Origin of the sequence: Ralstonia flaminis, assembly GCF_958415495.1 — a bacterium.
In the GTDB taxonomy this organism is placed as follows: domain Bacteria; phylum Pseudomonadota; class Gammaproteobacteria; order Burkholderiales; family Burkholderiaceae; genus Ralstonia; species Ralstonia flaminis.
Window position 1 is genome coordinate 57,470 of record NZ_CATZLL010000019.1, and the last position, 57,671, is coordinate 115,140.

46 protein-coding genes, 1 tRNA gene and 1 pseudogene (2 of these 48 running past the window's edge) are annotated in these 57,671 nt (G+C 62.8%); 33 read left to right on the top strand and 15 right to left on the bottom strand.

The window, feature by feature from the left end:
- Positions 1–546, bottom strand: the 5' portion of a protein-coding gene (locus R2N11_RS23645; RefSeq protein WP_316682598.1) for a response regulator transcription factor. It extends 114 nt beyond the left edge of the window; 546 of the gene's 660 nt are visible here — the first part of the coding sequence; its start codon is at positions 544–546; the stop codon falls past the left edge of the window.
- A gap of 249 nt (positions 547–795) precedes the next feature.
- On the opposite strand from R2N11_RS23645, the gene R2N11_RS23650 reads away from it, so the two are divergent.
- From R2N11_RS23650 to R2N11_RS23665, 4 genes are all read left to right on the top strand, one after another.
- Positions 796–1,464: a DUF2589 domain-containing protein gene (locus tag R2N11_RS23650; protein ID WP_199027417.1), complete on the top strand. Its 669-nt coding sequence runs from the start codon at positions 796–798 to the stop codon at positions 1,462–1,464.
- 113 nt (positions 1,465–1,577) lie between these two features.
- Positions 1,578–2,342: a DUF2589 domain-containing protein gene (locus R2N11_RS23655; RefSeq protein ID WP_316682599.1), complete on the top strand. Its 765-nt coding sequence runs from the start codon at positions 1,578–1,580 to the stop codon at positions 2,340–2,342.
- A complete protein-coding gene (locus tag R2N11_RS23660; protein WP_199027412.1) occupies positions 2,332–2,784 on the top strand; it encodes a lysozyme in 453 nt (150 codons plus the stop codon). The genes R2N11_RS23655 and R2N11_RS23660 overlap by 11 nt, the downstream gene beginning before the upstream one ends.
- 38 nt (positions 2,785–2,822) lie before the next feature.
- Positions 2,823–3,332, top strand: a complete 510-nt coding sequence (locus tag R2N11_RS23665) for a hypothetical protein (RefSeq protein WP_316682600.1) — start codon at positions 2,823–2,825, stop codon at positions 3,330–3,332.
- A gap of 14 nt (positions 3,333–3,346) precedes the next feature.
- On the opposite strand, the gene rnhA is transcribed toward R2N11_RS23665, so the two are convergent.
- Complete coding sequence (gene rnhA, locus R2N11_RS23670) at positions 3,347–3,802, bottom strand: ribonuclease HI (protein WP_199027409.1); 456 nt, start codon at positions 3,800–3,802, stop codon at positions 3,347–3,349.
- A 54-nt stretch (positions 3,803–3,856) separates the two neighbouring features.
- Entirely contained in the window at positions 3,857–4,765 is a 909-nt protein-coding gene (locus R2N11_RS23675) for a class I SAM-dependent methyltransferase (RefSeq protein WP_316682601.1), read from the bottom strand.
- Here R2N11_RS23675 and gloB point away from each other — a divergent pair.
- The 8 genes from gloB (at position 4,764) to R2N11_RS23715 (ending at position 15,938) form a co-directional block, all read left to right on the top strand.
- Positions 4,764–5,603: a hydroxyacylglutathione hydrolase gene (gloB, locus tag R2N11_RS23680; RefSeq protein ID WP_316682602.1), complete on the top strand. Its 840-nt coding sequence runs from the start codon at positions 4,764–4,766 to the stop codon at positions 5,601–5,603. The genes R2N11_RS23675 and gloB overlap by 2 nt on opposite strands.
- A gap of 138 nt (positions 5,604–5,741) precedes the next feature.
- Positions 5,742–7,271: a transglycosylase SLT domain-containing protein gene (locus R2N11_RS23685; RefSeq protein WP_199027403.1), complete on the top strand. Its 1,530-nt coding sequence runs from the start codon at positions 5,742–5,744 to the stop codon at positions 7,269–7,271.
- Positions 7,272–7,424: 153 nt separating this feature from the next.
- Positions 7,425–9,326, top strand: coding sequence for a propionate--CoA ligase (prpE, locus tag R2N11_RS23690; protein WP_316682603.1), 1,902 nt, complete (start codon positions 7,425–7,427; stop codon positions 9,324–9,326).
- A gap of 328 nt (positions 9,327–9,654) precedes the next feature.
- Positions 9,655–10,791 carry a glutamine-hydrolyzing carbamoyl-phosphate synthase small subunit gene (carA, locus tag R2N11_RS23695; protein WP_199027393.1) on the top strand — a complete coding sequence of 379 codons (1,137 nt, stop codon included), beginning with the start codon at positions 9,655–9,657 and terminating at the stop codon, positions 10,789–10,791.
- Positions 10,792–10,825: 34 nt separating this feature from the next.
- Positions 10,826–11,500 (top strand): leucine efflux protein LeuE, encoded by a 675-nt coding sequence (gene leuE / locus R2N11_RS23700; RefSeq protein ID WP_316682604.1) that lies wholly within the window; start codon positions 10,826–10,828, stop codon positions 11,498–11,500.
- Between the two features lie 16 nt (positions 11,501–11,516).
- The gene (gene carB / locus R2N11_RS23705; RefSeq protein WP_199027382.1) at positions 11,517–14,762 is read left to right on the top strand and encodes a carbamoyl-phosphate synthase large subunit; all 3,246 of its coding nucleotides are present in this window, start codon (positions 11,517–11,519) and stop codon (positions 14,760–14,762) included.
- A gap of 206 nt (positions 14,763–14,968) precedes the next feature.
- Positions 14,969–15,445 (top strand): transcription elongation factor GreA, encoded by a 477-nt coding sequence (gene greA, locus R2N11_RS23710; protein WP_199033323.1) that lies wholly within the window; start codon positions 14,969–14,971, stop codon positions 15,443–15,445.
- 25 nt (positions 15,446–15,470) lie between these two features.
- Positions 15,471–15,938, top strand: coding sequence for a DUF4149 domain-containing protein (locus tag R2N11_RS23715; protein WP_199033322.1), 468 nt, complete (start codon positions 15,471–15,473; stop codon positions 15,936–15,938).
- Positions 15,939–15,994: 56 nt separating this feature from the next.
- Here R2N11_RS23715 and R2N11_RS23720 read toward each other — a convergent pair whose 3' ends face one another.
- Positions 15,995–16,495, bottom strand: coding sequence for a YhbY family RNA-binding protein (locus R2N11_RS23720; protein ID WP_316682605.1), 501 nt, complete (start codon positions 16,493–16,495; stop codon positions 15,995–15,997).
- A 96-nt stretch (positions 16,496–16,591) separates the two neighbouring features.
- Between R2N11_RS23720 and R2N11_RS23725 the strand changes: the two genes are divergently transcribed.
- The 11 genes from R2N11_RS23725 to phoR all read left to right on the top strand — a co-directional run bounded on the left by R2N11_RS23725 (position 16,592) and on the right by phoR (position 28,673).
- The gene (locus R2N11_RS23725) at positions 16,592–17,257 is read left to right on the top strand and encodes an RlmE family RNA methyltransferase (protein ID WP_316682606.1); all 666 of its coding nucleotides are present in this window, start codon (positions 16,592–16,594) and stop codon (positions 17,255–17,257) included.
- Positions 17,258–17,385: 128 nt separating this feature from the next.
- The gene (ftsH, locus tag R2N11_RS23730) at positions 17,386–19,272 is read left to right on the top strand and encodes an ATP-dependent zinc metalloprotease FtsH (RefSeq protein ID WP_199032753.1); all 1,887 of its coding nucleotides are present in this window, start codon (positions 17,386–17,388) and stop codon (positions 19,270–19,272) included.
- 148 nt (positions 19,273–19,420) lie between these two features.
- Positions 19,421–20,284 (top strand): dihydropteroate synthase, encoded by an 864-nt coding sequence (folP, locus tag R2N11_RS23735; RefSeq protein WP_316682626.1) that lies wholly within the window; start codon positions 19,421–19,423, stop codon positions 20,282–20,284.
- Positions 20,285–20,378: 94 nt separating this feature from the next.
- Positions 20,379–21,722, top strand: a complete 1,344-nt coding sequence (gene glmM / locus R2N11_RS23740; protein WP_316682607.1) for a phosphoglucosamine mutase — start codon at positions 20,379–20,381, stop codon at positions 21,720–21,722.
- Between the two features lie 193 nt (positions 21,723–21,915).
- The gene (gene pstS / locus R2N11_RS23745) at positions 21,916–22,956 is read left to right on the top strand and encodes a phosphate ABC transporter substrate-binding protein PstS (protein ID WP_316682608.1); all 1,041 of its coding nucleotides are present in this window, start codon (positions 21,916–21,918) and stop codon (positions 22,954–22,956) included.
- 116 nt (positions 22,957–23,072) lie between these two features.
- Entirely contained in the window at positions 23,073–24,047 is a 975-nt protein-coding gene (gene pstC / locus R2N11_RS23750; protein ID WP_199032750.1) for a phosphate ABC transporter permease PstC, read from the top strand.
- Between the two features lie 38 nt (positions 24,048–24,085).
- Positions 24,086–24,970 carry a phosphate ABC transporter permease PstA gene (pstA, locus tag R2N11_RS23755; RefSeq protein ID WP_199032749.1) on the top strand — a complete coding sequence of 295 codons (885 nt, stop codon included), beginning with the start codon at positions 24,086–24,088 and terminating at the stop codon, positions 24,968–24,970.
- Positions 24,967–25,758, top strand: a complete 792-nt coding sequence (gene pstB / locus R2N11_RS23760; RefSeq protein ID WP_430715471.1) for a phosphate ABC transporter ATP-binding protein PstB — start codon at positions 24,967–24,969, stop codon at positions 25,756–25,758. Before pstA ends, pstB begins: the two co-directional genes overlap by 4 nt.
- 35 nt (positions 25,759–25,793) lie before the next feature.
- Positions 25,794–26,507 carry a phosphate signaling complex protein PhoU gene (gene phoU / locus R2N11_RS23765; RefSeq protein ID WP_316682610.1) on the top strand — a complete coding sequence of 238 codons (714 nt, stop codon included), beginning with the start codon at positions 25,794–25,796 and terminating at the stop codon, positions 26,505–26,507.
- Between the two features lie 24 nt (positions 26,508–26,531).
- Positions 26,532–27,245, top strand: coding sequence for a phosphate regulon transcriptional regulator PhoB (gene phoB, locus R2N11_RS23770; protein ID WP_024975443.1), 714 nt, complete (start codon positions 26,532–26,534; stop codon positions 27,243–27,245).
- Positions 27,246–27,344: 99 nt separating this feature from the next.
- Entirely contained in the window at positions 27,345–28,673 is a 1,329-nt protein-coding gene (gene phoR, locus R2N11_RS23775; RefSeq protein WP_199032850.1) for a phosphate regulon sensor histidine kinase PhoR, read from the top strand.
- Between the two features lie 83 nt (positions 28,674–28,756).
- Here the strand turns inward: phoR and ppk1 are convergent, their stop codons facing one another.
- Positions 28,757–30,928, bottom strand: a complete 2,172-nt coding sequence (gene ppk1 / locus R2N11_RS23780) for a polyphosphate kinase 1 (RefSeq protein WP_199032849.1) — start codon at positions 30,926–30,928, stop codon at positions 28,757–28,759.
- Positions 30,929–31,097: 169 nt separating this feature from the next.
- Here ppk1 and ppx point away from each other — a divergent pair, with 169 nt between their 5' ends.
- A complete protein-coding gene (ppx, locus tag R2N11_RS23785) occupies positions 31,098–32,645 on the top strand; it encodes an exopolyphosphatase (protein WP_316682611.1) in 1,548 nt (515 codons plus the stop codon).
- Between the two features lie 91 nt (positions 32,646–32,736).
- On the opposite strand, the gene R2N11_RS23790 is transcribed toward ppx, so the two are convergent.
- The 6 genes and pseudogenes from R2N11_RS23790 to R2N11_RS23815 all read right to left on the bottom strand — a co-directional run bounded on the left by R2N11_RS23790 (position 32,737) and on the right by R2N11_RS23815 (position 36,977).
- Complete coding sequence (locus tag R2N11_RS23790) at positions 32,737–33,576, bottom strand: GNAT family N-acetyltransferase (protein WP_199032847.1); 840 nt, start codon at positions 33,574–33,576, stop codon at positions 32,737–32,739.
- 137 nt (positions 33,577–33,713) lie between these two features.
- Positions 33,714–34,187: a phosphohistidine phosphatase SixA gene (gene sixA / locus R2N11_RS23795; RefSeq protein ID WP_316682612.1), complete on the bottom strand. Its 474-nt coding sequence runs from the start codon at positions 34,185–34,187 to the stop codon at positions 33,714–33,716.
- 132 nt (positions 34,188–34,319) lie between these two features.
- Positions 34,320–34,396 (bottom strand) — tRNA-Pro (locus R2N11_RS23800).
- Between the two features lie 35 nt (positions 34,397–34,431).
- Positions 34,432–35,253, bottom strand: coding sequence for a sulfite exporter TauE/SafE family protein (locus R2N11_RS23805; protein WP_199033244.1), 822 nt, complete (start codon positions 35,251–35,253; stop codon positions 34,432–34,434).
- A gap of 2 nt (positions 35,254–35,255) precedes the next feature.
- A pseudogene (locus tag R2N11_RS23810) lies at positions 35,256–36,604 on the bottom strand (NAD(P)/FAD-dependent oxidoreductase).
- A 10-nt stretch (positions 36,605–36,614) separates the two neighbouring features.
- Positions 36,615–36,977, bottom strand: a complete 363-nt coding sequence (locus tag R2N11_RS23815) for an ArsR/SmtB family transcription factor (protein WP_199033242.1) — start codon at positions 36,975–36,977, stop codon at positions 36,615–36,617.
- Between the two features lie 106 nt (positions 36,978–37,083).
- Here R2N11_RS23815 and R2N11_RS23820 point away from each other — a divergent pair, with 106 nt between their 5' ends.
- Together R2N11_RS23820 and R2N11_RS23825 are read left to right on the top strand one after the other, a co-directional pair.
- Positions 37,084–37,944 (top strand): MBL fold metallo-hydrolase, encoded by an 861-nt coding sequence (locus tag R2N11_RS23820; RefSeq protein ID WP_316682614.1) that lies wholly within the window; start codon positions 37,084–37,086, stop codon positions 37,942–37,944.
- A gap of 127 nt (positions 37,945–38,071) precedes the next feature.
- Positions 38,072–38,650, top strand: a complete 579-nt coding sequence (locus R2N11_RS23825; RefSeq protein WP_316682616.1) for an NnrU family protein — start codon at positions 38,072–38,074, stop codon at positions 38,648–38,650.
- Between the two features lie 13 nt (positions 38,651–38,663).
- Here R2N11_RS23825 and R2N11_RS23830 read toward each other — a convergent pair whose 3' ends face one another.
- Positions 38,664–39,584: a pyridoxal-phosphate dependent enzyme gene (locus R2N11_RS23830; protein WP_316682627.1), complete on the bottom strand. Its 921-nt coding sequence runs from the start codon at positions 39,582–39,584 to the stop codon at positions 38,664–38,666.
- Between the two features lie 132 nt (positions 39,585–39,716).
- Here R2N11_RS23830 and R2N11_RS23835 point away from each other — a divergent pair, with 132 nt between their 5' ends.
- Together R2N11_RS23835 and R2N11_RS23840 are read left to right on the top strand one after the other, a co-directional pair.
- The gene (locus R2N11_RS23835) at positions 39,717–40,637 is read left to right on the top strand and encodes a LysR family transcriptional regulator (RefSeq protein WP_316682618.1); all 921 of its coding nucleotides are present in this window, start codon (positions 39,717–39,719) and stop codon (positions 40,635–40,637) included.
- 160 nt (positions 40,638–40,797) lie between these two features.
- Entirely contained in the window at positions 40,798–41,631 is an 834-nt protein-coding gene (locus R2N11_RS23840) for an aldo/keto reductase (RefSeq protein ID WP_316682619.1), read from the top strand.
- Positions 41,632–41,655: 24 nt separating this feature from the next.
- Here R2N11_RS23840 and R2N11_RS23845 read toward each other — a convergent pair whose 3' ends face one another.
- Both R2N11_RS23845 and R2N11_RS23850 read right to left on the bottom strand, forming a co-directional pair.
- Positions 41,656–42,087, bottom strand: a complete 432-nt coding sequence (locus R2N11_RS23845; RefSeq protein WP_199032080.1) for a hypothetical protein — start codon at positions 42,085–42,087, stop codon at positions 41,656–41,658.
- Between the two features lie 148 nt (positions 42,088–42,235).
- Positions 42,236–43,132 carry a LysR family transcriptional regulator ArgP gene (locus R2N11_RS23850; protein WP_199032079.1) on the bottom strand — a complete coding sequence of 299 codons (897 nt, stop codon included), beginning with the start codon at positions 43,130–43,132 and terminating at the stop codon, positions 42,236–42,238.
- Between the two features lie 73 nt (positions 43,133–43,205).
- Between R2N11_RS23850 and R2N11_RS23855 the strand changes: the two genes are divergently transcribed.
- A complete protein-coding gene (locus R2N11_RS23855) occupies positions 43,206–43,862 on the top strand; it encodes a LysE/ArgO family amino acid transporter (protein WP_316682620.1) in 657 nt (218 codons plus the stop codon).
- A gap of 89 nt (positions 43,863–43,951) precedes the next feature.
- Here R2N11_RS23855 and R2N11_RS23860 read toward each other — a convergent pair whose 3' ends face one another.
- Positions 43,952–44,395, bottom strand: coding sequence for an acetyltransferase (locus R2N11_RS23860; RefSeq protein ID WP_316682621.1), 444 nt, complete (start codon positions 44,393–44,395; stop codon positions 43,952–43,954).
- Between the two features lie 364 nt (positions 44,396–44,759).
- On the opposite strand from R2N11_RS23860, the gene R2N11_RS23865 reads away from it, so the two are divergent.
- The 4 genes from R2N11_RS23865 to R2N11_RS23880 all read left to right on the top strand — a co-directional run.
- Entirely contained in the window at positions 44,760–46,904 is a 2,145-nt protein-coding gene (locus tag R2N11_RS23865) for a two-partner secretion domain-containing protein (RefSeq protein ID WP_316682622.1), read from the top strand.
- Position 46,905: 1 nt separating this feature from the next.
- Positions 46,906–48,678, top strand: coding sequence for a ShlB/FhaC/HecB family hemolysin secretion/activation protein (locus tag R2N11_RS23870; protein ID WP_430715472.1), 1,773 nt, complete (start codon positions 46,906–46,908; stop codon positions 48,676–48,678).
- A 15-nt stretch (positions 48,679–48,693) separates the two neighbouring features.
- A complete protein-coding gene (locus R2N11_RS23875) occupies positions 48,694–49,569 on the top strand; it encodes a peptidyl-prolyl cis-trans isomerase (RefSeq protein ID WP_316682623.1) in 876 nt (291 codons plus the stop codon).
- 108 nt (positions 49,570–49,677) lie between these two features.
- Positions 49,678–57,671: the 5' portion of a filamentous hemagglutinin N-terminal domain-containing protein gene (locus tag R2N11_RS23880; protein ID WP_316682624.1), read on the top strand. Its footprint extends 6,793 nt past the window's final position; the window shows 7,994 of its 14,787 coding nt (coding positions 1–7,994); the start codon lies at positions 49,678–49,680; the stop codon falls past the right edge of the window.

Genomic DNA, 57,671 nt, shown 5'->3' on the forward strand with positions numbered 1-57,671 from the left:
TTTGATGGTGCCTTCGGCCACATTGAGCACGCGGCAGATCTGTTTGTTGGATTTGCCTTCAGCAAGCAGTTGCAGCACTTCGTGCTGGCGCGGCGTAAGGCGGCGCCACACTTCGGCCGGGCTTTCGCCGCTGGCCTGTCGCGGATCATCGGGGTACAGGTTGCTGATGGGCGGCAGATAGACCGCGCCCGAAGTGATGCGCTGCAAAGCTTCGAGCAGAACATCGGCGGTGGCCTGGCGGTCGACCACACCGGCGGCGCCAAAACGCAACGCATCGCCCACCACGTGCCGGCCAACGGCCTGCACCGTCAGCAAGACAGGCACTTCCGGCAAGACGGCTTTCAGGTCTGACAGGCGCTGCCGCGCATCATCATCCTGCGCACTCCATTCCATGACCACCGCGCTGGGCTCTGCCTCTCTGCAGGCTGGTCCAATTGACGCGGAATAGTGTGTATCGATAAACACACCCTGTGCATCGAGTGCATTCAATACATTGGACACACCTGCCGCAAAAAGCGGCAAGCTATCGATTACCAGAATATTCATCGACCCCTCGTACTTCGGTTAATTATTCTCAAGCGAAACCGATTATTTTGTAGGGCGCGAATGATCCGGGTGCATTGAAACGGAAGTTCAGTGCCGAAAGTCACGGGCGGGTTATCGCCAGGTATTAGGCCGCTGTACTGGGGCCACGACTGGGACTTTCGTGGCATCGAACCTCGTCGTCAAAGCACTTACTTTGGATTTCGGCGCACAAACCTGTGCGTCAAAATAATTCAAAGTAAGGAGTTTTAAATGGACAACGGACTTATCGGATCGGTTATCAACGCGCTGCCGATCGACAAGATGATCTCCGCGCCGCTGCAGGCAATGATCGCGGCGCAAACCTCGGCAGCAAAATCCTATGCGGATTTTCTGCTGCAGGTGTGTATTCAGAATGGCAAGGCCGTTGCGGTGCAATTCGACTATGACGAAACCATCGTCGATGAGAAGGGTGTGTCGCAGGGCACGATCCAGAAGACGATGCGCATTCCGCTGCTGTGTGCGGTTGTGCATCCGGTAATTGCCATCGAAGAAGGCACGATCGACTTCGAGCTGGAAATTTCGCAGTCGGAAAAGTCGTCGTCGTCCACCGAGGCGGAGGGTTCGTTCCAGGCCAAGCTGGGCTGGGGCCCGTTCAGCGTGTCGGTGTCGGGCCGCGCCTCCCACAAATCGGAGCAGACGCGCAGCACTGATACACGTGCCAAGTATTCCTTCCACACTCAGGTCAAGCGCCAGAACCCGCCTGAAGCGCTGATGCGCGTGATGGAATTCCTGACCGACGCTGCCACCAAGCCGGTGGTGGTGAAGGGCAAGGAGAACGACGTCAAGCCGCTGCCGGCCACGCCGACCGACGGCACGATGGTTGGTGAGAAGGTGCCCGCCGGCGGCAACGCCCCGGCCCCGGCTCCGGCTAACCCATAAGCCACTTCGGCGATGGGCACCGGCCCGCCTCCCCACAGCTGGTGTCCTGACCGGCGCGCGTTCTGCCTCAATTGGGCCGCGCGTCGCCCATTGACCTCGTTCAGCCCGACACCATGTTCAAACTCTTCAGCCGGCGGCGGCGTGACGACGACCGCGCGCCACTCGCCAATATGGCGCCTGCGTCGTCTGCGCAGCCTGATATGCCTTCCGGCGCCGCACCGTTTCAAGGCGCGGCATCGGATACACCGCCCTCAGCCGGGGCCGATGCACCGTCGCCCCCCAGCTCGTCACCGCCCGGTGGTGGTGCCGGCGGTGGCAGCAACAGCCACGGACATCCGGGCTTCAACGGTCTCACGCTCGACGACATCACGCGCGGCATGCAGCACGCTGCCTCATCGGCCAATCAGATGCTGGCGCAGCAATACACCGTGCTGCTCGATCAGTTCTTTGATGCGGATGAAAACGGCACGCTGGTTGCCCGCGAGGTGGAGCTGGCGCTCGACAGTCAGCACCGGCTCGCGTTGCCGCTGGTGTCGCTGGCCGTGCCACGTGGCCTCGCGCTCGACGAGATGACCGTGGACATGACCGTGCGCAGCGATCTGGCCGAGACCCTGCCTGCGCAAGGTGGCGTAGGTGGCGTTGGCAAGTTCTACGTTTCGCTCGCACCGCATTCACAGCGTGGTGCAGGAGACGGTGGCGGCCGCGATAGCGAGCACATCGACATCCAGATGAAGTTCACCGCGCTGCAGCCGCCCGAGGCCGTGATGCGGTTGATCGATGAATACACGAACCGGTTGCTGCCGCGGCCAGTCAAGGCCGACGCAGCGCCGAACGCCACCCCCAACAGCACGCCCCAGGAGAAGAGCGATGAGCACTGACAACAACCCGCGCACTACAGGCGAGAGGGGCCTCGCCCTCATCAAGGAGTCCGAAGGCCTGCGGTTGTCCACGTATCTCGATGCCGTCGGCAAGCCGACCATCGGCTATGGCCACCTCATCCGGCCCGGCGAGACCTTCAACGGCCCGATCTCGCAACAGCAGGCCGAAGCCTTGCTGCGCAAAGACCTGTACGACACCGAGCAGGGCATCGCCCGCGCCGTGCGGGTATCGATCACGCAGGGGCAATTCGACGCGCTGGCGTCGTTTGTATTCAACCTGGGGGCGGGGCGGCTGCGCTCGTCAACGCTGCTGCGCAAGCTCAATGCGGGCGACTACGCGGGGGCTGCCGATCAGTTTCTCCTATGGGACAAGGCCGGCGGCAAAGCGCTAAAGGGGTTGACCAAACGTCGCCAGGCTGAGCGCCGGCTGTTTCTGTCCTGATTGCCAGCACCACAACGTTGTTCAACCGGAGAACCTCCATGCGTAACGAACCGATGTCCGTGATTCACACCGTTCCCCCGCGCCTGCTGCATCGCGTGCTGATCTGGGTGGCTGCCGCCGCCATTGCGATGGGTGTTTCCTATGCGCGAGCGGCCGACGAAGCTCTGCCCACTTGTACGGCCGAAGCCCAACGCATCGGCGCCGAACTTGTGCGGCAGGATCTGCCTCGCTTCAATGAACAGGCCGGGCGGTACCTTGCCGACACGCTGAATGCGCTTTATGCCTATGGCACGCTGCCCAACCGCTATGTGCCTGAGCGCGACGCCAATTGGGCTGACGGCACCAATCGCCCTGCCATGATGCAGAAGCGCAGTGTCGGCGGGGACCTTTGGAGGCAGAGTGGTTTGCTGCAGGCGGACATTGATGACGGCTTATCCAAGCGGGGCCCGCTGCGCCTGATCTTCGACCAGGCGGGCAAACCGCAATACGTCACTACCGTCCTACCCAATGCACCGCAAATCCCGACAGTGCGCTGCGTTGGCAGGTGAGCGTTGGCGGCGCGTCAGGCGCCAGCCTGCAATGCCTGACGCGCCAACTCCACGCCCTTGTTGGCGAGCGCATCGGCGCGTTCGTTGCCGGGGTGGCCAGCATGGCCCTTTACCCAGTGCCAGCTCACCTCGTGCGTGACGACGAGCTCATCGAGGATGCGCCACAGGTCGTCGTTCTTCACGGGCTTCTTGTCGGCGGTCTTCCAGCCGCGTGCTTTCCAGCCGGCCAGCCATTCGCTGATGCCTTTCTGCACGTACTGCGAATCGGTGTAGACCTTGACCCGGCACGGCCGCTTGAGCGCACGAAACGCTTCAATGACGGCCATCAACTCCATGCGGTTGTTGGTGGTGACGGCTTCGCCGCCAAAGAGTTCTTTTTCGTGGCCGCCCGAGACGAGCACGGTGCCCCAGCCGCCAAGGCCGGGGTTGCCCTTGCATGCGCCATCGGAATAGACGGTAACTTCCTGCATGAATACGAAAGCGATCAGTGAGTGGGTGAGGGCGGCAGCGCCGATCGGCTGAAGTTACGCGCCCGATTTGCCGTCGCACGCGGCGGCCGGCGGCGTCTTGGTCGAATGCGAACCCGATGGCGTGGCGACTGGCGTACCAGCCGGCACCAGCGTGGGAGACTTCCGGGTCTTCCATGCGGGGCCAACCATACGCATGCCGCGCACGCGCTTGACGGCCTGCAGCATGTAGACCGCCCCGAAGATCGGCCACCAGCGATCGCCAGCCTTCTCCATGAAGGCCGTGCGCTGCAGCCACTTTTCGGTACGGTTGGGTGGGCGGTAGCAGCCGAAACGGCCGCGCACGATATCAAATCCGAGCAGCTTGAGCCAGTCTTTCAGTCGGGTGAAGGCAATCATCTGGCTTTGCGCGGGCAGGAACGATTCCGTACCCAGGCGCCGCATGCCCTGGCGCATGCCCCACAGGCTCAGCGGGTTGAAGCCGGTGATGATCAATCGCCCTTCAGGCATCAGCACACGCGCCACTTCGCGCAGCACTTCGTGCGGGTCGTCTGTGAATTCCAGCACATGGGGCAGGGCTACGAGGTCGATGCTTTGCGAGGCGAACGGCAGTTCGTCGTAGCGGCAGATCACACGAGGCTTGGCCTGACGCTGGGTCGCGCTGGCATCGCTCTCGCCGTCGGCGGAGGCGTCTACGGGCTCGGCCGGGTCGCCGTCCATTGGGTCGAGCGTTTCAATGGGGGCGGTCGGGTCGATATCGTCGATCACGCGCGCAATCAGGGGGATGCGGTTCTCGCGCAGCGCGCCAAAGCCAGGGTGGCCGAGTTGCAGCGCGTGAAAACCGAACATGTCGGCCACGGTGCGATCGAATTGCGCCTGCTCCCAGCGTAGGACGTACTGTCCAGGCGGTGAAGCCAGCCAGTGGTGCCAATCTATAATGCGACGATCGTTAGAGGAGTCGGGCATGGTCCAGGGTGGTGTGCCGCTGGTGGCAGCACTTGAGGTAGAGGCGATCGCCGCGTTTGCCGACAATTATATTTGGGCGCTTCATGATGGCCGCGTGGCTGCTGTCGTGGACCCAGGCGACGCGCAACCGGTGCTGCGCTTTCTGCAGGAGCGCGGGCTTGCGCTCGGTGCCATTGTAATCACACATCACCACGGCGATCACGTTGGTGGGGTGCGAGAACTGGTCGCCGCGTATCCGGAGAATCCCGAGGGTGCACCGTTGCCGGTAATCGGCCCGGCAGGCGAATCTATCCCGTGCCGCACCCAGGCCGTACGCGAAGGCGACATCGTCTCGCTCGCTCAGCCGGCCGCCACGTTCCGCGTGCTTGATGTGCCGGGTCACACCAGTGGCCATGTCGCCTACGTCGGCCAGCTGCAAGGCGACAAGGCGCCTGCCAGCCTGTTTTGCGGTGACACGCTATTCGCGACGGGTTGTGGCCGGCTCTTTGAAGGCACGCCCGCGCAGATGCGTGCATCGCTGGCCAAGCTGGCGGCGCTGGCGCCAAGCACGCTTGTTTACTGCGCGCATGAGTACACCGCATCGAATGTGCGCTTTGCACGCGCAGTCGAGCCGGGCAACGCCAGCTTGGCTGCCTGGGAGGCTAAGGTCGGGGCGCTGCGGGCCGACGGCCGCTCGACTGTGCCTACCACCGTTGGCCACGAGTGCGCGACCAACCCTTTTATGCGATCGGACGCGCCTGAAGTAACGCAAGCGGTGGCTCGTCACGCCGGTATTGATACAAAAGATCCGGTGGCCGTATTCGCCGCTTTGCGCGAGTGGAAGAACGGCTTCCGTTGAGAATACAGGCCGCGCGGGGTGTCGCCACCTGTGCACCGGGATGCTGCCGAGGCAATCGCAGGGTCAACGCGGGTTGACGCCGCGGGATGCCTTTCTTACTATCTGGGGCAATTTTTAGGTCCAACCCCTCAGAACTTGATGCGATCCGTGCGACTTCTTGCGGCATCTGTGCTCAGTCTGCTTCTCGCGGCCTGTGCGACGGCTCCCGCTCCGAATGCCGACACTGCCAGCGCAAGCGCCTCTGCCTCCACTTCCGGCCAAAATGCGCCGGTCGTCAATGTTGATCAGCAGCCCGTAGCCTCCCTGAAAGGGCCGGCTAAGGATCTCTGGGCGCGCATTCGCCAGGGTTTTTCCATGCCCGACCTGCAAAGCTCGGCCGTGGATGACCGTGCCGATTGGTATGCGCAGCGCCCCGAAGCGTTCCAGCGGATGGTCGAACGCTCGAACCGCTACCTGTATCACATCGTTGAGGAGCTGGAGCGGCGCAACATGCCCACTGAACTGGCGCTGCTGCCGTTCGTGGAAAGTGCGTTCAACCCGCAGGCAGTGTCGAGCGCCAAGGCAGCCGGGATGTGGCAGTTCATCCCGAGTACCGGCCGAACCTACAACCTCAAGCAGAACGTCTTCCAGGACGAGCGCCGCGACGTGCTCGCCTCGACAGACGCCGCGCTGGATTACCTCTCCAAGCTGCACGATCAGTTTGGCGACTGGCAACTGGCGCTGGCTGCCTACAACTGGGGCGAGGGTTCTGTCGCGCGTGCCATTGCACGCAACCAGGCAGCGGGCCTGTCGACGGACTACGTCAACCTGAACATGCCCGCCGAGACGCGCATGTACGTGCCCAAGCTCCAGGCGGTGAAGAACATCATCGCCAACCCCGAGCGCTACGGCGTGCGGCTGCCGGACATCCCAAACCACCCGTACTTCGTCACCGTCACCACCTCGCGTGATATTGATGTGGTGCTGGCGGCGCGGCTGGCCAATCTGCCGATGGATGAGTTCAAGGCGCTCAACCCGTCGTTCAACCGGCCAGTGATCCTGGGGGCCTCGAACCCGCAGATTCTGCTGCCGTATGACAACGCGGAAACGTTTCAGTACAACCTGAATACGTATCGCGGCGGCCTGTCCAGCTGGACGGCGGTAACGGTGGGCAACCGTGAACGTGTGGAAGCCTTGGCGGCGCGGCTGAAGGTTGACCCGGACACCATCCGCGAGATCAACCGCATCCCCAAGGGCATGCGCCTGAAGGCTGGCTCAACTGTGGTTGTGCCGCGCGCGGACGGCGCCAAAGATGATGCGCCCGATATCAGCCCTGAGCTGGCCGAAAACGCCACCATGGCCGTCGAACCCGACATGCCAGACCTGCGAAAGGTGGTGGTGCGTGCGGGCAAGCGCGATACGGTGGCAGGCCTATCGCGGCGCTATGGCGTGTCTGTGGCGCAACTTCGTGCGTGGAACCAGTTGCCGGGCGATGCGATTCCGCGGGGGCACAGCGTGGTGCTGATGCTGCCGCAGGCGCGCGGCGGTGGTCGTGTGCGTGCGGTGCGGGTATCGGCAACGTCGGCGGCGGCGTCGACCGGGCGGGTCTCGACAGCCAAGGTGGCCGGCAAGCCGGTCGTCAAGGCTAGGCCGGTGGCCAGCACATCGACCAAGCGCAAGAAGCGCTGAAGCTGGCAAACTGAAGCGGCGTCCTGCGGGGCGCCGTTTTCTTTTTGGGCTACGGTAAGACCTGCGTAAGTTGGCGGTCGCACAGTAGCTGCATCGAGCACATCGAACATTGAGCCGGCACGCCACGTAGCGGGTCGGCCTGGAGACAACGTCATGCCCATGTCCGCCGCATACCAAGCGCTGTACCAGCGTTCTGTCGATGACCCTTCCGGCTTCTGGCACGAGCAAGCCCAGCGTATCGACTGGCAGACGCCGTACTCCGCCGTGCTCGATGATTCACGCTTGCCGTTTGCGCGCTGGTTTATCGGCGGGCGTACCAATCTGTGCCACAACGCGGTGGATCGGCATCTCGCCACGCGTGGCGAGCAAGCTGCGCTGGTGTATGTCTCTACAGAAACCGGTATCGAGACAACGTACACGTATCGCCAGCTCCATCGTGAGGTCAATCGCATGGCGGCCTGCCTGCAGGCGCTGGGCGTCAAGCGGGGGGATCGGGTGCTGATCTATCTGCCGATGATTCCCGAGGCCGCATTCGCGATGCTGGCCTGTGCGCGCATAGGGGCGATCCACTCGGTGGTGTTCGGCGGCTTCGCATCCAACAGCCTGGCCACGCGCATCGACGATGCCACGCCGCGCGTGATCGTCAGCGCCGACGCGGGCTCGCGGGCGGGCAAGGTGGTCGAGTACAAACCGCTGCTCGACGCGGCTATCGACCTGGCAGCGCATAAGCCCGAGCACGTGCTGCTCGTCAATCGCCACCTGGCGCCGATGCGGCACAACGCACGTGATGTCGACTACGCTGTGCTTGGCAGCGAGCATGCGAATGCCGACGTGCCGTGCGAGTGGATGGAGTCGAGTGAACCGTCGTACATCCTCTACACCTCGGGCACGACGGGCAAGCCCAAGGGCGTCCAACGTGATACCGGTGGTTATGCGGTGGCGTTGGCCGCGTCGATCCCGCTGATTTTCGGCGCGCAGGCCGGCGACACGATGTTTACCGCGTCCGACGTCGGCTGGGTGGTCGGCCACAGCTACATCGTCTACGCGCCGCTGCTCGCTGGCCTGACGACGGTGATGTACGAAGGCACGCCCATCCGCCCAGACGGCGCCATCTGGTGGCGCATTGTCGAGCAGTACCGGGTGAACGTGATGTTCACCGCGCCGACGGCCATTCGCGTGCTTAAAAAGCAGGATCCGGCGCTGCTGCATCGGCACGACCTGTCCAGTCTGCGCCGCCTGTTTCTGGCGGGCGAGCCACTGGATGAGCCTACCGCAAGCTGGATCGGCGATGCGCTGCACAAGCCCATCGTCGACAACTACTGGCAGACCGAGACCGGCTGGCCGATGCTCGCCATCCCACAGGGCGTGGAGCCGTCGACGCAAAAGCTGGGCTCGCCGGGCTTTCCGGTGTACGGCTACAAACTCGACATTCTCGACGAGGTGAGCGGCGAGCCCTGCGCGCCCGGTGAGAAGGGCCTGCTCGCTGTCGCTGCGCCGCTGCCGCCGGGCTGCATGAGCACCGTCTGGGGCGATGATGCGCGCTTTCTCAAAACCTACTGGTCAGCGTTCCCGGGCGGCCAGATCTATTCCAGCTTTGACTGGGGTGTGCGCGATGAGGATGGCTACATCACCATCCTTGGCCGCACGGATGACGTAATCAACGTGGCGGGCCATCGCCTGGGCACGCGCGAGATCGAAGAGAGCCTGTCGTCGCATCCTGCGATCGCCGAGGTGGCGGTGGTGGGCGTGGCGGACCAGTTGAAGGGGCAGGTGGCAATGGGTTTTGCCATCGTGCGCGACGCGTCACGCGTTGCGGAGTCGACCGACCGCCTTGCGCTCGAGGGGGAGCTCATGCGCACCGTGGAGGCCCAACTCGGTGCGGTGGCGCGGCCGTCACGCGTGTTTTTCGTCAACGCACTGCCCAAAACGCGTTCTGGGAAGCTGCTGCGTCGGGCGATGCAGGCCGTGGCCGAAGGGCGTGATCCGGGAGACCTGACCACGATTGAAGACCCGACCGCGCTGGCCCAGGTGCAGTCGGTAATGCGGGGCACGTAGGGCGAGAAAAGTGATCTTTTCGACAACTGAGAGCGGGGCTTGCAGACTTGGCGGGGCGTCCCAACTCAAGGGCGACTCGCCGTTAAGTCCTTCCTTTCATTGAGTTTTTTGTGGCGCCCGGGTATAATTGTCAGGTTTGAGTTCAGAAACCCATCACCCTAGCGCCAACCGCTTCCTACCTCCCGCCTGCCGCCCCGTCTGCCTCGTTTTCCGGTGAGTTCTGCCCGGGCTTCTACGCGCAAACGGTCTGGGTTCCGCACAGCCGGAATTCCGCTTCGGCGAGCAAGGCGATCAGGTCGGCACAGGGTGAATCCAGCAGGAGCTACCCGTGTTGCCGTCTTTCCCGCCCGCCATCCTCGCGCTTGCAGACGGCACGGTCTTTCGTGGCTATTCCATCGGTGCCGCCGGTCATACGATCGGCGAAGTGGTGTTCAACACTGCCATCACCGGCTATCAGGAAATCCTTACCGATCCGAGCTACTCGCGCCAGATCGTCACGCTTACGTACCCGCATATCGGTAACGTCGGTGTGAACCGTGAGGACGTCGAAGCCACGAAAGTCCATGCCGCCGGTCTCATCATCAAGGATTTGCCGATCCTCGCGTCGAACTTCCGCAAGGAGCATTCGCTCTCGCATTACCTGAAGGGCGAGAAGGTTGTCGCCATTGCCGGCATCGACACCCGCAAGCTGACCCGCATCCTGCGTGAAAAGGGCGCCCAGAACGGTTGCATTCTGGCCGGCGAAGACAACGTGCAGAAGGCCATCGACCTGGCGCGCTCGTTCCCGGGCCTGTCGGGTATGGATCTGGCAAAGGTCGTATCCGTCACTGAGCCGTACGAGTGGACCCAGACCGAATGGGTGCTGGGTCAAGGTTATGGCAAGCAGGAAGCTCCGAAGTACCACGTTGTCGCGTACGACTTTGGCGTGAAGTTCAACATCCTGCGCATGCTGGCCGAGCGCGGCTGCCGCGTGACGGTGGTGCCGGCACAGACCAGCGCCGCCGATGTGCTGGCGCACAATCCGGACGGCGTGTTCCTCTCCAACGGTCCCGGCGATCCGGAGCCGTGCGACTACGCCATTGCCGCTGCCAAGGAATTCTTGGACCGCCGTCTCCCGACGTTCGGCATCTGCCTGGGTCACCAGATCATGGGCCTGGCCGTCGGTGCCAAGACGCTCAAGATGAAGACCGGTCACCACGGTGCCAACCATCCGGTCAAGGACCTGCAGGATGGTCGCGTGGTGATCACCTCGCAGAACCACGGCTTTGCGGTGGACCCGGCTTCGCTGCCGGCCAATGCGCGTGTGACGCACGTCTCGCTGTTCGACGGCACGCTGCAGGGCTTCGAGCTGACCGACCGTCCGGCGTTCTGCTTCCAGGGCCACCCGGAAGCCTCGCCCGGCCCGCACGACATCGCGTATCTGTTCGACCGCTTCACAGCGGCGATGGACGCAGCGAAGCAGTAACGCAAACGAGAGCCAAACGGACGCAAACTCAGTCATGAACGCCTTCATGCTCGCCCACTTCGGCGTCACCGAGTTCTGGACCTTCCTGCTCGGCACGATCTTCATCGTACTGCTGCCGGGGCCGAACTCGATGTACGTGCTGTCGGTGGCGGCCCGTCGCGGGGTGCGCGCGGGCTACCAGGGCGCATGTGGCGTGTTTCTGGGCGATGCCATCCTGATGGTGCTGTCGGCGGCAGGCGTGGCTTCGCTGCTGAAGGCGAGTCCGGCGCTGTTCTACGTCGTGAAGTACATCGGTGCCGCCTACCTGGCGTGGATTGGTCTGCAGATGTTGCGCGGTGCATTGAGCAACTGGCGTGCGCGCAAGGCAGGCGAGTCGGTTGAGCAGAGCGCAGCGCCGGCAGATGAAGCCAATCCGTTCAAGAAGGCGCTGGTGATCAGCCTGCTGAACCCGAAGGCGATCCTGTTCTTCATCTCGTTCTTCATCCAGTTCGTCGATCCGCACTACGCGCTGCCGGTCGTGTCGTTCGTCGTGCTGGGGCTGGTCTGCCAGATCTGCAGCTTCCTGTACCTGACCACCATCATCTTCGTGGGCGCGCGGCTGGCCGCAGCGTTCCGCGCGCGACGACGTTTGTCTGCCGGTATGAGCAGCGGCGTCGGCGCCATGTTTATCGGCTTTTCCGCCAAGCTGGCGACGGCCACACTGAATTAATCGAATCGAGCGGGTTATGCCAAAACGTACAGATATCAAAACCATCCTGATCATCGGCGCGGGTCCGATCATCATCGGCCAGGCGTGTGAATTCGATTACTCCGGCGCGCAGGCCTGCAAGGCACTGCGTGAGGAAGGCTTCAAGGTGGTCCTGGTCAATAGCAACCCGGCCACCATCATGACCGACCCCAGCACGGCCGATGTGACCTACATCGAGCCGATCACCTGGGAAGTGGTCGAGCGCATCATCGCCAAGGAGCGTCCGGACGCGATCCTGCCGACCATGGGCGGCCAGACCGCGCTGAATTGCGCGCTGGACCTGCATCGCCACGGCGTGCTGGCGAAGTACAACGTCGAGCTGATCGGCGCCTCGCCTGAGGCCATCGACAAGGCCGAAGACCGCCAGAAGTTCAAGAACGCGATGACCAAGATTGGCCTGGGTTCGGCCAAATCGGGCATTGCGCATTCGATGGAAGAAGCGCTGGCCGTGCAGGCGTTGATTGCCAAGGAAACCGGCACCAGCGGTTACCCGATCGTGATCCGCCCATCGTTCACGCTGGGCGGCACGGGCGGCGGCATCGCCTACAACCGCGAAGAATTCGAAGAGATCTGCAAGCGCGGTCTCGACCTCTCGCCGACCAACGAACTGCTGATCGAAGAATCGCTGCTCGGCTGGAAGGAATACGAGATGGAGGTCGTGCGCGACAAGGCCGACAACTGCATCATCGTCTGCTCGATCGAGAACCTGGACCCGATGGGCATCCATACCGGTGACTCCATCACTGTGGCCCCCGCACAGACGCTGACCGATAAGGAATATCAGATCCTGCGTAACGCCTCGCTGGCTGTGCTGCGCGAGATCGGTGTCGATACGGGCGGTTCGAACGTGCAGTTCTCGATCAACCCGAAGGACGGTCGCATGATCGTCATCGAGATGAACCCGCGTGTGTCGCGTTCGTCGGCGCTGGCTTCGAAGGCCACGGGTTTCCCGATCGCCAAGGTCGCGGCCAAGCTGGCCGTGGGCTACACGCTGGACGAGTTGAAGAACGAGATCACCGGCGGTGCGACCCCGGCGTCGTTCGAACCGTCGATCGACTACGTGGTCACCAAGGTGCCGCGTTTCGCATTCGAGAAATTCCCGCAGGCTGACAGCCACCTGACCACGCAGATGAAGTCGGTGGGTGAAGTGATGGCCATGGGCCGGACCTTCCAGGAATCGTTCCAAAAGGCACTGCGCGGCCTGGAAGTGGGCGTGGATGGCCTGGACGAAAAGTCGACCGACCGCGACGAGATCATCGAAGAGATTGGCGAAGCGGGTCCGGACCGCATCTGGTATCTGGGTGACGCATTCCGCTTGGGCCTGTCGATCGACGAGGTCTATGCCGAAACGTCCGTTGACCCGTGGTTCCTTGCGCAGATCGAAGACATCGTCAAGACCGAAGCGCTGGTCAAGGCCCGCACGCTCGATAGCCTGTCGGCTGCCGAACTGCGTCTGCTCAAGCAGAAGGGCTTCTCCGACCGCCGCCTGGCCAAGCTGATGAAGACGACGGCCCAGGCTGTGCGCGAAAAACGCATCGCTGAGAAGGTGCGCCCGGTCTACAAGCGCGTGGATACCTGCGCGGCCGAGTTCGCGACCAACACGGCGTATCTGTACTCGACGTACGAAGCCGAGCATGGCGAATGCGAGGCCGAGCCGACCAACAACAAGAAGATCATGGTGCTGGGCGGTGGCCCGAACCGGATCGGTCAGGGTATCGAGTTCGACTACTGCTGCGTGCACGCTGCACTGGCACTGCGCGAAGACGGGTACGAGACCATCATGGTCAACTGCAACCCGGAAACCGTTTCGACCGACTACGACACCTCCGACCGCCTGTACTTCGAGCCGGTGACGCTGGAAGACGTGCTCGAAATCGTCGACAAAGAAAAGCCGGTTGGTGTAATCGTGCAATACGGCGGCCAGACGCCGCTGAAGCTCGCGCTCGACCTGGAAGCCAATGGCGTGCCCATCATCGGCACGTCGCCGGACATGATCGATGCGGCCGAAGACCGCGAGCGCTTCCAGAAGCTACTGCACGAGCTGGGCCTGCGCCAGCCGCCCAATCGTACCGCTCGCGCTGAAGACGAAGCGCTGAAGCTGGCCGAAGAAATCGGCTACCCGCTGGTGGTGCGCCCGTCGTACGTGCTGGGTGGCCGCGCAATGGAAATCGTGCACGAGCCGCGCGACCTCGAGCGCTACATGCGCGAAGCCGTGAAGGTGTCGAACGACAGCCCCGTGTTGCTCGACCGCTTCCTGAACGATGCCATCGAATGCGACGTGGATTGCCTCTCCGACGGCAAGCGCGTCTTCATCGGCGGTGTGATGGAGCACATCGAGCAGGCTGGCGTGCACTCGGGCGACTCGGCGTGCTCGCTGCCGCCGTACTCGCTGTCGCAAGCCACCGTGGATGAACTCAAGCGCCAGACTGCCGCAATGGCCAAGGCGCTGAACGTGGTCGGCCTGATGAACGTGCAGTTCGCCATCCAGCAGAAGGGCGGCGAAGACATCGTCTACGTGCTGGAAGTGAACCCGCGCGCCTCGCGTACGGTGCCGTATGTGTCGAAGGCGACCAGCGTTTCGCTGGCCAAGGTGGCTGCGCGCTGCATGGCTGGCCAGTCGCTGGACTCGCAAGGCATTGAGACGGAGATTGTGCCGGCCTACTACAGCGTCAAGGAAGCCGTGTTCCCGTTCAACAAATTCCCGGGCGTTGATCCGGTGCTTGGACCGGAAATGCGCTCCACCGGCGAAGTGATGGGCGTTGGCAAGACCTTCGGTGAGGCACTCTTCAAGAGCCAGTTGGCCGCCGGTTCGCGCCTGCCCGAAAAGGGTACGGTGCTGATGACGGTCAAGGACAGCGACAAGCCGGCCGCGGTGGAAGTGGCCCGCGCGCTGCATACGTTGGGCTACCCGATCGTGGCGACGCGCGGCACGGCCTCGGCCATCGAAGCCGCCGGTATTCCGGTGCGCGTGGTCAACAAGGTCAAGGACGGCCGTCCGCACATCGTCGACATGATCAAGAACAGCGAGATCGCACTCGTGTTCACGACGGTCGATGAGACGCGCGCCGCGATTGCCGACTCGCGCTCCATCCGTCAGGCTGCACTGGCCCAGCGCGTGACCTACTACACCACCATCGCTGGCGCCCGCGCTGCGGTGGAAGGTCTGAAGCACATGCAGCATCTGGATGTGTACGATCTGCAGGGTTTGCACGCCACCCTGTAAGGCCTGGTGGGACGCTGAGTTTGGCCCGCGACGCGGCATAGCGTCGCGGTCAGCACCCCCAGAGGGCGGCAGTTGCTGCCTCCAGGCGGTTCGCCTACACTACAGCGTCCGTGTCAAAACAACGACAGCCGCCGTCAGGCGGGTGTGCGCTACGCGCCCTCCCGCTTCGCAGCGGCTGATTTTTTTGTGATTCCGAATTACTCACTATGAGCACCATTCCGATTACCAAGCGCGGTGCCGAGATGCTGAAAGACGAACTCCACCGTCTGAAGACCAAGGAGCGTCCGGCCGTCGTCAACGCCATCGCCGAGGCACGTGCCCAGGGCGATCTGTCCGAAAACGCCGACTACGATGCCGCCAAAGAGCGCCAGGGCTTCATTGAAGGCCGCATCCAGGAGATCGAAGGCAAGCTGTCGGCTGCGCAGATCATCGACCCGGCATCTCTCGACGCCGAGGGCCGTGTGGTCTTCGGCGCCACCATCGACCTGGAAGATCTGGATTCGGGCAAGCCTGTCACGTACCAGATCGTCGGTGATGACGAAGCCGATCTGGAAACCGGCAAGATCTCGATCAGCTCGCCGATCGCCCGTGCGCTGATCGGCAAGTTTGAAGGCGACGTCGCCACCGTGGTCGCCCCGGGTGGCGAGCGCGAGTACGAAGTCCTGGCAGTCAAGTACCTCTAATCACCTCCAGCCGGAGCGATTCCCCATGCCTCAGCGCTTCTTTCAGTTGCTTGCTACGGTATGGTGCGGATCGCTCTGGACCATCGGCTACATCGTTGCCCCGACGCTGTTTGCCATGTTGGAGGACCGCCAGTTGGCCGGTTCGATCGCCGGCCGACTGTTCCATGCCGAAGCGTGGATTGGCCTGGGCGTAGGTTGTTTGCTGCTCCTGGCTGCCACGGCGCTGGTACGACGCGGGCAGGCGGGATACAAGCCGCTGCGATGGCTGGTGCTGGGGATGCTGGTGTGCGTACTGGTCGGCTACTTTGGGTTGCAACCGTTCATGGCTTCACTGCGCGAGCAAGCGGCGGCGCAAGGCTTGGCTGTCGGTGACTCGGCATACCGGGCCCAGTTCGGCATGCTGCACGGTGTGTCGAGCGTGTTCTACTTGGTGCAAAGTCTGTTTGGCCTTGCTCTGATCTGGAAAACAGCCGGTATTCGTCAGCCTACCTGATGCAAAAGAAAAGACCGGCTGAGAAGCCGGTCTTTTCTGTGCAGTCCAGGATGAGATTAGGACAGAGCCTTCTTCTTCTGGCTGGTTTGGCGCGGTTTGGCACGCTTGACGTTGCCTCCGGCCGTGACGCGCTCGTTGCCGAGCACGCTCAAGCGGACTGGCTTCGGGCGGCGCGCGCTGTTCGGATTCGGCTTGCGCACCGTGACAGAGCGCGGGCCGGCACCGATGGTAGTCTTGCGCGGCGGCTTGAGATCCTTCGGCTGGTTTTCCTTCAGGTAGGCCGGGCCTTCACGCCAGATGACCAGCAGCTTGCCGATGTGCTGCACGGGCGCAGCCTGCAGGCGGGCGCAGATGGTGTCATAGATTTCAATGCGCGCTTCGCGGTCATCGCCCGCCACGCGCACCTTGATCAGCGTATGGGACGCCAGTGAGCGGTCGATTTCGGCCAGAACGGCCTTGGTCAGGCCCTCCGCACCGATGATGACGACCGGGTTCAACGCATGCGCTTCCGAGCGCAATTCCGATCGCTGGGCAGGGGTGAGGATAAGGGCGGGCATAAATAGAGGCGAGATCGCGCAAAAAGACAAACGGCGCGTATTATCCGCCAAAATCAGTCCTGGCCACCAGGTTTAGGCAGTTTGGCAACCAATTCGATGGCAAAGAACAAATTCAACCAGTCGTGGCTGCACGACCATATCAATGATCCGTACGTAAAGCTGGCGCAGCGCGAGGGCTATCGCGCGCGCGCCGCCTACAAGCTCAAGGAGATCGACGAGCAGGACAAGCTGATCAAGCCCGGTCAGGTCATCGTCGACTTGGGCGCTGCGCCGGGAAGCTGGAGCCAGTACGTGCGCAACAAGTTGGCCGCCTCGCCGCGCGCCAAGGACGGGCGCATTGATGGCGCCATCGTCGCCATCGATATCCTGCCGATGGAAGCCATTGCCGACGTCGAGTTCATCCAGGGCGACTTCCGCGAGGAGGCGGTTTTCCGCCAACTCGAAGAAATTGTGCTGAACGCGACCGGCGGCGGCAAAGTGGACCTTGTTTTGTCCGATATGGCCCCCAACCTCTCAGGTGTGGCGTCGGCGGACGCCGCGCGCATGGAGCACATCGCCGAGCTGGCCGTGGAATTTGCCCAGGCGCACCTGAAACCCGAGGGTGCGCTGCTGATCAAATGTTTTCACGGCAGTGGCTATAGTCAGATCGTCGAGATGTTCAAGCGCCATTTCAAGATCGTGGCGCCCCGCAAGCCCAAGGCCTCTCGCGACAAGTCTTCCGAGACGTTCCTGCTGGGCCGCCAGCTCAAGCATCCGGGCTGACGGACGTTACTCAGGAAGGGCCCGGTGGCTCTGAGTGGCCGATGGTCTTGCGGGCAATCAACCCGCGGCGGTGTCCGTGCATTACAATGCCAAGCATCCCGTCAAGGCATTTCTAAAGGAGTCTCGCCTTGAATAACAACTGGTTTCAGAAGGCGGCCATCTGGCTGGTGATTGCCTTGGTGCTGTTCACCGTCTTCAAGCAGTTCGACAAGCCGCGCACCCAAGAGGGTGTGACGTACTCGCAATTCATGGATGACGCAAAGGCCGGCAAGGTCAAGCGTGTCGAAGTGCAGGGCCGCACGCTGCTGGTCACGCCCAACGAGGGCAACAAGTACTCCATCATCTCGCCGGGCGACATCTGGATGGTCGGCGACCTGATGAAGTACGGCGTGCAGGTGACTGGCAAGGCAGAAGAAGAGCAGGGTGTGCTTCTTACGGCGCTCTACTATCTTGGCCCGACGCTGCTGATCATCGTGTTCTGGTTCTACATGATGCGACAGATGCAGGGCGGCGGGAAAGGCGGTGCCTTCTCGTTCGGCAAATCTCGAGCGCGGTTGATCGACGAGAACAACAACAGCGTCACCTTTGCTGACGTGGCAGGGTGTGACGAATCGAAGGAGGAGGTTGTCGAGCTGGTCGACTTCCTGAAAGATCCGCAGAAATTCCAGAAGCTGGGTGGTCGCATTCCACGCGGTGTGTTGCTGGTTGGCCCCCCAGGTACGGGTAAGACGCTGCTGGCGCGTGCCATTGCCGGTGAAGCCAAGGTGCCGTTCTTCAGCATTTCCGGTTCGGACTTCGTTGAAATGTTCGTCGGCGTGGGCGCAGCCCGTGTGCGCGACATGTTCGAGAACGCCAAGAAGCAGGCGCCTTGCATCGTGTTCATCGATGAAATCGACGCGGTTGGCCGCCATCGTGGCGCCGGCATGGGCGGTGGCAATGACGAGCGCGAACAGACCCTGAACCAGATGCTGGTCGAGATGGACGGTTTCGAGGCCAACTCGGGCGTCATCGTCATCGCCGCGACCAACCGTGCTGACGTGCTCGACAAGGCGCTGCTGCGCCCGGGCCGTTTCGACCGCCAGGTCTACGTGGGCCTGCCGGACATCCGCGGCCGCGAGCAGATTCTCAAAGTGCATATGCGCAAGGTGCCGATCGGCAACGACGTGGATGCGTCGGTGCTCGCACGTGGCACGCCGGGCTTCTCGGGCGCCGATTTGGCCAACCTAGTCAACGAAGCTGCGCTGTTTGCCGCCCGCCGTAACAAGCGCGTGGTTGACATGCAAGACTTTGAAGATGCGAAGGACAAGATCTACATGGGTCCGGAGCGCAAGTCGGCCGTGATTCGTGAAGAGGAGCGCAAGGCCACGGCGTACCACGAGTCGGGCCACGCGGTGGTTGCCAAGCTGCTGCCGAAGGCTGATCCGGTGCACAAGGTCACGATCATGCCGCGCGGCTGGGCTGGTGGTCTGACCTGGCAACTGCCGGAGCACGACAAGCATTACGCCTATAAGGACACGATGCTTGAAGAGGTCGCCATTCTTTTCGGCGGTCGCGCAGCAGAAGAGGTGTTCTTGGGTGCGATGAGCACTGGTGCCTCGAACGACTTCGAGCGCGCCACGAAGATGGCCCGCGACATGGTGACGCGCTATGGCATGAGCGACACGCTGGGCACCATGGTCTATGTCGACACCGAGCAGGACGGCTTCTTCGGTCGCATGGCATCGAAGACGGTGTCCGAGGCGACGCAGCAAAAGGTCGATGCGGAAATTCGTCGCATTGTTGACGAGCAGTACGCCCTGGCTAAGGGCCTGCTGGAAGCCAACCGCGACAAGGTGGAAGCCATGACGGCCGCGCTGCTCGAGTGGGAAACCATCGACGCCGATCAGGTCAACGACATCATGGACGGTAAGCCGCCGCGTCCGCCGCGCTATGGTTCGACCGGCGGTGGCAGCACCCCGCCGGGTGGCGGTACGCCCGCCGGTGCGAACCCGGGGAATGTGCCGGCCACGGCATGATGACTGCCTCATAGGTTTGTTGCCCCGAGGGCGGAGCAGAAAAGCCGGTGCACGCGCACCGGCTTTTTTGTTAGCGCCTTTTTGGGGACACTTGGCGTAGCATTCTGGCCCTGCGCTGTACTCTGATTCGCATATCTTGTCTGCTTCCATTCCCGCTACGACGCACTTCCAATGCGGACGTTTTCGCTACGCACATGATCGGCGCCCGCTGGTCATGGGCATTCTCAACGTCACACCCGATTCATTTTCCGACGGCGGTCAGCATGCCACCCGCGATACGGCGTTGCTCCATGCTGAACAACTGATCGCCGAGGGTGTCGACATGATCGACATCGGTGGCGAATCGAGCCGGCCGGGGGCTGCGCCGCTTGGCTTGCAGGAAGAGCTGGACCGTGTGATGCCGATCGTCGAGGCGCTGCGCGACTGCGGCAAACCGCTGTCTATCGACACCTACAAGCCTGAGGTGATGCGCGCCACGCTGGAGGGCGGCGCCGATCTCATCAACGACATCTGGGGTTTTCGCCGCCCTGGGGCGATTGAGGCGGTGGCCAAGGGCAACGCCGGCCTGTGCGTGATGCATATGCAGCGTGATCCAGAAACGATGCAGGAGTCACCCAGCTATACGGATCTGATGGGCGAAGTGACGGCCTTCCTGCGCAGACAGACCGAAGCGTTGCTGGCTGCCGGTGTGGCCGCCGAGCGCATTTCGCTCGATCCGGGATTTGGTTTTGGTAAAACGCCGGATCACAATCTCACCATGCTCAATCGCTTGGCGCAGTTCGAACAGATCGGTTTGCCATTGTTGGCGGGTCTGTCGCGCAAATCGACGTTGGGTGCAGTGCTGGGTGGCAAACCGCCAGCCGAGCGCATTACCGCCAGTGTGGCAGCGGCGCTGCTGGCAGCGGAGCGCGGCGCTTTCATCGTGCGTGTGCACGACGTGCGGCCGACCGTGGAAGCGCTTCAGGTCTGGTGGGCGATGCGTCACGAGCGGGTTGATCCACCGCTCGCGTGATGGTCGTGCGAGCGGGGTCAAGCGAACAGACGATTGCCCGGCCGCGGCCGGCACTTTACAAACAATAAAGAAACTACTGCAGGAGAGATTCCTCATGTCCAGGAAGTATTTCGGCACCGATGGCATTCGCGGGCGCGTGGGCGAGGCCCCGATCACACCCGATTTTGTGCTGCGTCTTGGCTATGCCGCTGGGCGCGTGTTGGCACACGGCGCCGAGTCGCACGGCCACGGCCGGCCTACCGTGCTGATCGGCAAGGACACGCGCTTGTCGGGCTATATGCTGGAAGCGGCACTGGAAGCCGGCTTCACGGCTGCCGGTGTGGACGTGCTGATGAGCGGCCCGCTGCCGACGCCTGGCGTGGCTTATTTGACGCGCGCACTGCGCCTGTCGGCGGGCGTGGTAATTTCAGCATCACACAATCCTTACTACGACAACGGCATCAAGTTTTTCTCGGCCAGCGGCGACAAGCTCCCGGACGAGACCGAACTGCAGATCGAAGCCGAACTGGAAAAGCCGATGGAGTACGCGGCGTCGGATGCGTTGGGTCGGGCCCGCCGCATTGAGGATGCCGCTGGTCGCTACATTGAGTTCTGCAAGAGCACGTTCCCGAACGACCTGAACCTGTTCGGCATGAAGGTCGTGCTGGATAGCGCGCATGGCGCGGCATACCACATCGCTCCGCACGTCTTCCACGAGTTGGGTGCGGACGTGGTATCGATCGGCAACCAGCCGAACGGTCGCAACATCAACGATGGCTACGGCGCGACAGCGCCCGGCAAGCTCGTCGAAGCGACGCGCGAACACGGCGCCGACATCGGTCTGGCCTTCGATGGCGATGCCGACCGCCTGCAGGTGGTCGACCGCAACGGCCGCCTGTATAACGGCGATGAGCTGCTCTACGTGATGGTGCAGGCACGTCGCGCTGCTGGGCAGGCCGTGCCGGGCGCTGTGGGCACGCTCATGACCAACCTGGCGGTGGAGTTGGCGCTCAAGGCGCAGGGCGTCGAGTTTGTGCGCGCCAAGGTCGGTGACCGCTATGTGCTCGAAGAACTGAAGAAGAACGGCTGGCTGCTGGGCGGTGAAGGTTCGGGCCATTTGCTGTGCCTGGACAAGCACAGCACGGGCGACGGCATCATCTCGGCGTTGCAGGTACTTGCGGCATTGCGCCGCAGCGGCCAGACGCTCGACCAGATGCTGGACGGTGTGCGCCTGTTCCCGCAAAAGCTGATCAACGTGCGCGTTGAGAAGGGTTTCGACTGGAAGTCGCACGCTGGCTTGCAGGCTGCGCTCAAGACGAGCGAGGCGGAGCTCAACGGCAAGGGGCGTGTGCTGATCCGCCCGTCCGGCACCGAACCTGTGGTTCGGGTGATGGTTGAGGCACAGGATGCCGACCTTGCCACGCAGCACGCAGAGCGCTTGGCGGCAACGTTCCAGTGAATTGACGGACGAACGCTGCAGAAGCAATTAAAAAGCGGCCTTGGCGCCGCTTTTTTTATGGCTTAAGGGCGACTTTCGTGTGCCTTAAGCCGGCTCTGAGAAGTTTTTGTGTTGTCACAGAAGTGTCATGTGAGCGACCTAAAGTTCGGGTGTCAAAAATCTGTCATCGCTCAACCGCTCCTCTGGAGGACACATGAAACTGGTCAAAACCGCGATTGCGGGCGTGGCTGCGCTGGCTTTCGCTGGTGCCGCATTTGCTGTTGACATCACTGGCGCTGGCGCAACGTTCCCGGCACCCGTCTACAACAAGTGGGCAGCTGACTACAATAAGGCGACCCAGGCCAAGGTGAATTACCAAGGTATCGGTTCGTCGGGTGGCATCAAGCAGATTACCGCCAAGACCGTCGACTTCGGCGCATCGGACATGCCGCTGAAGGACGAAGAGCTGAACAAGGATGGTCTGATCCAGTTCCCGACCGTGATCGGCGGCGTGGTGCCGGTGATCAACCTGAAGGATTCCAAAGGCCAGGCCATTAGCGGGCTGACCCTGAACGGCCAAGTGCTGGGCGACATCTATCTGGGCAAGATCAAGAAGTGGAATGATCCGGCCATCGCCAAGCTGAACCCGAAGGCCCCGCTGCCGGACCAGGACATCCTGGTGGTGCGCCGTGCTGACGGTTCGGGCACCTCGTTCATCTTCACGAACTACCTGTCGAAGGTGAATGTCGAGTGGAAGGGCAAGGTTGGCGAAGGCACGACCGTGAACTGGCCGATCGGTACGGGCGGCAAGGGCAACGAAGGCGTGGCCGCTTTCGTGCAGCGTCTGAGTGGCGCAATCGGCTACGTTGAGTACGCCTACGCCAAGCAGAACAAGATGACCCACGTGAATCTGCAGAACAAGTCGGGCGCCGTGGTGCAACCGACGGCTGACGCCTTCAAGGCGGCGGCTGCCGGTGCTGAGTGGAGCAAGACGTACTACCAGATCCTGACGGACGAGCCGGGCAAGGACGCATGGCCGATCGCTGGTGCAACGTTCATCCTGCTGCACAAGACCCAGGCCAAGCCGGAACAAGGCGCAGAAGTCATGAAGTTCTTCGACTGGGCCTACAAGGGTGGCGATGATGCCGCCAAGGGTCTGGACTACGTGCCGCTGCCGGATGCTGTGAAGAACCAGATCCGCGCGACGTGGAAGTCGAACGTGAAGGACGCGTCGGGCAAGGCGATCTATAACTGATCGTTGTCCGCTGCATGCGTGCAGTACATAAGTGCAGCACAAGGTGCGGGCGGGCGGTGCAGATCGGCCGCCCGCGCCATTTCAACAGCTTCTCTCACGGCTGACCGGTTTCCCTCATGGCCACGCTCTCTGATTCTTCTGGCGCTTCCCGCATGCGCGCACCAAGCCGCACTGGCGACCTGGTGTTTGGCGGTCTGACCCGCCTTGCCGCAATCGTTACGCTGCTGCTGCTGGGCGGCATCATCGTTTCGCTGATCATCAGCTCCTGGCCCTCGATCAAGCAATTCGGCCTGTCGTTCCTGGTGAATTCGGAGTGGGATCCCCCCTCGGACATCTACGGCGCGCTGGTGCCGGTCTACGGCACGCTGGTCACGTCGCTGATCGCGCTCATCATTGCCGTGCCCGTGAGCTTTGGCATTGCCCTGTTTCTGACCGAGCTGTCGCCAGCCTGGCTGCGCCGACCGCTGGGTACCGCCATCGAGCTGCTCGCCGCTGTGCCTTCCATCGTCTACGGCATGTGGGGTCTGCTCGTGTTTGCGCCGATCTTCGGCGAGTATTTTCAAAAACCGCTGGCCGCGACTGTCGGCAAGATCCCGGTCATCGGGGCGCTGTTCCAGGGCGCACCGATCGGTATCGGCCTGCTGTGCGCGGGGGTGATTCTGGCCATCATGATCATCCCTTACATCTCGGCGGTGATGCGCGACGTGTTCGAGATCACGCCGACGCTGCTCAAGGAATCCGCCTACGGCGTGGGCTGCACGACGTGGGAAGTCATGTGGAACGTGGTGCTGCCGTACACCAAGGCTGGTGTGATCGGCGGTGTGATGCTGGGTCTGGGTCGCGCGCTGGGCGAGACCATGGCGGTGACGTTCGTGATCGGCAACACCAACCTGCTGTCTGACGCGTCGCTGTTCTCGCCGGGCAACAGCATTACCTCGGCTCTGGCCAATGAGTTTGCGGAAGCGGGCCAAGGCCTGCACACCGCCGCGCTGATGGAGTTGGGCTTGATCCTGTTCGTCATTACGTTCATCGTGCTGGCGGCGTCCAAGCTGCTTCTGCTGCGCTTGCAGAAGAGCGAGGGCAAGAAGTGAACCAAAACGATCTGCCCGACGCCATGAGACCCAACACCATGCGTACGCCATCCATTCCTGCCGTCCGCGCCGACTCTGAGAAGATCAAAGCGCGCCTGCAGGCCCGTCGCCGCAACATCAACGGTATTGCGCTGGCACTTTCACTTGCTGCCATGGGCTTTGGCCTGTTGTGGCTGGCGTGGATTCTGTGGACCACGCTGTCGCTGGGTGTGGGCGGCCTGTCGCTGTCACTCTTCACGGAGATGACGCCGCCGCCCAACACGCCGGGCGGCGGACTGGCCAACGCCATCGCCGGTTCGTTCATGCTGGTCGGTATGGCCACGCTGATCGGCACGCCGCTGGGCATTCTGGCGGGTATCTACCTGGCGGAGTACGGCAAGACGTCGATGCTGGCCAGCGCCACGCGTTTCATCAATGACATCCTGCTGTCGGCACCGTCCATCGTGATCGGTTTGTTTGTGTATGCCGTTGTGGTGGCGCGCGTGCAGCACTTCTCGGGGATTGCCGGTGTGCTTGCGCTGGCGCTGCTGCAGATCCCGATCGTGGTGCGCACCACCGAGAACATGCTGAACCTGGTGCCCAACGCGATGCGTGAGGCTGCCATGGCGCTCGGTACGCCCAAGTGGAAGATGATTCTGTCGATCACCCTCAAGGCATCGTATGCCGGCGTGATTACCGGGGTGCTGCTGGCCGTGGCCCGCATTGCCGGCGAGACTGCGCCGCTGCTCTTCACCGCGCTGAACAATCAGTTCTGGAGCCTGGATCTGAATCAGCCGATGGCGACCATGCCGGTGGTGATCTTCAAGTTTGCAATGAGCCCGTTCCCCGAGTGGCAGCAATTGGCCTGGGCCGGGGTGTTCCTGATTACGCTGGGTGTGCTGGGGCTGAACGTCCTCGCGCGTGCCTTGTTCACCAAGAAATGACCATGACTGCTACGTCCCTCGAAGTGCGCACGCAAAGCCCCAAGATCGATGTGCGTGACCTGAACTTCTACTACGGTAAGTTCCACGCGCTCAAGAACATCTCGCTGCAGATTCCCGAGAAGCAGGTGACGGCGTTCATCGGCCCGTCGGGTTGTGGCAAGTCGACGCTGCTGCGTACGTTCAACAAGATGTACGCCCTGTACCCCGAGCAGCGCGCCGAAGGTGCGATCAACATGGACGGCGAAAACCTGCTTACGTCGAAGACGGACATCGCTCTGCTGCGCGCCAAGGTGGGCATGGTGTTCCAGAAGCCGACGCCGTTCCCGATGTCGATCTACGACAACATCGCTTTTGGCGTGAAGCTGTTCGAGCGCCTGTCGCGCTCTGAAATGGATGACCGCGTGGAATGGGCGCTGACCAAGGCCGCGCTGTGGAGCGAAGTCAAGGACAAGCTCAACCAGTCGGGCTACGGCCTGTCGGGCGGCCAGCAACAGCGTCTGTGCATCGCACGCGGCATCGCCATCCGTCCGGAAGTGCTGCTGCTGGACGAGCCGTGCTCGGCACTGGACCCGATTTCCACCGGTAAGATCGAAGAGCTGATTGCTGAGTTGAAAGACGACTACACCGTCGTCATCGTGACGCATAACATGCAACAGGCGGCGCGCTGCTCCGACTACACGGCTTACATGTACCTGGGCGAGTTGATCGAGTTTGGTGAGACCGAGAAGATCTTCATCAAGCCGCACCGCAAGGAAACGGAAGACTACATTACCGGCCGCTTCGGCTGATCTGGAACAAGCGCTGAAGCGACAAGGAGAAACCGATGTCTGAGAAACATCTGTCATCGCAGTTTGATACGGACCTGACCTCGATCAGCACCAAGGTGCTGCAGATGGGCGGCCTGGTTGAAGCGCAGATCGCCCGCGCGATGCGTGCGCTGGCCAACTTCGACACCGAGATGTGCGATCAGGTGCTCGCGGTGGAGCAGGAGATCAACGCGCTCGAAATCGAGATCGACGGCGATTGCAACAACATCATCGCGCGCCGCCAGCCGACCGCCCGCGACCTGCGGCTGGTCATGGCCATCTCGAAGACCATCACCAACCTGGAGCGCGCCGGCGACGAGGCCGCGAAGATCGCCAAGCGTACCAAGCGCCTCATGCAGGACCCGTCGGCGCACGCGCTGAACTATGTGGGTGTTGAGCGCTCGGGCGACATGGCGGCGACCATCCTGCGTCATGCGCTGGACGCCTTCGCGCGGCTGGACACCGCCGAGGCCGTGTCGATCCTGAAGGAAGACAAGGCCATCGACGAGGAATTCCGCGGTTTCATGCGCGAGCTCATCACCTACATGATGGAAAATCCGCGCACGATTTCGGTGTCGCTGGATCTGCTGTTCATTGCGAAGGCGATCGAACGTATTGGCGATCACGCCAAGAACATCGCCGAATTCATCATCTACATCGTCAAGGGAACCGACGTCCGGCACGCTGGGCGCGAGGCGCTGGAGCGTGAGATCCAGGGCGAGGGCGAATAAAAAAGGCAGGATGGAGACGTGAGCATGCCGAGTAGCATTCTGGTCGTGGAAGACGAACCGGCGATCGCCGAGCTGATCGCCGTTAACCTGCAGCACGCAGGTCACTACCCGATCCGTGCGTACAACGCTGAACAGGCGCTGTCGCTGATGAGCGATGTGCTGCCAGACCTGGTTTTGCTGGACTGGATGCTGCCGGGTAAGTCCGGCGTGATGTTCGCCAAGGAGCTGCGTGCCAATGAGCGTACGCGCCAGATCCCGATCATCATGCTGACCGCCCGCAGCGAAGAGCAGGACAAGATCATGGGCCTGGACAGCGGCGCGGATGACTACGTCACCAAGCCGTTCTCGCCCAAGGAACTGCTGGCTCGCATCAAGGCCGTGCTGCGCCGTCGTGCGCCGCAGCTGACCGACGACGTGGTGGCCATCAACGGCCTGAAGCTCGACCCGGCCACGCATCGCGTGACGGCCACGAACATCGAAGCAGAAAACCCGATCAAGCTCGATCTGGGCCCGACCGAGTTCCGTCTGCTGCATTTCCTGATGACGCATCCGGAGCGCGTGCACAGCCGCTCGCAATTGCTTGATCAGGTGTGGGGCGATCACGTGTTCGTGGAAGAGCGTACCGTGGACGTGCACATCAAGCGCCTGCGCGCGGCGCTCGCTCCGGGTGGCTACAGCAACATGATCGAAACCGTGCGCGGCAGCGGCTATCGCCTGGCGCGTAATCCGGGGCAGTAACGTATCGGCTGAACGGGCGCGCGAGTCAGGTTTTTTTCCATCGCGCGTTTATACGCCGCATTCATACGATCCTTGCGGTCCAGCGCTTAGAATGCCTTCATGAACGTCTTCTGGACCCGCTTCGCCGTCTTTGTCGCCCTGGGCGGCATCATCACGGCGTGTCTGTATGTCTTCGCCAACCATGTAGTTGCGCTGGCTGTGCTCAGCGCGCTGCTGCTGGTGATGCTCCTTTACTACGTCTATCAGATCCAGCGCCTATGGCGCGTGCTGGACTCGCCGGCCTATGGCGAGATCCCCAGCGCGCTCGGCCTATGGGGCGAGGTCTACTACCGGCTGCACCGGCTCATGAAGGGCTGGCGTACGCAGGTGTTGCAGGTCGAGCAGCAGCACAGCCGTTTCATCCAGGCCATTCAAGCATCGCCCAACGGCGTGCTGATGCTCGACGCTGAAGACCAGATCGAATGGTGCAACGCTGTGGCCGAGGAGCACTTCGGCTTGTCTGCCAAGCGTGACCTGCGCCAACGCATCACCCACCTGATCCGCAGACCGGAGTTCGTCCGCTACCTTGCGCGCGGCGAGTTCGAGGAGCCGCTCACCATGCATGACGTGGGCCCCCACAAGCAAAGCATCGTCTCTGTCCAGGTCCTGCCGTATGGCGAAGACCGCAAGCTGCTGGTGTCGCAAGACATCACCAAGCTGGAGAACACCGAGGCCATGCGCCGCGACTTCGTCGCCAACGTCTCGCACGAGCTGAAGACACCATTGACGGTGCTCTCGGGTTTTCTTGAGACGGTGCGCGATATTCCGTTGCCTGAGGAAGATAAGAAGCGCTACCTCGATATGATGCATACGCAGGCCATGCGCATGCAGCACCTGGTGGAAGATCTCTTGGCGCTGGCGACGCTGGAGGGCAACCCCGAGCCGCCATCAGTCACGCCGGTGCCGATGCAGCGCATGATGCTGCAGCTTGAGCATGACATCGAGGCGCTTTCTGCCGGCCGCCACTCCATCAGCATGACGTGCGATCCGGCGGTGAGCGTGTGCGGGGCCGAGCTGGAACTGCTCTCCGCGTTCAGCAATCTGGCCTCCAATGCGGTTCGCTACACGCCCGATGGCGGTGCGATCCGCCTCGACTGGAGCGTGAAGGACGGGCACGCGATGTTCTCTGTGACTGACACGGGCATCGGCATCGCACCCGAGCATATCCCGCGCCTGACTGAGCGTTTCTATCGGGTTGACCGTAGCCGCTCGCGCGATACCGGAGGTACGGGTCTCGGCCTTGCGATCGTCAAGCACGTACTCTCGCGCCACGGTGGCGAACTGCAGGTGACGAGCGAGCACGGCAAGGGCAGCACGTTCCGCGCAGTGTTTCCGCCAGAGCGCACGGTGGTGCGCAGTGTAAGCGTCAGCGACGAGCGCGCGGCCTGATTCAACCTCGCGCCAAACCGATCACCCAATGAAAAACGCACGCTGCAGAGCGTGCGTTTTGTTTTGCGGGGCAGTGTCGCAGATCAGCCTGCAGAAATTTCCACTGGTGTGCGGACAGTCGCCTCAGCAACCGTCGCTGCGGCCACGGCTGCCGCCGTTTCCGCCGCTGCAGCAGCCTGCGGCGAGAAGTGGTTCAACAACTCAAGCTGGCTGATGCGCACGTGCTTGCCGCGCGTCGTGCGTTGCACGTAGGTGCCGTCCGCTTGCATCACCCAAGCCGATGCGTTGTCGCGCAGATGCACCTGCAGGCTTTCCTTGATGACGCGCGCCTTGAGCTTGCGATCGAGCACCGGGAAGGCCACTTCCACGCGGCGGAACAGGTTGCGGTCCATCCAGTCAGCGCTGGAGAGGTAGACGACTTCCTCGCCGGCAGCATGGAAGTAATAGACGCGGTGATGTTCCAGGAAGCGCCCGACGATCGAGCGCACGCTGATGTTCTCCGATAGCCCCGGCACGCCCGCCTTGAGCGCGCACACACCGCGCACGATCAGGTCGATCTTCACGCCGGCACGCGAGGCCTTGTACAGCTCATCGATGATGGTCGGTTCCAGCAGTGCGTTCATCTTGCCGATGATGCGCGCGCGTTTGCCTGCGCGTGCGGCGCGCGCTTCGGCACGGATGTGCTCGACCAAGTTTTCATGCATCGTGAACGGCGAGTGCCACAAGTGATGCAGCTTCACCTGTGCGCCCGTGCCGGTGAGCAACTGGAACGTGTGATGCACGTCTTCGCAGATCTGCTCGTTGGCCGTCATCAGGCCGAAGTCAGTGTAGAGGCGGGCGGTCTTGGGGTGGTAGTTGCCGGTGCCCAGGTGCACGTAGCGGTGCAGCTTGACGGTCTTGCCTTTGCCGGAGACCTCACGGCGCACCACCAGCAGCATCTTGGCGTGGCACTTGTGGCCCACCACGCCATACACGACATGCGCGCCGGCAGATTCAAGCTGGTCGGCCCAGTTGATGTTCGTTTCTTCATCAAAGCGCGCCAGCAACTCGACGACGACGGTGACTTCCTTACCGTTGCGCGCGGCCTTGATGAGTGCTTCCATGACCGGCGATTCGTTACCGGTGCGATAGACGGTCTGCTTGATGGCCACCACGTCGGGGTCGCGCGCAGCCTGTTGCAGCAGCTCCAGCACAGGCGTGAAGCTCTCGTACGGATGGTGCAGCAGGATGTCGCCCTGGCGGATGGCGTCGAAGATGTTCGTGCTGTTGGCAACCTGCTTGACCGTCGCCGGCACGTGCGGCGGGTACTTGAGCACCGGCTTGTCGACCATGTCCGGCACCTGCAGCAGGCGCACCAGATTCACCGGGCCCTTGACGCGGTAGCAGTCAGCTTCGGTCAGGCCGAACTCCTGCAAGAGGCGGCGTACCAGCGCAGGCGACGTGTCATGCGCGATTTCCAGGCGCACCGCATCGCCAAAGTGGCGCGTGGACAGTTCGCCCTGCAATGCCTCGCGCAGGTCGGTGATTTCATCTTCTGACACGAACAAATCGGAGTTGCGCGTGACGCGGAACTGGTAGCAGCCATGCACGTCGATCTGCGGGAACAACTCGTGCACAAAGCCCTGCATGAACGACGACAGCAGCACGAACCCATACGGATAGCCCGACAGCTCTGGCGGCATCTGCACCAGGCGGGGCAGGGCGCGGGGTGCCTGCACGATGGCAAGCTCAGCTTCCCGGCCGAAGGCGTCCTTGCCAGAGAGCTCGATGATGAAGTTCAGGCTCTTGTTGAGCACGCGCGGGAAGGGGTGTGCCGGGTCCAGCGCCATCGGGGTCAGGATCGGCACCAGCTCGCGCTGGAAGAAGCTGCGGCACCAGGCGCGCTGGGCTTCGTTCCAGTTGGTGGTCATGTGGAAGAAGACGCCTTCCTTCTCCAGGAGGGGCAGGATCTCGTCCTGCAGCATGGCATACTGCTGCGTGACCAGTTGCCGCACCTGTTCCGTCACCACGCCAAATGCCTGTTGTACCGACAGGCCATCGGGGGTGATAGACGACGGGTTGTCGCGCATCTGTTCCTTCAACCCGGCAATGCGGATCTCAAAGAACTCATCCAGATTGCTCGACACGATGCAGATGAACTTCAGCCGCTCCATGAGCGGCACGCCAGGGTCGGCCGCCTGGGCCAGCACCCGGGCATTGAATTCAAGGATGCCCAGTTCGCGATTGAGCAGATCGCCCGCGGGCAATGTCGACATGTTCTGTTCCAGCGAATGACTATCCGGCCACTTTTTCATATTCTGGTGTCAAATTTGTGACACATTTGAATTGTCACGTTGACGACACAATAGAGACATATTTTGTGGCGCAACGTTTCGAACCACAATCCCTAAAAACGCCCATCGCGTTTCCTACCGTTTCTCATTCATGAGTCCCACTCCCCGTCTGCTGGCCGCTGTCGACATGGGCTCCAACAGCTTTCGGCTGATGATCGGCCGCGTCGACGAAACCGTGACTGCCAATGGCGCCAGCAGCAGCCAGATCTTCCAGGTCGATGCACTGCGCGAGCCGGTGCGCTTGGCCGCCGGGCTTACGCAAGATAAATACCTGGATCAACCTGCGCGCCGCCGCGGTGTTGATGCACTGCGCCGCTTTGGCGATCGCCTGCGCGACTTCTCGCCTGACCACGTGCGTGCAGTGGCCACCAACACGCTGCGCGTGGCCAAGAACGCGCAGGAGTTCTTGATCGAAGCGGAGGCAGCGCTCGGCTTCCCCATTGAAGTGATTGCGGGCCGCGAAGAGGCTCGGCTGATCTATCTCGGTGCATCGCATGATGCGCCGGCGTGCCAGGGCAATCGGCTGGTGGTCGATATCGGTGGCGGCTCCACCGAGTTCATCATCGGCAATGGCTACAAACCTAAGCTGATGGAATCGCTCTACATCGGCTGCGTTTCGCACAGCCGCCATTTCTTCCCGAACGGCAACGTGGATGAGTACGCGATGAAGCAGGCCGAGCTGGCCGCGCGTCGCGAAATCCAGATCCTCGTGCAGCAGTACCGCACTGCCGGTTGGAACCAGGCAGTGGGCTCGTCGGGTACGGCGCGCGCGCTGGCGGAGTTGATCGAGCTCAATGGCTTCAACGACAAGAGCGACAAGGGCAGCGCCCACGGCATCACCCGCGAAGGGCTGGAGCGCCTCAAGCGTGCATTGATCAAAGCGGAGAACGCCAACCGCCTGAAGTTGAGTGGCCTGAAGTCGGACCGCGTTCCGGTGCTGCCGGGCGGCCTGTCGATCATGCTCGGTGTATTTGCCGAACTCGACATCGACCGCATGGACGTGACCGACGGCGCGTTGCGCCTGGGCGTGCTGTACGACCTGCTCGGTCGCAGCCACCATGAAGACATGCGCACGGTGACGATCGAGCAGTTCATGCGTCGCTATAACGTCGATCGCTCGCAGGCGCATCGTGTGCGCGATGCGGCGACGGCGTTGCTGTCGCAGTTTCCCGATCCGCCTGATGAGCGCCGTGAGGACAATCTTGCGCTGCTCGGCTGGGCCGCAAACTTGCACGAGATCGGCATGAGCATCTCGCACAGCGGCTATCACAAGCACTCGGCCTACATTGCCAGCCATGCCGATATGCCGGGCTTCTCGAGGACCGATCAGGCGCGCCTGGCAACGCTACTGCTGGGGCATGCCGGTAAGCTCGGCAAGCTCTCGGGCGGTGGCAAGTTCCTGGACTGGCGGATGCTGTTCAGTCTGCGTCTGGCCTTTGTGTTGTGCCGCCGGCGCGGCGCGATCCAGTTGCCGGGCCTGAAGGTGCGCCAGAGCGAAGGCGAACTCAACGAAGGCGGCTTTGAGGTAGAGCTGCCGAAGAGTTGGATCGAACAGAATCCGCTGGTCGAGTACAGCCTTACGCAGGAAGCCGACGAATGGCAGCGCATCGGCCGCCGCTACAAGGTGACTTACGTGTAGCCCATCTGCAGTTAGGTACCTTGCGGTGCCGATTCAAGCAAAACGGCCCGGTCTTTCGAACCGGGCCGTTTTGCTTTGCAGCGGTGAAGGATCAGCCGCGCAGGAAGTGGCGTGCGTAGCGCGGGTTAATGTCCGACAGGCGCAGCAGCGTCAGGAAGTCGGCAACGTTGAAGTCAGGGTCCCAAGCCGGGGCGCCGCAGATGCGGGCACCAAGGCGCAGGTAGCCCTTGACCAGTGCGGGCGGATCGACTTCCAGGTTCTGGTTCAGCTCATCCACCGGCAACGGTACGCGCGGGAAGGCGTGGTACTCGATCGGCGCCAGCGAGCCGTCGTCAACGAAGCTGCGATACAGGCTTGCGGCAAAGTGGCCGCCGTCACCCATCGATACGCTTGCGCAGCCCAGCATCGATTCGAAGCCGTAGCGCTGCATGTATTCACCCAGGCCAGCCCACAGCGCCATGATGACGCTGCCCGAGCGGTAGTCGCGGTGCACGCACGAGCGGCCCAGTTCAACCATCTTCGGGCGCAGGTGCGTCAGGCGCACGAGGTCGAATTCGGATTCGGAGTACAGGCAGCCGATCTGCTTGGCAGCGTCAGGGCGCAGCACGCGGTACGTGCCAACCACGCGCAGCGTTTTCTGGTCACGGACGATCAGGTGATCGCATACGGCGTCGAACATGTCGACGTCGAGCTCGGTATGGGCCGAGGGCAGACGGGCGCCCATTTCTTCGGCGAAGACTTTGTAGCGCAGGCGTTGCGCTTCGGTCACTTCATCCTGGTGGCGCGCCCACGAAACGGCCAGAACAGGCTTGTCACGCGCCGGAACAGCGTCGGATTGGCGAGGAAGACCCCTCCGTGCGTTGGCCTGGCCAAGATTCAGGCTCGGCAGTGCGTCGATCAACGGCTGGGTGGGCGTCGGCAGGTCTCGCATTCGGATCCCCTAGGGTGGCTGAGGGTTGCTTTCGGGGGCGATTCTAGAGACGCTGCATGACAGATCAGCGACAAAAGCGTGTCATTCGTGACCGTTGCGTGAATTTTGCGTGGCGTTGTCGTGACAATGATGACGTGTCACACAAGATCCGGGTTGACCACGGCGCGCAGCACAGTCTGCGCCTCGTCTTCGCGCATGCGGCGGCAGAGCCACCACACGGCGGCTTTCTTCACGCTCCACTCCATCTCAGCGCCCGCAATCAGCAGGCTGGCCAGGCGGCCGAGCCACGGCTGATGGCCGACCAGCAGCAAGTTCGTGCTCGAAGGCCAGTCGATTGCCGCAAGGATGGTGCTGACGTCTGCTCCCGGGGCGATATCGGGCAGTGTCTGGAAATGCTCGGTGAGGGCGCGCGCAGTCTGCTGCGTACGCACAGCGGGGCTGACCAGCACGCGCGTATCTTCCGGTAGGCGGGGGCGCAGCCAGGCGGCCATTTTCTCGGCCTGCTTTTCGCCGCGCTTGGTCAGTTCACGCTGGAGGTCGGTGCTGCGCTGGATGCGCAAGGATGCGGCCACGTCTTCGGCTTCGGCGTGGCGCCACAGGATGAGATTCATGGAGCGGTTCTGCTGGTAGTGCAATAAGGCGCTGATGCAGCGTTTATATCACTACCGTATGACGCCATCTGCCGCCCAAACAAAAACGGCTTACGCGATGAACGTAAGCCGTTTTTGTTGACTGCCAAATTTTGGTCGGAGCGGAGAGATTCGAACTCCCGACCCACTGGTCCCAAACCAGTTGCGCTACCAGGCTGCGCTACGCTCCGGAATCGGCGATTGTACCGCTTTCACAACAGATCGGTCAAATCATTGTTCGAACGATCAATCCGAGGGCGACCACACCGGCAAATGCCGCGAACCCCTGCTGCAGTGCTGGCCCCGCCAGATGCTTAGCGAAGCGGCGTCCGGCCAGCATGCCGGTCAGTGCGCCCGCGGCAAATGGCAGTGCGATATGCCAGTCGACATGGCCGCCAATGGCCGAAGCCACCACGCCGCCGGTGGATACCAGTGCAATCACCGCCAGCGATGTGGCGACGATCGTCTGCATCGGCAGGTCGGTCGCACGGCGCAAGGCCGGCACGATAACGAAGCCGCCGCCAACGCCCAGCAACCCAGACAGGAACCCTGCGCCCACGCCTGATGCGGCCAATGCCCGCGCGCACGGCAGCGTCCAGACCAGCTTGGCCGTTGTGGTGTCGAGATGGCAGGGTGGTGCTGCGCGCCGTGGCGTGTCTGTCGCGGGCGTCCCGCCGCGGGCCTGACGGAACATGCGTACCGCCACATAGGCGAGCACGACGGCGAACAGCAGCGTCAACGGCGTATTCGGCACACGATGCGCCACCCAGATGCCAAATGGCGACACCACCACGCCGCACAGCGCCATCAGCCCGGCCGCCTTGTAGCGGACCTTGCCTTCTCGCAGGCCGAGCATCGCCCCCAGCCCCGCCGACAAGCCCACCGCCAGTAGCGCGATCGGCGCAGCTTCAGGCACCGACAGGTGCAGCCCAAAGATCAGCAGCGGCACCGCGACGATGGCACCGCCCGCACCCGTGAGCGCAAGGATGAGCCCGACCACCGAGCCCAGGCCTGCGCTGATGATCCAGCCAATTTCTACCGGAGACATGCTTAGCGTCCTGAGGGCGTGGTCGGCCGTGCCAGCCATTCGCGGCCCCTGAGCAGCGCATTCCAGTACAGCCAGGGCAGCAGCGTCTTCTTGAGCCACCAGGCAGACTTGCGCGCCACCGTCGGCAGCAGCGGGAACGTTGGCAGCAGTTTGCCACCGTAGCCGAACTCGGCCAGTACGACCTTGCCGCGTTCAACGGTGAGCGGGCAGGCGCCGTAGCCGTCGTAGCGCGTGGGCAATGTTTGACCTTCGCGATGGGCGAGCAGGTTCTCGGCAACAACCACGATCTGCTTGCGTGCTGCGGCTGCCGTCTTGGCGTTGGGCGTGGAGCTGGCGTCGCCGAGCGAGAACACATCGGCGTGGCGCACATGCTGCAGCGTAGCGGGGTCGACCTCGCACCAGCCGGCGGCATCGCCCAGGCCGCTTTCGGCAATGAAGGCCGGCGGCACCTGCGGCGGCACCACGTGCAGCATGTCGAATGGCTTGGCGGTGCGCGCGACTTCGCCATCGGCGTTCTTGTGCTCGAACCAGGCCATGCGTGCGGGGCCATCGACTGCCACCAGCGTGGAGCCGAATGCCAGCTTGGCGCGATAGCGCTCTACATAGCGCATCAAGGGCGGTACGAAGGCTTCGACGCCGAACAGTGCCGCCCCGGCCAGGTTGAACTCTACGTTGACGCGATCGAGCACACCTGTGCGCTGCCAGTGGTCGCACGCAAGGTACATCGCCTTTTGCGGTGCGCCCGCGCATTTGATCGGCATGGCGGGCTGCGTGAAGAGCGCACGGCCCGAGCGCAGGCTGCGCACCAATGACCACGTGTACGGCGCCAAATCAAACCTATAGTTGGACGTAACGCCGTTCTGGCCGAGCGCCGCTTCCAGGCCTTCGATGCGCTCCCACGCGAGGCGCAGCCCCGGGCAGACGATCAGTTGGCGATAGGTCAGCGTCTGGCCGTTGTCGAGGTGCACACGGTGCGCATCGGCTTCAATGTGCGTGGCTGCTGCGCGAATCCGCTGCACGCCGGCCGGCAGCAACGAATCGGTCTGCCGTGCCGTGGCCTTGGCGTCGAACACGCCGCCACCCACGAGCGTCCATGCCGGCTGGTAGTAGTGCACGTCAGACGGCTCGACGATGGTGATGCCGAGCTGCGGGCGGCGCCGGCGCAGGCTGGCCGCCACGCCAATGCCGGCCGCGCCGCCGCCGAGGATGAGCACATCACAGTCGACGGCAGGCGTGGACGCGGGCAGGGAAGGGGATTCGGTATGCATGCAATTTCAGTTGGGGCTGCCGGGCAAACCGGCTGGTGCTTCGATGAGGGGCGCGGCGTTGGCACATCGCAAGCCGCTGCCATGCAAGGCGATCTATCTGACGCTTTTGAGGACTTTGCCGCAGTACAACGCAGACAGCGTCTGCATGATCTGGATGACCTCGAAGCTGGCCAGCCGGTAGTAGATGTACTTGCCTTCGCGGCGCGTGCTGACGAGGCCTTCATCGCGCAGCACACCCAACTGCTGCGACAGGCTGGGTTGGTGCAGACCGACCAGTGTTTCCAGCTCGCCAACATTGCGCTCGCCCTGCGTGAGTTGGCAGAGCAGCAGCAGGCGGTCCTCATGCGCCATGGCTTTGAGTACCGCGCATGCCTGGGAAGCCGAGTCGCGCAGCATGGAGATGGCCGCTTCAGGTAGCGGCACAACTTGGTTTGGGTCAGTTGTCGGGGCAGTCATCAGGGCGCGGCGCTTCTCGTTCTATTTGGTTCTGTTTGCGCTATTGGCAGACAGAATGTCTGACGATATTATATAAAAATATAGATTGTGTGCGGAAGCCCCCATCATGCAAGCCCAGATCGAACCGTTTTTTGATGCCGACACATGCACCATGACCTACGTGGTCCATGCTGGGCCCGGTACGCCGTGCGCAGTGATCGACTCGGTACTTGATTACGACCCGAAATCCGGCCGTACGCGCACCAAGTCTGCCGACCGCGTGGCCGCCTTCATCGAGGCGCATGGGTTGCGCGTCGAATGGCTGCTCGAGACGCACGCCCACGCCGATCACCTGTCGGCAGCGCCGTACCTGCGGGGCCGCTTTGGCGGGCGCATCGCCATCGGCGAGCGCATTCGCGTGGTGCAGGGCGTGTTCAAGCCGATCTTCAACCTGGAGCCGTCATTCCAGCTCGACGGTTCGCAGTTTGACCATCTGTTCTCGCCGGACGAGGTCTTCCACATTGGTGAATTGGAGGCGAAGGCGTTGGCCGTGCCTGGGCACACGCCCGCGGACATGGCCTATCAGGTCGGGGATGCCGTGTTCGTTGGCGACACGCTCTTCATGCCCGACGTGGGCACGGCGCGCTGCGATTTCCCTGGCGGTGATGCGGGTACGCTGTACCAGTCGATCCGCCGTCTGCTCGACTTGCCGGCCGACACGCGGCTCTACATGTGCCATGACTACCCGCCCGCAGGGCGCGAGGCCACGTGCCACACCACCGTGGCGGAACAGCGCCGCGCCAACATCCATGTGCGAGATGGCGTGACGCAGGACGATTTCGTGCAGATGCGCACCAAGCGCGACGCCACGCTGGGCATGCCCACGCTGATGCTGCCGTCCATCCAGGTCAACATCCGCGCGGGTGCATTGCCCCCGGCGGAGCCAAACGGCGTCCAGTACCTGAAGATCCCGCTGAACGCGTTGTAAGTCGTCACTGCCTGATCTCGATAAGCGGCGTGGGTCTGGCCAACGCTGCTACGCCGAGAACGGCCCAGGCCGGCGCTTCTGCACGACAATCGCGCCATCTGCCCACCACGGCAGCGAGGAGCCCGTTATGTCCATCCTGATATTGGGTTTGCTGATCTTTCTGGGCGTGCATTCCGTTCGCATTGTTGCGGAGGCGTGGCGCAAGGCCCGGATCGCCCAGATGGGCGAGAAAGGCTGGAAAGGTGCGTACTCCATTGCCTCCATCGTCGGGTTGGCGCTGGTCATCTGGGGATACGGTATCGCACGGCATGAACCGCACGCACTATGGACCCGGCCGGTGTGGGTGCCCCATCTCGCGGGCTTGCTGACGCTGGCGGCTTTCATCCTCTTTGCGGCGGCGTATGTTCCGGGCAACCACTTCAAGGCGTGGGTCCGACATCCGATGGCGCTCAGCGTGACGCTGTGGGCGTTGGCGCATCTGCTGGCAAACGGCACGTTGCATGCGGTCGTGCTGTTTGGGGCGTTCCTGGTCTGGGGGCTGGTGGATTTTGCGGCGGCGCGCCGTCGGGATCGCGTGGAAGGCGTGGTTTATCCCGGCGGGTCGCTTTCACGCGATGTGATTCCCGTTGTGATGGGTGCTGTCGCCTGGGGCGTGTTTGCGTTCTATCTCCATGCGCGCTGGATTGGCGTGAGCCCGATGGGGTAGCCCGCGGCCAACGTCAATCGAACCGTGCTGCCAGGTCGTGTAGTTGCTGAGCGGTGACCGTGGCGCCGCCACACACCACCACTGCAACGCTGGAGGCTGCCTTGAGTGCGGGGTGCCCGCAATCCAGTGCCGCCAATGCCGCCCCGCAGGCTGGCTCGACAACGACGCGGTGCTCGTCAAGAAACCGGAGTGCTGCCTTCACTGCCTGCGCATCCGACATCACAACGTTGTAGATTTCTCGGTGGGCTGCCCATTCAAGCGCACCGTCACAAGGCCGCTTGGCACCCAGCGAGGTGGCCACGCTCGAGATGGTGGCGAGTTCGACGGGTTTGCCTTGTGCGATTGAACGCGCGAAGCAGTCGGCTCCCTCCGTTTCCACGGCAACGACAGGCACGTTGGACCACCCGTTGCGCTGCAGCCCTTCCATCACGCCGCACAAGAGCCCACCCCCGCCCACGGCGAGGAGGATCGCGCCGGGCTTGTGTCCGGCGGCCGCCATTTCGTCCACCAGTGTGGCGTGTCCGTGCCAGATGACCGGATCGTCGAATGGGTGTACGAAGGCGTCCCCTGGGCCGATCAGGGACTGTGCAAACGCATGCGCTTCTGCCCACGCGGCGCCATGGACGACCAGCCCCGCGCCTTCCTGGCGGATCAGGTCGCGCGCCCGTTGCGGTGTGCTTTCCGGCACCACAACCGAGACGGGAACACCGAGCTTGCGCCCGCAATAGGCCACCGCAATCCCCGCATTGCCGCCAGACGATGAGATGAATCGTTGCGCACCCGCAGAACGCTGCGCTTCGCACAGGGCACCGATGCCGCGCAGCTTGAACGAGCCGGACGGCTGCGCGGCTTCCATCTTCAGCCACACCGGTTTAGCAAGCTGCCGTGAATAGGGTTGGGACTGTACGTAAGGCGTGTGGATGTGGAGCGTCATGTCTCGTCGTGATGTGCCGCGGCGATTGTTCATGGGGGCATCCATCGTAGGCGTTCATAGTTATGCGTACAAATGCTTTATAAGCGGATTTGCTATGCTTGATAAGTATGGATAAGACCGTGCCGAATCGATATGCGGAACATTGAACTACGCCACCTTCGCTACTTCATTGCGGTCGCGCAGGCGGGTAGCGTGGTGGCGGGCGCGCGGGCCATCGGCATTGTCCAGCCCGCCTTGTCGCGACAAATCCTTGAGCTGGAGGCCGCCGTTGGCACGCCGCTGCTGGCGCGCAAGGCGCGGGGCGTGCAGTTGACCGCCGCCGGCGAGAGTTTTCTGCGTGACGCCCAGCAACTGCTGGCTGATCTGCAAACCGGGCGCGATCGTGCCTTGCGATGCGCTGCAGGTCAGCTCGGTGAACTGCACCTGGGTGTGTTGCCGAACTATCTCAGCGCAACCGTTGTGACGAACGTGCTGCAGGCATTTCGCGCTGCGTGTCCGGAGGTCAAGGTCGCGGTGGCGCCGATGCTCTCTGCAGAGCAGGCGGCCGCCATTGTGCGCAAGCAGATCGACGGCGGCATCATGGCCTGGCGCCGTGACGAGGCGCCGCATCTGTCCGGTATTGCGCTGCTGAGCGACCGTTTTGTGCTGGCCATGCCCGCACCGCAAGCTGCCCACCACAAGGCACCGAAGCGGCTGGCCGATGTGGCGGATCAGCCGTTCGTGTGGTTCGATCCGGAGCGCTCTTCCGCGCACCATCGTTTCTTGATGCGGCAATGCGAGCGCGTCGGCTTCACGCCGCGTGTGACCCAGATCGGCAGCGACATCCCAACCGTGGTGGGTCTTGTGGCGGCGGGCATGGGGTGTGCATTTGTGCCGGAGAGCCTGTCCGCCCTGTGTCCACCCACTGTGCAGCTTGTGCCGCTGCGAGAGGTATCCGATCGCTTCGATGTGGAATTCACCTTTGACGAAGACGCGGCCACGCCCGTTGTTACGCGGTTTGCGCAAGCGTTGCGGGAGGTGGTGGGTCGTGGAGGACGAACGCGCCGGGCCTAATCGGCGCGTTAGCAGGTGTTTGTCGCGTATTTTCTGACCGGACGGATCGGGCCTTACCCGTGTGCCTGGCGTCTTGTAGATTGATGGGATGCTAACGAGCGCGAGTGGGTGCTGTGGTGGGCGTCGCAGCCGCCCACCGGCTCCAAATGGAACAACACGCATGAAACATGTCACCTTGCCCGATGGCGAGCGCGTGCCAGCGCTCGGTATGGGAACGTGGAATATGGGCGAGAGCCGCGCAGCTCGCGCTGAGGAAATCGCCACGCTGCGCCTGGGGCTTGACCTCGGCCTGCGCTTGATCGACACGGCGGAAATGTACGGCGAAGGCTTGTCCGAAGAGATGATCGGCGAGGCGATTGCCGGGCGTCGCGACGAGGTGTTTCTCGTCAGCAAGGTCTATCCGCACAACGCCAGCCGGCGGGGTGTTGCTGCCGCGTGCGAGCGTAGCCTGCGCCGGCTTGGCACCGATCGCATTGACCTGTATCTGCTGCACTGGCGCGGCAGTGTCCCGCTGGAAGAGACCGTACAAGGCCTGCAGGCGCTGCAGCGCGAGGGCAAGATCCGCCACTACGGCGTGAGCAATCTCGATCTGTCGGACATGGAAGAACTTTGGGACGTACCCGGCGGCGATCAGGTTGCGGTCAACCAGTTGCTCTACAACCTGGGCCGACGCGGCATCGAATGGGATCTGCTGCCTTGGCTGCGCGAACGCGGTGTGCCCGTGATGGCGTATTCCCCCATCGAGCAGGCGCACCTGACGCGTCACCCGAAGCTGGTGCCGTTTGCGCAGGCGTGCGGCATGACGCCTGCACAGGTGGCGCTGGCGTGGTTGCTGGCGCGCGACGGCATCATCGCCATTCCCAAGACCAGCCGCCGCGAGCGCTTGCGTGAAAACGTTGGGGCACTGGCGTACGAACTGACGCCCGAGCAACTGGCTGAGTTGGACCGCATCTTTCCGCCACCGAAAGGGCCGCGGCCGCTGGAAATGCTGTAAGCCTGTCAGCTATACACGCTGCGCTCAGCGTGCCTTGGCTTGCTGGTAGCGCGCGTAGTTCACGTAGTCTGTGGCGAACACGCGTGCCTTCTCGCGTGAGCTCTCTGTGACCTGATTGGCTGCCTGGCGCGCCCCCGATTTTCCGTGGGACGACACCATCTGCGCGCTGAGGTAGTCATGGAAGGCGTCGTGCATGGTTTTGAGTTCGCCTTCGCACGCATCCAGCACGGATGACACCACCGTTTTTGTATCCGCTTGACTGGTCACCTGTTCGTCAGCGCGACGCTGGACGCAGTCGAAGTAGCGGACGCGCAGCGCCTGCCAGCCGTTGTCGGTAATGACCGAGTTGCTGGTGTTGGCCTGATCGGCAAGCTGCTGTTGCGATGGCGCGGGGGATCCGCATGCGCCAAGCAGGGTCAGCAGAACGAGGGACGGGGCGTAGAGGGCGGATTTCATGGCTGCACTGTACTGCCACGAGCGGTTCTCGCACCACCCTTTGTGCGGGCGGCAAGTCGACCATGCCTCACGCCAGTAACAATTGGAAACGACTTCGTTGGGGGCAGGGTGGGGCGTCGTTTTCCGCAATCCTTTGCATCGAAGCGCGTCAAGAAGGCAACAGCGCAGCGTGCGCGGCAGCCAGCACGTTGCGGCTCAGCCCATCGAGCAAGGCCGACGCCGCCCTCGCGTATTGCCAGTGCAGCGGTACATCCAGCGGTGTGCCGGGCACCAGTTCAACCAGTGAGCCCGCCTTGAGGTGCGACGCGATCAGCGTCTGCGGATGCAGGCCCCATCCCATGCCCGCGACTGCCGCTGCCACAAATGCCTGAGGCGAGGGCAGCATGTGCCGTGGCAGCTCGACATGCCGGTGGCACAGACGCCGTGCCCAGCGCGCCTGCAACTCGTCTTTGGTGTTGAACAGCAGGCTGGGCGCCTTGGCTAAGCTGCCAGCGCCCACGCCGTCAGCGAAATGACGCTGCACGAACGCCGGACTGGCGGCCGCAAGGTAGCGCATGGAGCCCAATGGCCGGCTGTTGCAGCCGGCTGCCGGGCGGGCCGTGGCGGTCACGGCAGCGAGCACGGCGCCACTGCGCAGCCATTCGGTGGTGTGGTCTTGATCATCCACCGCGACCTCCATCAGCACCGGGTGTTCGGCACCGAAGGCCGCGATGGCTGGGGCCAGCCACGTGGCCAGGCTGTCGGCGTTCACGGCGATGGGCAGCGGCACCCGCGCAATGCCCTCCGGCGCCAGCACGGGCAGCGCGCCCTGCAACTCCTGTTCGAGCAGCCGGACGCGGTCGACATGTTGACAGAGCTGTCGCCCCGTCTCTGTTGCCCGGCAAGGTTGATCGCGCACCACCAGCGCGCAGCCTACGCGCTCTTCCAGCAATCGAATGCGTTGTGAAATCGCCGATGGCGTGACATGGAGTGCACGTGCAGCGCGCTCAAAGCTGCCTTCCCGAACGACTGCAGCCAACGCAGAGAGGGCGGCGTAATCCAGCATATGTTAAGTAAAACTGAATTGAATGAAGTAAGGATAGTTTGTCTTCATTGATGGGCGCAGGCAAGCTGTATGCATGGACACCTTGCTGACCCCCATTTCGCTGGCGCTATCTGTCTCCCTTCAGGGCTTGGTCTTGAGCCTGGGGCTGATTGTCGCCATTGGCGCGCAGAACGCGTTTGTATTGCGCCAGGGGCTGCGCCGCGAGCACGTGGGCAGCGTGGTGCTGTTTTGCGCGGTGGCAGATGCGTTGCTGTTGACGGCTGGGGTCATGGGCATGGCTCGGGCGCTGGGCGAGCGTCCCGGGCTTGCCAATGCAATGGCATTGGCCGGTGCCGTCTTTCTGGCGGTGTATGGGTGGCGGGCGCTGCAACGTGCACGGCACGCCAGTCAATTGCGGGCGTCAGAGGGCGGCGATGGTTTGAGCCGGGGCGCTGCGCTGGCGCAGGCGGCAGCCTTTACGCTGCTCAATCCCCACGTCTACCTCGATACGGTGCTGCTGGTTGGCAGCATTGGTGCGCAGCAACCGGCGGCATTGCGTGGCTGGTTCGTTGCGGGAGCGAGTTCGGCCAGTGTGTTCTGGTTTGTATCGCTTGGGTTCGGTGCGCGCTGGCTGGCGCCCTGGTTTGCCAAGCCGCGCGCGTGGCAGGTGCTGGATGGCCTGATCGGTACGACCATGCTTGTGCTGGCTGCGTTGTTGCTGCGACATGCATTCACAGGGATCTTCGGCTGATCAGATCGGCTGGTGCGCTTGCTCCGGTGCAGCAGGCGCAGCGCGTTTGGCGAGACGCGATGGTTTTCCGATCCCGTAACCACGCGACTTCATGCCGCCAGCCGGTAACGCAGATGGATCAGCGGGTAAGGGCGCCCCTGGCTATCCAGCGCTGATCGGCCGCAGTGTTCGAAGCCCATCCGTTCATAGAAGCCGACGGCTTGAGTGTTTTGTTCGTTCACGTCAACGGTCAGTTTCGGGTGACGTCTCAGCGCTTCTTCCACCAGATAGCGGCCAACCCCCGTCCCGCGATGGTTCGCATCGATGAACAGCGCCTCCATGTGTTGCGCGTTGATCAGCATGAAGCCGATCGCCTCGCCGGTTTCATTGACGGCGAGTTCCAACGGTGCGCTGGGAAGAAACGCCACCACTTCCGATTCAATGGCGAGGCGATCTTCTGGGCGCAGGAAGTGGTGCGTAGCGTCGACGGCGTTGCGCCAGATTGCCAGCACTCGTTCGGCGTCTGATTGGGTGGATGTGCGGAGTTGGATCATGGCTGGTCCGCGTTGGTTATGTGACTGGTGTCTGTCGTTTGTCAGCAAGTCGGGCTCACCAGAGTATAAATTCAATAATCAATAAATCAGTATTTAGTTATTTTAATTGCATACCTGCACCCCTCTGTTGGGTGGTTTCAATTTTTCCATTTGAAAACAATTGGGCGCGTGCGGCGGCCGATTGTAAATCTATTGCGTGATTTTCGATTTTCACCCCGCTACAGAGGGGATATCGACGTATTAAGTCGCGAATATCGTCGCCGTATACACCTCATGGACTGAGGTCGCGGCAATCATCTGTTTCGCTCGCGAACAATAAAAAAACAGGGAGTGGTTTCACTTGGCAACAAGTGGCGAAGCAGAGATGGTCAAGTCGATTCGCATTCAACGCCGCGGCGCACGCTCGGCGTTTCATCATGCTGTCAGTCTGTACTTGCTGGCGTGGGGTGTTCCCTCGCTGGGCGCAGGCATTGTTCCTGACAGCGGAACTGTAACGAGCGTCGTGTCTGGCGCCGGTGGCCGGCAGGTCGTCAATATCGCGCCTGCTGTATCGGGGGTGTCGCACAACACCTATACGCAGTTCAATGTCGGCGCGCCCGGTGCCACCCTTAACAACGTCGGCATCAATGCGCGCACCATCGTCAATCAGGTGACGAGCACGAACCCGAGCCTCATCTCGGGCGAGCTGTCTGTGGCCGGGCCCATGGCCAACGTCATTTTGGCCAACCCCAATGGCATCACGGTCGACGGCGGATCTTTCGTCAATACCGGGCACCTGGCATTGTCCACCGGGAGCGTCAGCTTTACCGATATACAGACCGCGCCTGGGCGCTATCAGCGCAATGTCAACCTCGATACGAGCAACGGCACCATTGTGGTGGGGCCGAAAGGTTTGACCGGTACGCTGATTGGGCTGGACATGCTGGCCAAGAACATCAGCGTCCAGGGGCCTATCACCAATGCGTTCTCCTCTCCGACGGCTTTCACGCGGCTGACGGCCGGCACGAGCCATGCCGTGATCGATACCGGTCTGTCCCCGACCGACAATGGTCACGATTGGCTGCAGCTGACCCAGCCCAGCCAGTCACAATCGGCAAACAGTTATGCCATCGACATCTCGGCAGCAGGCAGTTTGACCAGTGGCCGCATTCAGCTGATCGTGACTGACAAGGGGACAGGGGTGCGCAGCGCCGGTGCATTGAATGCGTCGTATGGTGACTTCGTGCTGACGTCGAATGGCAGCGTGCAACTGACGAACGCAGCCCTGATGGCCGCCAACAACGTGAACCTCAATGTGCAGGACGCGGTGCAGCTTGACGGCGTCAATGCCAAAGCCAGCAGCGGCGGATTCAGCATTGCGGCTACCGGCAACATTGGCTTGTCTGAAAGCAGTGTGGTCGCCAACGGCGCAGTGGTATTGGGCGGCGCATCGGTTGTGCTCCAAAACACCGGTTCTGGCACCAGCACGCTGGCATCCGTCAACAACGGCGTGCTGATCAAGAGCGCGGGCGACATCTCGAACGTGAACACGCTCGTTCAGGGCAGTACGAGTATCAGCGGGAACACGGATTCACTTGGCGCCGTCACCTTGAACGCTGGCGGCAACGTCATCAACCAAACGACACCTGGCAGTCAGCTTGGCATCCTGTTTGGCCAGAGTGGCGATGTTTCGATCACGGCGGCTGGCGGCATCACCAACCGGAATGCCCGCATCCTGTCGAATCAACAGGTCATCCTGTCGGCGGGTGGAGATTTTCTCAACGTCATTGACCACACCAATGGTGTCAATGGGGGCGAGCCTGTCACGTACTCGAATCGCGGCACGCGCTGGCTGTTCTTCTCCAAGCGCGAATCCGGCCTGACGGTCGACTATGGTGCGGTGGTGGACCCGACGCATCTGTCGTACATCACTGCAGACGGTGGCAATGTCAGGATCACCGCCAACAACGTCGTCAACGACGGTGGGTCGATTCTGTCGAACAATGGCGACATCACGATTCGTGCGGCCGGTGCACTGACCACTTCCGCAGCGTTTACCGGGCAGGCGAGCTTTGGACAGAGTTGCCTGTTCTTCTGCCGCTACAACGCGTCAAGCACCGTGCAATCGTACGGTGGCGTCATGCAGGCCGGCGGCAACATTGCGCTGACCGCGGGAAGCCAGATCCTCAATCTGGGGGGGATTGTTCAGGCCATCGGTACGCTGCAGCTCTCGGCACCGAAGGTGATCGCGCAGGGTGTAGCGGGCTACACGGCATTCATGCGCGCGCATGACATGAAATCCTGGTTTGGCAATAACTGGGCGGCCATCTACCGGGCAGACACGGGCGGGATCTTCCAGGCGGGCGGCGGGCAGATTCAGGTCGTTGGCGAGGCCGACATCAACGGCGGGCTATTCGGGGCGCCGAATGGCGTGCAGGCCAGCAACGGCGTAGTCACCATTCGGGCAAGGTCGCGCACGCCAGTCACGATTCAGAACCACCTGGGTCTGATCTCCTGGATCGGGTTCTGACATGCGGCGCATCGGATTGGTCGCCGGGATGGCGGTATTGAGTGTGTCCGGCGCATTCGCCCAGGCGTTGCCGCCTGCCGCTTTGGTGCCGGCGCGTCCTGAGCAGGACCCCGCCCAACGCTTGCTGCAAGACCAGCGGGCCCGTGAGCGCCAGCAGGAGGCAGAGCAGGCACCTGCGCAGATCGCGGTTCCTCAGGCGCCTGCTGTTCCAGACATTCCCAAGGGGGCGGACGTCGATTCCTTGCCCGACGTGGAGCCGATGTTCGTGATCCGTGAGGTGGAATTCACTGGGGACACGGTACTTTCCCAGAAGGACATGCAGGCCGTTGCTGCACCGTTCCTGGGGCATCGGCTTGGCAAGAACCGGGTGAACCTGCTGTTGCGACGGGTGACCGAGGCGTTCATCGAGCGTGGCTATATCACGACGCGCGCATACCTGGGGCCGCAGAACCTTGCCTCTGGCGTGCTCAAGATCAACGTCATCGCGGGCCGTGTTGGGGGCTACACCCTGAACGGGACACCGTTACGGCCGCTGCCGGTGCACGCACAGTTCTTCCAGACCGAAGGTGGCGGCTTGCTGACCGACGCCGGAACAGCCTGGGCATTCAGCGATGGCGTTGGCGACGTATTGCGCCTGCCTGATCTGGAGCAAGGCGTAGACCAGATCAACCGTTTGCGCCGCAATCAGGCGGAGATCCAGATCCTGCCCGGCCAATCGCCCGGGGACTCGGTGATTGCCATTGCGAATCGGCCTGGGGATCGCTTCTTCTACGACGCCGGGCTCGACAACTACGGCAGCTCCCAGACGGGACGGCAGCGCTATCGGTTTGGTGCAGAAGCGGACAACCTGATCGGCTTGCAGGAGTCGTTCGGTCTGAACTACGTCGGTACGAAGGACAGCAATGCGCTGGTCTTCTCCACCGCCGTGCCGGTGGGGTACCAGACCTTCAGCTACACCACTTCGGTGTCGGAATATCAGCAACTGATTGGTGACGTGGCGTTGCTGCAGGGCCGGTCGTTCAGTCAGATTCTCGGCTGGAACTCGGTGCTGAGCCGGTCCCGAGCAGGGCGATTCAGTTTCGACCTGACTTTCACCAAGACCCGGTCCGAACGCAGCGTGAACGGGCTGGAGTTGAATCCGCAGAATCTTTCGGTGGTGCGAGCGGCGCTCAACGGCTTTGCGCGCTTCACCTCGGCGGGCCAGCCTGCCACGGTGACCTACGAGGCAGGCTACTCGCGCGGCGTGCCCTGGCTGGATGCCGACCACGATGCATCGGGCATTGCCAGCACGGATGCGCATAGCCAGTTCAGCAAGCTTGACGCCACCGCAACGGTGCAGATGACAGCAGGCTCCGTCGGCCCAACGTCGTGGGCGTATCGCGGCACGCTCCATGGCCAGTTGAGCCGTGTGGCGCTGTTCGGGACGCAGCAGATCTTTCTGGGCGGGATGAGTTCCGTGCGCGGCTTCACGGAAGGCGGCATTGCTGGGGACAGCGGGGTGTATGCCCGCAACGAGCTGGCCTGGCAAAACGCCCCGGTCTGGCGCGACGCCCGCATTGAACCCTATCTGTTTCTGGACGGCGGCAAAGCGCACTTGGTTGCGCAGGGCGGCTGGCCGACCGTCGCCGGCACCGGAGCTGGTGTGCGGCTGCAATGGAAATTCCGCAAGCAACTCATTACCAGTGAGTTGCTGCTGGGCAAAGCCGTGCTGCAGCCGGCTGCGCTGGGCAAGAAGGCCACCGTGTTGTTGGCCACCCTCAATTGGTCGATGTAATCCAGGGGATTGATGATGAATGACCGCAAAACCGCCCGCATGCTGCGTGGCGCATTGATATCCGGCCTGCTTGTCCTGAGTGCACAGCATGCGTGGGGCGCTAACAAGGCCGTTGCACCGGCGGCCGATGCCGGACCGTTGCCGGCCGGTGTTGTGGCACGCGTGAACGGCACACCGATCACGCAACAACAGGTCGACCAGACCATCGCCGCTGCCAAGGTTGCCGCAACGCCTGCGGTTCGAGAAGCCGTGAAGAACCAGCTGATCGCGCAGGAACTGTTCCGGCAGGCAGCGGAGAGGGGGCGCTACGACACACGCCCCAATGTGCGTGCCGCCATGGAGCAGGCCAAGACCATGGCCATGACGCAGGACTACCTGCGTGATGCCGTGAAGCCGGCGCCGGTGTCCGATGCCGACGTGCGTGCCAAGTACGACCTGATCATCGGCACCCTGGGTGAGGTTGAGTACAAGCCCAGCGCCATCGTGGTGAAGGATGCGGACACCGCTCAGAAGGTGCTCGACCAGATCAAGAAGGGAACGGACTTCGCCCAGTTGGCCAAGCAGTACAGCCAGGGCCCGTCGGCCGCGCAGGGCGGCGCCCTGAACTGGGTGTCGTTCAAGCTTCCGCTTGAAGCCGGCAAAACCCAGAACTGGCCGCTGCCGTTGGCGACGGCACTCACGCAACTGCCGGAAGGGGCGGCCTCCGCTGCGCCCGTTCAGGTGGACGACGCGTTCTGGATCCTGCGCGTCGATGCCAAACGGCCGACCCAGATTCCGCCGTATGACCAGATCAAGGACGTGCTGCGCAAACAGCTCGAACAGGTCGAGGTGCAGAAGGCCACCACCCAGGTTGTGGTGGACCTGATGAAGAACGCCCGCATTCAGCAGTAACGACGGTATCGAAGGCGGCTGAATCAGGTCGCCCGCAAGGCCCGCGCACCGCTCCAGGGAGGAGGGGCGCGGACAGCCATCGCCCGAAAAAGAAGCGCAGAGCACGATATGAACACGCGCCAGCAAACACAGTTTCGCCAACTCGAACAAGCCGATCTCGCCCGGAATACCGGGCGTGCGGATGCCATGTTTCCGCCTCAGCACGTGGGGCAGGACATTGCTCGTCGGCGGCCAATGTGGACGCGGGCGTTGGCTGGTTTGGTTGCGGTGTTCATGTGGCTGAGTCCGCTATCGGTCACCATCGAGCAAAGCCGCAGCGCAGCCGGCGAATTGAATGCGGGGGCACACCCGCTGAGCGCGGAAGGCTGGGGCGATGTCGTCGCCATGGTGGCATTGCGTATTCGTCTTGTCTGGCGCGTGGCACAGGCCGCGCCAATCGTTGATCCGAACGCACCCATTGCGTTTCGCCCAGGCGTGACGCAAACCACGGGGGCAGGCGGCGGGGTGCCGGTCGTCAACATTACGGCGCCCAATGCGGCCGGCATTTCGCTCAACCAGTTCCAGAACTTCAACATCGATCCGGTTGGGTTGATTCTCAACAACAGCCTGACCGGCGGCACCTCCCTGACAGGCGGGCAACTGGGCGGCAACCCGAACCTCAGTAACCGCTTCGCCAACACGATCATCAACGAGGTCACGTCGACTGGCGCCGCATACGCCAGCTTGCTTGCGGGCCCGCTTGAGGTATTTGGTGCACCCGCCACCGTCATCATTGCGAACCCGAACGGCATCACCACGCAGGGTGTGGGGTTCACCAACACGCTGGGCGTGACGCTGAGCACCGGCAAGCCGCAGTTTCTTTCCGGCCCGAACGGTAGCCCCACAGACTTTACGAACGCGCAGGCCATTGGCTACAACGTCACGAGCGGCCATATTCAGATCGAGGGCAATGCGGGCGTGAACGGCCCCGGCCCAGGCATTGAGGGCACGGTCGGCACCATTGATTTGATCGGCCAGACCATCGGTATCAACGCGCCGCTCTATGCGGGCTCTCGCGTCAACATCATCACGGGTCGCCAGTTTGTGGCGCCGACTTCGACGTCGGATAGCGGAACGGTCTACGGCACGACATCCAACGGCACGACCAACACTGCAACGGCAATCAACGCGGCAAACGGTGGCGCCAACAACGGTTATGCGGTTGACGCAACCGCATTCGGCGCGGTGACGGCAGGGCAGATTCAGGTGGTCGGTACGGCGGCCGGCATGGGTGTGCGCATGGATGCGCAACTGGCCGCAAACGCGGGAGACCTGAACATCGCGTCCAACGGCGATGTCTCGCTGGCGGGCACGGCTGCGCAGCAGCAGGCGAACGTGCAGGCGGCTGGCAATGTATCGCTCAGCGGCACGCATCTTGGCGTTGGCGGTTACTCCATCACCGCCGGCGGCGATGTCACGTCAAGCGGGGTGATCCAGTCGGGTGGTCAATTGACGGCCACGGCGGGCGGCAACGTGAACGTGGCCAGCACGCAATCCAATGCCAGTACAGCACTCTCTGCCGGTGCGAGCCTGCAGGCTGGTGCAGTGCAGAGTGGCGGGGCGCTCAGTTTGAGCGCGGCTGGCAACGACGGCACGGGTGATGTCTCGATCTCTGGTGCAACGATTGCCGCCAATGCCGCCACGGTGTCTGCTGCACGAGACATCAACGTGACGGGCCAACTGGCCGCGACATCGGTTTCAGCGCAAGCCGGGCGGGATGTTGCTGTTCAAAGCGGGGCATCCGTTCTGTCTTCAACGGATACGACCCTGTCCGCTGGGCGCAATCTTGTCGCGCAAGGCACCGTGAAGAACGGCGGCGCGTTGTCGGCAAGCGCAGCACAAGGCATGACGATCGGTGGGGAGACGACTGCTGCCGGCAACGTCACCCTCAACGCCGGTGGCGATGCGCAGATTACAGGTGCACTCACAAGCGGCGGGGCCACGTCGGTCAATGCGGGCGGCAATCTTGGCATCAGTGGGTCCCTCCTGGGAGCGACCGACGTGAGCCTGACCGCAGCGCGCTCGATCAATATTGCGGGCGCGTTGACGGCGCAGCAGAACGGCCGTTTGCAAGCGGGTACCGATCTCACCGGTGGTGGTGCGCTCGGGTTTGGGCAGAGTGCGAATCTGCTGGCAGGCGGCAATGTCTTCCTGACCGGGAAGCTGTTGTCGAACAACCTCTCCGTTCAAGCCGGCAACAGCGTGGGCTTGCAGGACGTCCAGGTGGGCGGGCCACTCTCCATCACTGCACAAGGTACAAATGGAGGCGGTGACATTGCATTGAACGGCAACGTTGCAGCAGTGGGTGCGACTACGGTGACTGCGCAGCGCGATATTGCCGTCAACGCAACCGTAGCCGGTGGCGATCGCGTCGACTTGAGCGCAGGCCGCACTATCAGCGTTGGTCCCGCAGGTGGTATTCAAACGGTCAAGTTGCTCAACCTGAACGCGACGAACGGTGACATCGTATCGACGGGCCAACTGGCCGTTGGTGACGCATTGAATGCCAAGGCCGGCAACGATGTCAGTCTTGGCGGCAGCACCAACGCGGTCGGCAATGTCGCCGTCACTGCGGGGCACGATATCGCGTTGACTGGAGCGGCTTCGACCAAGGGCAACACGCAGTTGAGCGCGGGCAACAACGTCAGCCTGGCAGGGACAACGGCGGCAAGCGGGAGCGTGACGGTCAGTTCCGGCGCAGATACGCAGATCACCGGCGCACTCGCGAGTGGTGCGTCGACGTCTGTCACCGCAGGCGGCAATCTTGCCATCGGCGGCTCTGTTTTTTCCGGTGCGGACGTCAACCTGACCGCAGCACGTGCGATCGATATTGCAGGCACGCTGACAGCGCATCAGAGCGGCCGTGTGCAAGCAGGCACCGATCTGACAGGGGCGGGAGCACTTGGATTTGGCCAGAACGCTAACCTGCTCGCGGGTGGCAATGTTGCCCTAACGGGGAAATTGCTATCGAACAATCTTGCGGTCGTGGCGGGCAATAGCGCGAGCGTGCAGAACGTTCAGGCGGGCGGCGGTGTTTCCGTGGTTGCCCAGGGTGCAAACGGCAACGGCGATGTTGTCTTCAATGGCAGCAACGCTGCAGTGGGCGCGGTTGCCGTCACAGCGCAACGCGATGTTGCAGTGAACGGGGCACTGGCAGGTAGTGACCGAATGGATTTGGCCGCAGGCCGGAGTATCGGCATTGGTGCGGGTGGAAGCGTTCAGTCCACCAAGGCAACCACCCTGAATGCGGCCACGGGCGACATCACGTCCGCCGGCCAACTGATCGTGGGCGACACGCTGACCGCCAAGGCCGGCAATGATGTCACGCTGGCCAACGGTAGCAACACGGCGTCGACGTCAGCCATCTCCATCAACGCCCAGGGCGACGTTGCGGTGAACGGCGCCCTGGCGGGCAATGATCGGAGCGATCTGGCTGCTGGCCGAAATCTCAATGTCGGTGCAGGTGGCAGCATTCAGTCAACCAAAGCCGTCACCCTGAACGCGACGACGGGAGACATTGTCTCTGCGGGCCAGCTGACCGTGGGCGACACGTTGACTGCCAAGGCCGGCAGCGATCTCACCCTCGGGGGCAGCACCAGTAGTGTCGGCAATGTCGCGCTGGACGCGGGGCACGATCTCGCATTGACGGGGGCGACTTCCACGAAGGGCAATGCGCAACTGACGGCGGGCAACACGGCCAGCCTGAGCGGCACGGCGGCAGTTGCCGGCAATACGACGATCCAGTCCGGCGCGGATACGGTCGTTGGTGGGAGTGTGCAGACCAATGGTTTCAGCGCTGTTGCAGGCGGTTCGATCAGTCTGAACAACGTTCAGGCCAATGGGGATCTCGTTGCACAGGCGAAGGGTACGACTGGTGGCGGAGACATCACGATTGCCGGCAACGTGCGGGGCGTTGGTGCCGGCACGCTAACGGCTGCCCGGGATGTCACGGTCAATGGAACCCTGCAGACGGCCTCTGCGCTCACGCTGGATGCCGGCCGCAACACGACGGTTGCTGGCGCGGCGCAATCGAATGCCGATGTGACGCTGCTGGCCCGTGCAGGTTCGATCAGCGGTACAGGCAACATCTTGGCCGGCGGCAATCTTGCCGCCAATGCGGCGCAAGCGATCTCGCTGGCAGGTACAGCGTTGACGAAGGGCAATGCGCAACTGGTGGCCGGCAGCAACGTCAGTGTGGGTGGTACGACCACGGCACTGGGCAGCGTGACCGTTCAGTCCGGCGGCGACACACAGATCAGCGGTGCACTCGCCAGCGGTAGCACGACATCTTTGACGGTGGGCGGCAATCTGTCGGTCGGCGGTTCTGTTTTTGCCGGCACCGATGCAACGTTGAATGTCGTCCGCGGCTTCAATCTCTCGGGGCAGTTGACGGCGCAGCAGAACGGTCGGGTGCAGGTTGGCACCGATCTGACTGGTGCGGGTTCGTTCGTATTCGGCCAAAGCGGGAACCTGCAGGCTAGCGGCAACGTTGCCCTGACTGGAAAGTTGCTATCGAACGATCTCGCGATTCAGGCGGGCAATAGCCTGAGCCTGCAGGACGTCCAGGCTGACGGCGCCCTGACCTTGAGCGCGCAGGGCACGAACGGCAGCGGAGACATCACGCTCAACGGCAACACTGTGTCAAAGGGGGCCACAGCCCTTACGGCGCAGCGTGACATCGCCATCAATGGTGCGCTGGTCGGCGGTGACAAGGTGGACTTGGCTGCAGGCCACAGTCTCAATGTCGGCGCGAGCGGCGGCATTCAATCAGCCAAGGCGCTCACGCTGAATGCGACGACTGGCAACATTGCATCGGCTGGTCAGTTGATCGCGGGCGACACGTTGACCGCCAAGGCTGGCAACAATGTCACGTTCGCCAGCAACAGCAGCACCGCAGCAACGGGCGCCGCCACAGTCACGGCCCAGGGTGATATTGCCGCGAATGGCGCACTGGCCAGCGGCGATCAGGCTGCCTTGAGTGCGGGGGGAAATATCAATGTTGGTGCTGCCGGCAAGGTTCTGACGGCCAAGGCGCTCAGCCTGAATGCGGCAAATGGCGATATCGCATCGGCCGGGCAGCTCACCGTTGGCGATACGTTGACGGCCAAGGCGGGCAACGATGTTGTGCTCGGCGGCAATCCGGGTGCAGCGGGCAGTTTCAATACTGCTGCAGTGGGCGCAGCGTCCATCACGGCGCAACGCGACGTCGTCGTGAACGGCACGTTTGCGGGCGGCGACCGGGTGGACCTGGCTGCAGGCCGGGGCATCAGCGTGGGCACGGGTGGCGGCGTTCAGGCAACCAAGGCGCTGACCCTGAATGCAGCCAACGGGGACATGACCTCCGCTGGCCAGTTGTCTGCCGGCGGACCGTTGTCCATTACCGCGAGCAACAACGTCACATTCGCAGCCAATAGCACCACGGCCGCAGCAGGCGCTGCCACGATCGCGGCACAGCGCAACGTGGCCGTGAATGGAGCGCTGACCGGCGGTGATCAGATTGGCCTGACTGCGGGCGCGGGGATCAACGTCGGTGCCACCGGCAGCATCCAGTCAATCAAGGCGCTCAACCTGAGCGCCGCCAATGGGGACATTGCCTCTGCTGGCAAGTTGACCGTTGGCGACACGCTCGCGGCCAACGCGAGCAACAACATCAGCCTGGGTGGCACAACCGCGGCTGCTGGCAATGTCACGCTCAACGCCGGTGCGGACACTGCAGTGGGCGGGAGCTTGCAGTCCGGCGCCCTCAGCGTCGTTGCAGGCGGTTCGGCCAGTCTGAACAACGTTCTGGCCAATGGGGACCTGACTGTTCAAGCGAAGGGCACTGCCGGTGGTGGAGACATCACGCTCACGGGCAACGTGCAGAGCACGGGTGCGGGGGCATTCACCGCAGCCCGGGACATCACCGTCAACGGTAGCTTGCTGACGGCCTCAACGCTCACCCTGGATGCTGCGCGCAACGCGGCGAATACCGGTGCGATGCAATCGAATGGCGGCATGACGCTGCTGGCGCGCACGGGCTCGGTGTCCAACACGGGCAATGTGCAGGCTGGCGGCAATCTTGCCGTCAATGCAGCACAGGCGATTGTGCTTGGCGCACAGTCGACCACGGCACAAGGCAACGTCTCGCTAACGGCGGGCACCGACATCTCGCTTGGTGGCACGCTGGCTGCGCAGGGTAACGGGTCACTGACGGCCGGAGGGGCGATTAGCGGAGCCGGAAGCACCGCGTTCGGGCAGGCGGCAACGTTCCAGTCGGTGGGTGACATCAACCTGTCTGGTCCCGTGCGCGGCGGTACCGTGCAGGTGACGGCGGGCGGCAATGGAACCCTGCACGATGTGCAGGCCCAATCAGCCATGACGTTAAGTGCCGGGCAAGACCTGAACCTGACCGGCCCCATTGCAGCTGGTGCGGGCATTGCGGCCACGGCCAATGGAAATCTCAACAACAGCGGCATCCTTCAATCGGCCGGCGACACCACGTTGACGGCAAAGACCGGGTCGGTCACGTCGACGGGCGCCATCATCAGCCAAGGCGGGCTGACTATCCAGGGCGGAACAGACATCAACCTTGGCCAGACGGCAAGCGCCGCAGCCAACGTAACGTTGACCAGCGGCCGCAACCTGGTGTTGAGCGGCGCACTAAGCGGGCTGGGCACCGGCACGTTGACTGCCGGACAGGACATCAGCGGCACGGGCACCGCCATGTTTGGCGGGCGCACGACACTGACCTCCGGTGGCAACATCACCCAAGGTGGGTTGATCCAGGGGCAGTCCGTTCAGGCGGTCGCGGGCAATAGCCTGAGCGTGAACAATGTCCAGTCGGCTTCAACACTCAACTTGCAGGCGCAGGGCAATGGTGGTGCCGGTAGCGTTCAGGTGAACGGTACGGCGGCTGCCGGTGGCGCAGTGCAAGTGACTGCAGCGCAGGAAGCGACGGTTGGCGGCAAGCTCGAAGCAGGGTCGACGCTGACCGTGAATGCGCAGGGGAACATCGGCGTTGGCGGGGCCATGCAATCCGGTGGCGCACTGTCGCTGCAGGCGCAGCAGGGTAGCCTCAATGCAACGGGTGGCATCAGCAGCGGCGGCAATCTGTCCATTACCACCGGTCAGGACCTGTCTCTGGGGGCCAGCACGAGTGCAGTCGGCACCTTGCTCCTCAATGCCGGGCGCGATGCTGCATTGAACGGCGTGCTGGTTGGTAACGCGGATGGCGCCATCACTGCCGGCCGGAACATCACCGGTGCAGGCACGCAGGCTGTGGCGCAGGCGTTGACCCTGTTGGCTGGCCAGGACGTGTCTCTCACCAACGCGCTGCAGGCCAACAGCGTTCGCGTGAACGCTGGCAACAACGCGACGCTGAACAACGTTCTGTCTTCCACCACCCTTGCGATCACGGCAAACGGCAACGCCGGGGCCGGCGACGTGCTGCTGACCGGAACAGCCGGTGCACCGGGCTCGATCCTGCTGCAGGGCGCGCGCGACGTACTGGTCAACGGCGCAGTGACTGGCGGCGCAGATACGCAGCTTCTTGGCGGCCGGAATGCAACGGTGGCGAGTGCGGTTCAGTCCGCCGCAGACATCGTCCTGCGTGCTCAGAGCGGTAGCGCAACGGTCACTGGCAGCCTGGCGACCAATCAGGCGCTTTCCGTGTCGGCCGGGCTCGATGTCAACCTGGCAGGGCAAACTTTCGCAGCCGGCGCGTTCCTGGCGCAGGCCGGTCGTGACATTGCGCTGACAGGCGCAGCTGCCGGTCAGCTCGACGGCACGCTGACTGCCGGCCGCAATGTGACCGGCGCGGGGAACGCCGCGTTTGCGCAGTCGGCCACCGTGACTGCCGGGCAAGACATCAGCCTGACTAGCGCTCTGCAAGGCGCAAGCGTGTCAGCAACGGCTGCCAACACGGCAGCGTTGGGTACCGTGCAGGCCGTGAACGGCAAGCTGGCCGTGACTGCCAATGGCGCCGCGGGTGGCGGTGATGTCTCCATTGCGGGCGCAGCCACATCCACCAGCGATCTGACGCTGAAAGGTGCACGCGATGTGAGCGTGACTGGGGCTGTCAACAG

What these genes read in the sequence shown, in the direction of transcription:
- R2N11_RS23825 (WP_316682616.1), top strand. Translation starts at nt 38,072, where the DNA reads ATGTCCATCCTGATATTGGGTTTGCTGATCTTTCTGGGCGTGCATTCC.
- ppk1 (WP_199032849.1), bottom strand. Translation starts at nt 30,928, where the DNA reads ATGTCGACATTGCCCGCGGGCGATCTGCTCAATCGCGAACTGGGCATC.
- phoU (WP_316682610.1), top strand. Translation starts at nt 25,794, where the DNA reads ATGTCTGAGAAACATCTGTCATCGCAGTTTGATACGGACCTGACCTCG.
- R2N11_RS23815 (WP_199033242.1), bottom strand. Translation starts at nt 36,977, where the DNA reads ATGACTGCCCCGACAACTGACCCAAACCAAGTTGTGCCGCTACCTGAA.
- R2N11_RS23725 (WP_316682606.1), top strand. Translation starts at nt 16,592, where the DNA reads ATGGCAAAGAACAAATTCAACCAGTCGTGGCTGCACGACCATATCAAT.
- glmM (WP_316682607.1), top strand. Translation starts at nt 20,379, where the DNA reads ATGTCCAGGAAGTATTTCGGCACCGATGGCATTCGCGGGCGCGTGGGC.
- ppx (WP_316682611.1), top strand. Translation starts at nt 31,098, where the DNA reads ATGAGTCCCACTCCCCGTCTGCTGGCCGCTGTCGACATGGGCTCCAAC.
- R2N11_RS23865 (WP_316682622.1), top strand. Translation starts at nt 44,760, where the DNA reads ATGGTCAAGTCGATTCGCATTCAACGCCGCGGCGCACGCTCGGCGTTT.
- R2N11_RS23650 (WP_199027417.1), top strand. Translation starts at nt 796, where the DNA reads ATGGACAACGGACTTATCGGATCGGTTATCAACGCGCTGCCGATCGAC.
- pstA (WP_199032749.1), top strand. Translation starts at nt 24,086, where the DNA reads ATGCGTACGCCATCCATTCCTGCCGTCCGCGCCGACTCTGAGAAGATC.
- R2N11_RS23660 (WP_199027412.1), top strand. Translation starts at nt 2,332, where the DNA reads ATGAGCACTGACAACAACCCGCGCACTACAGGCGAGAGGGGCCTCGCC.
- R2N11_RS23860 (WP_316682621.1), bottom strand. Translation starts at nt 44,395, where the DNA reads ATGATCCAACTCCGCACATCCACCCAATCAGACGCCGAACGAGTGCTG.
- R2N11_RS23805 (WP_199033244.1), bottom strand. Translation starts at nt 35,253, where the DNA reads ATGTCTCCGGTAGAAATTGGCTGGATCATCAGCGCAGGCCTGGGCTCG.
- R2N11_RS23855 (WP_316682620.1), top strand. Translation starts at nt 43,206, where the DNA reads ATGGACACCTTGCTGACCCCCATTTCGCTGGCGCTATCTGTCTCCCTT.
- rnhA (WP_199027409.1), bottom strand. Translation starts at nt 3,802, where the DNA reads ATGCAGGAAGTTACCGTCTATTCCGATGGCGCATGCAAGGGCAACCCC.
- R2N11_RS23845 (WP_199032080.1), bottom strand. Translation starts at nt 42,087, where the DNA reads ATGAAATCCGCCCTCTACGCCCCGTCCCTCGTTCTGCTGACCCTGCTT.
- leuE (WP_316682604.1), top strand. Translation starts at nt 10,826, where the DNA reads ATGAACGCCTTCATGCTCGCCCACTTCGGCGTCACCGAGTTCTGGACC.
- R2N11_RS23715 (WP_199033322.1), top strand. Translation starts at nt 15,471, where the DNA reads ATGCCTCAGCGCTTCTTTCAGTTGCTTGCTACGGTATGGTGCGGATCG.
- phoB (WP_024975443.1), top strand. Translation starts at nt 26,532, where the DNA reads ATGCCGAGTAGCATTCTGGTCGTGGAAGACGAACCGGCGATCGCCGAG.
- pstB (WP_430715471.1), top strand. Translation starts at nt 24,967, where the DNA reads ATGACCATGACTGCTACGTCCCTCGAAGTGCGCACGCAAAGCCCCAAG.
- phoR (WP_199032850.1), top strand. Translation starts at nt 27,345, where the DNA reads ATGAACGTCTTCTGGACCCGCTTCGCCGTCTTTGTCGCCCTGGGCGGC.
- R2N11_RS23870 (WP_430715472.1), top strand. Translation starts at nt 46,906, where the DNA reads ATGCGGCGCATCGGATTGGTCGCCGGGATGGCGGTATTGAGTGTGTCC.
- gloB (WP_316682602.1), top strand. Translation starts at nt 4,764, where the DNA reads ATGGTCCAGGGTGGTGTGCCGCTGGTGGCAGCACTTGAGGTAGAGGCG.
- R2N11_RS23665 (WP_316682600.1), top strand. Translation starts at nt 2,823, where the DNA reads ATGCGTAACGAACCGATGTCCGTGATTCACACCGTTCCCCCGCGCCTG.
- R2N11_RS23655 (WP_316682599.1), top strand. Translation starts at nt 1,578, where the DNA reads ATGTTCAAACTCTTCAGCCGGCGGCGGCGTGACGACGACCGCGCGCCA.
- R2N11_RS23875 (WP_316682623.1), top strand. Translation starts at nt 48,694, where the DNA reads ATGAATGACCGCAAAACCGCCCGCATGCTGCGTGGCGCATTGATATCC.
- greA (WP_199033323.1), top strand. Translation starts at nt 14,969, where the DNA reads ATGAGCACCATTCCGATTACCAAGCGCGGTGCCGAGATGCTGAAAGAC.
- carB (WP_199027382.1), top strand. Translation starts at nt 11,517, where the DNA reads ATGCCAAAACGTACAGATATCAAAACCATCCTGATCATCGGCGCGGGT.
- R2N11_RS23840 (WP_316682619.1), top strand. Translation starts at nt 40,798, where the DNA reads ATGAAACATGTCACCTTGCCCGATGGCGAGCGCGTGCCAGCGCTCGGT.
- pstC (WP_199032750.1), top strand. Translation starts at nt 23,073, where the DNA reads ATGGCCACGCTCTCTGATTCTTCTGGCGCTTCCCGCATGCGCGCACCA.
- prpE (WP_316682603.1), top strand. Translation starts at nt 7,425, where the DNA reads ATGCCCATGTCCGCCGCATACCAAGCGCTGTACCAGCGTTCTGTCGAT.
- R2N11_RS23790 (WP_199032847.1), bottom strand. Translation starts at nt 33,576, where the DNA reads ATGCGAGACCTGCCGACGCCCACCCAGCCGTTGATCGACGCACTGCCG.
- R2N11_RS23830 (WP_316682627.1), bottom strand. Translation starts at nt 39,584, where the DNA reads ATGACGCTCCACATCCACACGCCTTACGTACAGTCCCAACCCTATTCA.
- R2N11_RS23675 (WP_316682601.1), bottom strand. Translation starts at nt 4,765, where the DNA reads ATGCCCGACTCCTCTAACGATCGTCGCATTATAGATTGGCACCACTGG.
- R2N11_RS23820 (WP_316682614.1), top strand. Translation starts at nt 37,084, where the DNA reads ATGCAAGCCCAGATCGAACCGTTTTTTGATGCCGACACATGCACCATG.
- R2N11_RS23685 (WP_199027403.1), top strand. Translation starts at nt 5,742, where the DNA reads ATGCGATCCGTGCGACTTCTTGCGGCATCTGTGCTCAGTCTGCTTCTC.
- sixA (WP_316682612.1), bottom strand. Translation starts at nt 34,187, where the DNA reads ATGAATCTCATCCTGTGGCGCCACGCCGAAGCCGAAGACGTGGCCGCA.
- R2N11_RS23720 (WP_316682605.1), bottom strand. Translation starts at nt 16,495, where the DNA reads ATGCCCGCCCTTATCCTCACCCCTGCCCAGCGATCGGAATTGCGCTCG.
- R2N11_RS23835 (WP_316682618.1), top strand. Translation starts at nt 39,717, where the DNA reads ATGCGGAACATTGAACTACGCCACCTTCGCTACTTCATTGCGGTCGCG.
- R2N11_RS23850 (WP_199032079.1), bottom strand. Translation starts at nt 43,132, where the DNA reads ATGCTGGATTACGCCGCCCTCTCTGCGTTGGCTGCAGTCGTTCGGGAA.
- pstS (WP_316682608.1), top strand. Translation starts at nt 21,916, where the DNA reads ATGAAACTGGTCAAAACCGCGATTGCGGGCGTGGCTGCGCTGGCTTTC.